Below are 41,314 nucleotides of genomic sequence, written 5' to 3'. Positions count from 1 at the left end.
ATTGCAAATCCCAGGCCGATAGACGGCGCTCCCCCACCGCCAGAGGCCGAATAGTGATCAAGACTGTTGGCCGGAACGCCAAGGTGCCCGGCCTGCGTGTATTGCAGGGTATGCGCAGGCCAGCCTTCCCCACCGTCTCCAGCCGCTTGCCCGACCATATTGGATTGCCCCATCAAGGCAAACACATGGGTCTCTTGCGGGGCATTCTGCCCCTGTTTGCCAACCATCCATGTTGCGACATCCGACACCCTGCTGTCCGGCAAAGAGGCCGCAAACACGGCCAGCGCATAAAGGCGTCCGGAAAATGGCTGCCCGCCCGTCACCCGGTCAAAGAGCTGGAACCCGGCCCCCGTATCTGCCGGGGTGTTGCCGGGGTTGGCTTCGCTGATCACGGCCTCCTCCTGCCCATCCAGGAACAGCTCCTGCGTCCCATAGGAGCTGCCGGCCTGCCGCCGCCAGCTCACCACCTGGTCCGCATCCGGCAACAGCGGTCCAAACAGCCGGTTGCCGTTGGCATGAAGAAACCCTGTGCTGCTGTCGCGCAGGGCTCCAATCAACGTGCCGGTCGCATTTTCGGTTCCCAGCTGCCACAGCGCCTCCCAGAGCCCTGTCAGCGCCGTCGGGTTACAGGCCGCCGCAATGGTCAGATCGGGGTTCACGCCCAATGTCAGGCGTGACGCAATGGACAGGCGGCTGTTCTCGGCCTGCAGCCAGTGACGGGCGCCATCGGTGCGATAAAGCGGCCTGTCAGCACCGCTGGCAGTCAGATGAAAGCCGTTGCCCGACAGATCCGCAATATGGCCCACCGGATCCCCATCCGCGACCACCGGAACGGTGGCGGCAGCGTCCTGAAACAGGGTGGAGAGGTCGGACACATCCAGCATCACCACAGGCGACAGATCCTGCGGCGAAAAGGGAGGCTCAACAGGTGCCGGATGAAAGACCGAAGTTGCCGCCCCCCCAAGGGCACAGCCAAGCTCCAGCATCACAGCCACCCCACAACTGAAGCAGTTGTGCCCGTGGCCTCGACCCCAACCGCCGAGAACAGCAGGGTTTCGCCCGCGCTCACCGGATAGGTGATCACGGTTCCCTGGCCATCCCGCAGCGCCAGGGTGCCGCTGGACACTATCCGCAGCACCCGTGGGCGCAGCGGCAGATCAACCCCATCTGCGGGTGTGATGGAAAAATGGCGGTCGGCCGGGCTGGTCAAAGTGCGTTGGAAACTGCCAAATGGATCCTGTTGCGGCATGTGATGCTCCTGCTGCTGACAATCTGAAGACCAGGCCAGTCTACATCACCGCGCGGTTGTGTTGCCGGTCGCCAGCCAGCGCCGCACGCGCCGTTTACCACTTGCCAAGACATCGCAGAAACCCTGATGCCGCAAAGGGCTTTGCGCGAGAGGGTGCTTATGATCTAAGCATCTTATGCGTCCGTTTCCTCCAAATCGCCTGCGGCCTGACCGGCAGGCGTCCTCCTCGGATTTTATGACATCACGCCCCGGGCGGCGCGCCCTTGGACTGTGGGGGATTATCGGCCTGTGCTGCCTTGTGGAATGTACGCTCTGGGCAGCAGATCAGGGCTGGATTGGTCAGGCGGACTGGCGCAGCGTGGCCCTGCAGAACGGGGCCTTCTGGACCGGGCTCTTGAACAATTGGCGCTCCAATTACGCCGCGCAGCCCTGGCTGATGTTTGTCACCTACAGCTTCCTGCATGCGGACCTGTGGCACCTGATCGGCAATATGCTGGTGCTGGGATTTTTGGGGCGCTGGGTTGTGGCTCGCAGCGGCCCGGGCGGTTTTTTGCTAATCTATGCGGCCTCTGTGGTGGGGGGGGCTGCTGGCTTTGCCATGCTGACCAGCAGCCCTCAGCCTATGGTGGGGGCTTCGGGGGCGATCTTTGGTCTGATCGGAGCCTGGCAGCTGTGGCAATGGCGGATGCTGGGCGCAGCAGGCGAGACCCGACGCCCCGTCTTCAAACTGATGGTCTGGCTGGTTTTTCTCAACCTTGTCATGGCCGTGCTACAACCCGGTGGTATCGCTTGGCAAACCCATCTGGGGGGCTATATCACCGGTGCCTTGGTCGGCCTGCTGTGTCGCCGTCCGACCGAGATCGATCCAGATCTGCCCCGTCGCCCGCAGTGACACGGCCAACGGACATTCTGGTGACATTCCGGGCATATCAAGCAAACCGCCAAAGAGATTGGAGAGAAAACCGTTTCGTTGCATCTCAAACAAGTATAAATTCTATGTAGACACTCAGGTGCAACCGTGCTCTTGAACAGCCCGCCGTACCGCTCTCCAGTAGTTTTGAAACAGGGTATTTATCGTGACAAAAATTCCCCATGTGCTTGCGATTGCCTCTGCAGGTGGACATTGGGTTCAGCTCAGACGGCTCTCCCCCGCCTGGGTCGGCTGCAAAGTGACATATGTGTCAACGGATCCGCAACTGCGTGACGGGGTTTTGGCCGATCCGCGCAATGCCGCATCTGTTCAGTTCTACGCCGTCAAAGATGCCAACCGCTGGCAAAAGCTGCGGCTGCTGTTTTCCCTGTGCCAGATCATCTGGATCATGCTGCGCAACCGCCCTGATGTGGTGATTACAACCGGCGCGGCGCCTGGGTTCTTTGCGCTGCGCCTGGGGCGTATGATGGGCAAACGCACCGCCTGGATCGACAGTATTGCCAATGCGGAAACCCTGTCCTTGTCGGGGCAGATGGCGGGCGGGCGATGCGATCTGTGGCTCACGCAATGGGAAAACCTGGCCAAGCCCGAAGGCCCTTCGTTTAGCGGGTCTGTCATATGATTTTTCTCACCGTTGGCACCCAACTGCCCTTTGACCGCCTGACGCGCGCCCTGGATGAATGGTGTGCAACACAGGATACGCCCTGCGATGTCTTTGGCCAGATCGGATCGGTCGGGTCAGACAGCTATCGGCCGCAAAACTTTGAATGGGAAGAGAAAATCAGCCCGGATGAGTTCACTCGCAGGGTCAAGAACGCCCGCGTGGTTGTAGGACATGCCGGTATGGGATCCATCATCACCGCCATGACGTTTCGCAAACCCACGCTGATCATGGCCCGCCTGGCCCATCTGGGAGAACATCGCAACGATCACCAGGAGGCGACGTTGCAGCGGTTCAAATCCCGCAACGGCTTGTTTGCAATTGAAACGGCCCAAGATCTGGCACGTGAGCTGGACGCCCTCCTGGCCGCCGATACGCACAACAGCGAAACCGTCGGCACCGGCGTTGCCCCCTTTGCCGAAGAGCGGTTGATCCAGCGCCTCTCCAACTTTATCCACAACGGCTAAACCCTCCCCTGACCGGGGCCGGACAGACCTCTGGAACCGGGCCTCGCAAGGGCGGCTGCCTTTGCTCTCAAGGTGCTGTGGCACACTCTGGCATCTTGACCTTGGACGCGGTTGTCGCGCGCTCGCCCGCCCCTGTCAGCCCCCTGTCAGACAGGGGCCATCCGCTTTGTTCCGGGCCTGTTCCGCAGGCGCTCAGACGCCCATCATATTGAGTTTTACAAAGATAATGCTGGCCAGCAGCAGGGCCGGAGCTGTGCTCTGCTGCACTGCGCTGATTCGGCACTGCAAAAAGAAATGCTGCACCTGCAGTATGCTATTTTCGAAAATGGCAACAATGCGTGAAAATACGCAACATTGTTCGCAATCCAATGGTAACAGCAGTGTAAAAACTGATCAGAATTGGCAACAAACTGATCTGTTCTGACTGCAGAAGAATTTCTACGATTTGCAAACGAATTTTCATTAGTTAATTTACGTACGGAAGACCTTAGCGCGCGCCCGTATTCAGGGGCGTCTTCTTTTTACGAACCTTAGGGGTAATTATGTTGAAAATGCTCAAAGCGGCTGCCGCAGCCGTAACCTTGTCGCTGGCTGCGGTTTCCGCACACGCGGCAACCATCGAGGGCGACCTGACCTTTGCCGGTCTGCTGGTCGTTCCTGACAGCGATTTCTCTGCAACTGGCGGTGTTGATGTTGTTCAAAACATCTCTGCTGTTTTTGATGCAAGCGGCGATCTGGCCGGTGCGACTGTGTCTCCGTTCGACGTTGACTTCAGCGCGCCCGGCACCCTGTTCTCTCTGGACAATGGCATCTCCTTCGTCGCCAGCCTGTTCACCGAGATCCTGGACGGCAGCTTCACCGCTGCTGGCGTTCTGACCGGTGGTATCTTTGACGATACCGCAGCAACCTTCACCCTGAGCACCGTTGACTCGCTGCTGGATGGTTTCCTCGACGTCTATGTCGCGGAAGTCTCCATCGCGGATGCTGCTGTAGCTCCGGTTCCGCTGCCAGCGGCTGGTTTCCTGCTGGTTGGCGCCCTGGGTGGTCTGGCCGCTGCAGGCCGTCGCAAGGCGAAAAAAGCCTAATCGGCTTTTTGCACTGCAACGCAATATGAACGGGGCGCAAAACGCGCCCCGTTTTTTGTGCCTCGCTTTTGTCCCTGCCAAACAGCCCTTATCAATGCACAAAAAACAGGCGATCACCTCTACATTCGGGTGGTTCGGCGGCCTCTGGTCTAGCTTCCCCGCCCGCGTGAATGCGATCAAACCTCTGTGATCCCCCGTGTTCCAAGTGTCGATAGAACTGATCTGTTAACCTTTGGTTAACCACTTTCAGGGCGCGCAAAAATTCTATCTCAGACGTGATCTTCCGTGATCGGGAAACTGGCCAGGGCCGCGGTTTTTGGTCTCCGGGCGGTGCTACAAAACCTTATCTCGGCCCGTTTGCGCCCACACTCTCCTGCCGCTCACAGCAGACAGGGGTGGGCCGGCCGCAGAGCACCTCAGAATGGGTTTCTTACGGAGATAAGACATGAAGATTTTAACCGCGGCCCTGATGACGGCAGCCATGGCGCTGCCTGCATCCGCGACCACCCTGCGTATTACCGTCACCAACACCCAATTGGCCCCAACCGAGGGCGAAGCCGGATTTGCCCTGGCGCCTGTCTACAGCGCCTTTCACGATGGCTCGTTTGATCCGGTTACCGTTGGTGAACGCGTCACGGCCGGAGTCGAAACCTTGGCGGAGCTGGGCAACCCTGCAGCCGTCCGGGCCGAGCGCATCGCGGCCCTGCCGGCCTCCACCGGTACCCCCGTCTCCAGCGGCGCCCTGATTGGCGGTGCCAGTTCCAGCGTTGAAGTCGAGATTACCGATTTCCTCAACCAGCGCTATTTCAGCTTTCTGTCGATGGTGCTTCCCTCCAACGACCTGTTCATCGCCAATGCAGAGGCCACAGCATACAATCTGTTCAATGATGACGGGACATTTATCGGCCCTCGGACCATCTCGGTGACCGGGCTGGACGTGTTTGACGCCGGCACCGAAGAAAACAACGCCGACGTGTCGGGCGGTGCTGCCTTTGTGGCGGGCTCCTCTGCACCGGACGGGGTGGATACCGATGATGTGGCCACCGCAGGCTTCTCCGCGCTGGAGGCCTTCCTCGGCGCAGAGACCCCGGCAGGGTTCTCCATCAGCCCTGAGCTGGTCCCGCCTGGCTTCTTTGCAGATGCAAGCAACGCCGGGATCTTCTCAATCGCTTCGATCTCCATCGAAGAGGTTGTTGCACCGGTCCCACTGCCAGCAGGTGGCGTGCTGCTTCTGTCGGCTCTGGGTGTTGCTGGGGTCTCCTCGGCCCGCCGCAAGACCAAGAAACAAGCCTAAAGGGCATCAGACCACAGTCGCCCGCCAGCCTTATGGCTGGCGGGCCCCCTTCCTGCGCGCAAGGCGGGAAGGGTCAGTAGTATGCGGTGTTGTAATCGTAGGAATACTGAGAATGCCCCATGTGGCGGCATTTGTTCAGCACAACCCCCATGACATTGGTCAACTCGGCCACCTGACGTTCAGCCAGGTCGATTTGCGACATGCGGGTCTCTTCGGCTGCAACCATGATCAGGGCGCAATCCACATTCTGCAAAAAGCCAAAGTTATCATCACTGGCCAGCAGCGGTGGCATGTCAAACAGCATCAGGCTGGGCTGATAGGTCTCCTCGACCTGATCCAAAAGCGCTGTGGTTTGTTTGCTTTGCAGGATTTCAGACGGGTTTTTGACCCGGTTTACGCCGCTCAGGCTAAAGCCCACATTGTTTCCATAGCGCAATCCCTGCTCCGCAAAGGTGACCTGCCCTTCCAGCAGCTCAGACACGCCATGGGTGGGCATCTGCCCCAGCATTTTGGTCAGCCCCGCTCTGCGCATGTCAAAATCGAACGCCAGGACGCGCTGGTCCTGCTGCCGCTCCAGAGAGAAGACAAGATTAAGCGTGGTGGTCGATTTTCCGCAGGCCGCATGCGGGGAGACAATGGCAACCCGGCGCCAGCTGTTTTGCTTGCACAGCTGCAGAACCCGAGTGCGCAGCAGGTCAAACGGCGCGCTCTCGTTCCCTGGTTCCAGGGTGCGAATGCGGTTGCGCACCAGCAGACTGTTGTCGAGCCGCATCTCTGGCAATGCATCCCACGCGGCCCGGACCGCGGCACTCTCCCCGATCGAACCAGTCTGCCGCAGCCCTTGGGGGTCGCGCACCAAAGATCCCTCAGGGTGACCGCGCATGGCGCGGGCTTTTTCAATCGCCGCCTGTAAACGTTCCATCGTTATATCTCCCGCAGAAGGATGCGCTGAGCGATCATACAGATCACCAGCGAACTCCGATTTTGTTCATGATTTTGTCTGCAATCAGATCCAGTGGCAGATAATAAATATGAACCAGATAGATCGCCGCTGGCACCCCAAGGAAAATGACCAGGGCCAACAACATCCGGCGCAGGCTGCGGCGCCATCGCTGACCTTGTGTTTCCACATAAGGGATAGTGGTCAGCGGGGTTACCCCAAGCTTGTTCACGATGTCTTCTGGACGGCGTGGAGCCGAGTTCAGCACTTCCAGCAGCACAATCAGGGCCAGCCCGGCCAGAATGCCAAAGCTGGTGCCCCCGCCGGCAATCAGAACACGGTCGGGTTTGGTGGGCTGGCTGGGCACCGAAGGCTGTTCGATAATCGACAACCGCTGACCGCGGGCACGTGTTTCGATCTGATCCCCGGTCTGCGCCTTGGCCAGACGGTCCTGCGCCTGACTATATTGTTTTTGCAACGCGCCGTATTCGCGCTCCATCTCATCGAGCACGATGGAGGCCTCAGGGGTTTTGGAGATGCTGGCCGCCAAGACCTCCAACCGGGCCTCGGCACGGGCTTTTTGTTCCTGCAAGGCGGCGATGCGGCTGTTTATTTCGCTCAGCTGGACCGACAAAACCGCAGGAATCTGCTCGGACTGTTCGGGCGCCTGCTCCTCTGTATTCTGTGCCGACGCAGCCTCTGCTGCGACGGTGATCTGCTCTTGCAGGTGGTCAACCCGCGCCTGCAGAACTTTGACCCGCGGGTTACTGCTAGAGTAGATGGCCAGAGCATCTGACAGCTCCTGCTGGGCCCGGCGCAATTGCTGCTCCTGTGGCGACAGTTTCCGGTCTTGTGGGGCGTCCACATTGCCTGTCAGCTCATAGAGCTGCTTCAGGCGCTCGCGCTGGCTGTTGAGGTCAGAGACATCCCGGTCCACCTGGGTGATCCGGTCCTGAAAGACGGATTGTTGTGACAGGCGGAATTCCAGGCTTTCCGGCAGGGCATCGCTGTTGGCCTGTTTGAATTCCAAGATCCGCTTGCTTTGTGCATCCAAAGCGCTGCTCAACCGATCCACTTCGCGCACAAAAAACTCCAGGGTTTCGCCTGAGCGACCCCGGCGGAATTCCACATCCCGCGCCTGAATGAGGACCAGATATTCATTGAGCACTTCCGCAGCGATCCGGGCACTGCCGGCTTCGAACTGGACTTCCATAATGGGCGCTTCGCCCCGACGGCGACCACGAATGCGGATGGTGGTACGCGCCCGCATTGCGGCGGCTATCGCATCCGGGCCCATATCATCGATTTTCGGAAACACTTTGAGCTTGTAAGCCACATCCAGCATGTTTTCCCGCGCCAAAAGGTGCTGCTGTACCAGCTGCAACTGCTGGAACGCAGGCGCGCGCACGGTTGACGCCGCCAGCTCTTCCGGAATCTGCGGGCTTTCGACCACCAGCACCGCACGGCTTTCATAGGCCGGGGGCAGGGACATCGCGGCAATCACAGAAGCCGCCGAGATGATCATCGCAACAATCAGAAAATAGGTGAAGCGACGTCGAAAAATCGAAAAGTAGTAACGGATGTTGTCCATTTAGACAGCTTCCTCCTCAGAGGGACGCAGGCGGCGCATATAAACACCGTCATTGAGCAATTGGGTTACAGTGGCCATGCTGACCCGGGTCTCTTCAGCACTCCAGGCATAAAGCAGCGCATAATCACAGATCTGGTTCACCAGACGCGGTGTGCCATTGGTCTCGGCAAAGATCAGATCAAAAACATCCGCGTCAAACTCATCCCCGGTTCCACCGGCCACTGTCAGACGATGGCGGATATAATCCTCCATTGTCTCACGGCTCATTTTGGAGAGGTGGTAATTCGAAGCGATCCGCTGGAACAGCTGCTCCAGATTGGGGTGTTGCACCATGTTGCGCAGCTCAGGCTGTCCCACCAGAATAAGCTGCACCAGCACGTCTTTGTTCGAATTGATATTGGTGAGCATCCGCAGCTCTTCCAACCCTTCCATGGACAGGTTCTGAGCTTCGTCAAAGACCAGAACCACCCGGCGGCCATTGGCGTATTCCGTCAGCAGATGGTCCTGCAGCGCCTGAAACATCTCCACATAGGACGCTTCGGGGCTGACTTTGATATAAAGAGAGTTGAGGATCCACTGGATCAGCTCTCCGCGCCCGCCTTGGGCGTTGGAGGTGAGCCCCACAGTGACATCTTTGCCGAGGCGGGACAAAAGCTCCTGCAACAGCGTGGTTTTTCCTGCACCGATTTCCCCTGTCACCAAGGCAATCGGAGCCTGGGTAAACAAAGCATACTCAAGAACAGCAAAGGCGCGTTTATGCTCTTTGGACCAATAAAGATACGCAGGATCGGGAACGAGTGAAAAAGGACGTTCCTTCATCCCGAAATGGGCCGAGTAGAGAAGATCTGAAGGCGCGCTCATTTTAGCTTAAACATCTAACGAAGGAATTCGGGGACATACCCACTCCACATAAGTCATTCTAGGCAGACAAACAGCCCCTGCCAAAGGTGGCTTCGGTATAGAGGAGTCATGCGGCAATTGCATCACAATTTCAAAGACCTCTTACAAGATTATAGACCATTGCCCGAATTGACGCCAAGCCATGCTGCACCTGCACAGTGCAGGTGAAATCTTTTTTAAACACATAGCAGTGCTGTGCAGAAATGCCTGCTTGCGATAGAAGAGAACAGCCCTCACGGATTCGCTCAGAGTATCCTCGAACCCGAACCGCAAGATTGTAAGGTATTGAGCTAATGTTGAAGCGTTTTATTATAATTGTCTCTTTTATTGCAACAACTTGCCTTTTGGCAGCCTGTGATTCGGCAGAAGAGCGTGCCGAAGAACACTATCAAAAAGGCCTGGCTCTTCTGGAGGAAGGGGACGTTAAGCGCGCGCTGGTGGAATTGCGCAATGTGTTCCAGCTGAATGGCGAACACCGTGAAGCGCGCCTGACATATGCCCGCACGCTGGCCGCGCGCGGCAATCAGGCCGAGGCCTTCTCGCATTATTTGCGTCTGGTGGAACAATATCCCGACGATCTGGAAGGGCGCACCCAACTGGCGCATATGTCAGCACAGTCCAACAACTGGACCGAAGCCGAACGTCACCTGGAGGTGGCCGAACCTCTGGACCCGGACAACCCCCTGCTCAGATCCGTGCGGGTGGGGCTGACATACCGCAATGCCCTGCGTGACAATGACACCGCCGCACAGGCTCAAGCCGCCAAAGAGGCAAATGCGCTGCTTGCAGACGACACCACCCTGCCGGTGGCGCAGATGGTTGCGGTTCAAAGCCTGGTTCGGGCTCAGGATTGGGACGGGGCGCTGGCACTGGTGGATCGCCTGCTTGAGGTTTCGGATACCTTCAACCTGCACCGGCTGCGCCTCAGCATATTGGAGCAGCTGGGAGAACGTGACGCCGTTGCCGACCATCTTCTGCTCATGGTGGAGCGCTTCCCCGAAGCCGGGCTGCACCGGACCCTGATCGCCCGTCTCATTGAGGATGGCCGTTTGGACGAAGCAGACGCCTATTTGCGCAAACGTGTGGCAGAGGCCACCGAAGACAGAACCCAGCCCCGGCTGGAACTGCTGTCCTTTTTGACACGTCAAAAAGGTGTTGAGACCGCGATCGAAGAAATAGACCGCATGCTGGCGGATGACGTCGACAATGCGCTGGTTCTGAAAGCGTTGCGCGCCAATCTGGAATTTGACCGTGGCAACCGCGATCAGGCACTGGCGGCCATGGAAGCCCTGACCAAAGACGCCCCCGAAAGCCGGGAGAGCGGCACCATCAAAGTGCTCTATGCCCGGATGCTGCAAGGGGTGGGCAATCAGGTTGGGGCACGCGCCCAGGTCGAAGAGGTTCTGGAACACGACCCCGGCCAAATTGGCGCGGTCAAGCTCAAGGCCGCCTGGCTGGTGGAAGACGACCGCCCGGGCGATGCACTGGTGGAACTGCGCGCCGCCCTCGACAATGCACCACGCGATCCCGAAATCCTGACGCTGATGGCCCAGGCCCACCAGCGCGCGGGCGATCAGGCCCTGATGGCTGAGATGCTGGCCATGGCGGTTGAGGTCTCGGGCCACCGCCGCGATGAAACGCTGCGCTATGCCGCACATCTTGTCACCGAAGGCAAACTGTTCTCGGCTGAAGAAATTCTGCTGGCGGCGCTGCGCAACCAGAATGACGATCCACAGCTGCTGGCCCGCCTGGGTGAGCTGTATGTCCGGATCGAGGATTGGGGCCGTGCCCGCCAGACCATCACCCGTCTGGAAGAGCTGAACCTCCCCGAAACGAAGCCCATGATCAGCGAGCTGACCGCCCGGCTTCTGGCCGCCCAGAACCGGGCTCAGGATCTGGAAACATTCCTGACGGACCTGACCGAAGGCCAAAACAACTTGGGCGCGGTGGCTGCTGTCATCCGCCTGCACCTGGCCAATGGCGATGTGCAAGGCGCGTTGCAATATTCCAGCTCATTGCTGGCAGATGATCCCAATAACCCCACATTGCGCTTCTTGCAGGCGGGGGTTCTGGCAACCGAAGGGCAGCTGCCCGACGCTGCAGAGATCCTCACCAGCCTGGTGGCCGAATACCCGGCCCATGAACAAAGCTGGTTGTCGCTGTATCGGGTCCAGCGCAGCATGGGGGACCGCACCAACGCCGACGCAACATTGGCGCGCGCCGCCGAAGCGCTGCCACAGAGCGTCAACATCAAATGGGTCCAGGCCAGCGTCGCCGAAGCCGACGGAGATATCGGGACTGCCATCGAGATCTATGAAGCTCTCTATGAGGCCAACAGCAACAACGCGGTTGTTGCCAACAATCTGGCCAGCCTGCTGGCAACCTACCGCGATGATGACGAAAGCCTGCAACGCGCCTATGTGGTGGCCCGCCGTCTACGCAACACCAAACAGCCCGCGTTTCAGGACACATATGGCTGGATCACAACCCGGTTGGGCAATCTGCAGGAAGGGCTGAAATATCTGGTTCCCGCTGCCGAAGCCCTGGAAAGCGACCCTGTGGTACAGTTCCATCTGGCCGAATTGTACCGGATGATGCGTCAAGATCAGGAGGCACTGCCCTATTACCAGCGGGTGGTCGATCTGGTCGACGCCGGAGCCACCCGTCCGCCCTTTATGGAGCAGGTCAACGCGGAAATCGCCCGGATCAGCGCCTCACAATAGGCCCGGTTTCTGACACAGACGATCTGGCCGCGCGCCCGTCTTACTCCGCCTGCTTGACCCTGCCAGCCTGGCCCTGGATGGGCCGGGCTGGGTAAGGCGTGATCACAAAATTGCCTTGATATTTACGCAATTCTCACTGTTGTGCGCGGTATGGTTAACGGAAGATTAACCATCATGCCGCCAGGGGCAGGAGGATCATCAGATGCGATTTAGCCATACGCGCGTTTTTGCTGCCTGCCTGGCTTTGTCTGTGGCCTCTGGTCTGACGACGCCTGCTCAGGCCTCAACCCTGCCCGCACGTCTGGTACCGGATGTGTCGCAGGGGCTGCGCTTTGTGGATTTTACCGCACCTGTCGACTGGGATGGGGCGTACCTCTCAACCAGGGCGCTTTGGCCCCGCCCATGGGCCAACAGCGCACGGTTTACCCAGGCTTTTTCCCATGTTCCCCCCGGCCTTGTGCTGGGGTTGAATGTGATCTTTGACAGCCAGCCCCCCGTACCGCTGGACTGGTTCCTCCCTTTTGCCCCGAACACTGGCAAAGAACAGGATCCGGGGCGCTACCCGTTTCAAATCGGCTGGGAAGGTGGACGGGTCAGCGTTGCAACCCAGGCCACCATTGCCCCGGTGCCACTGCCTTCGGGGTTGCCTCTGTTGGGCGCCGCGCTGGCGGCCCTGTTCGGGCAGCGCCGCCGCACAAGCTGATCGCCTTATTCCGGGACAAATTCCGGCAACCGCTCCAGGCTTTGTTTCATAAAGCCCTGCAGGCGGCGGTCTGCATCTTCGGGGGTTTCCTTTGGGCCGATCGGGGTGACAAACCGCACCATCGCCCCGTCTGTACGCCCCATGGTCAAGCTGTCATAGACCACGCTGGCCTTGGCCTTATAGTCGTTGGTCATCCGCTTGCCGCGCTGTTCAAACCAGTAGTAAACCAGCTGGTGGCTGGTGCCCTTCTGGATCACCGCCCGGTTGACGTTGAACATCCCATAGCCGGTGCCGCTCATGTCGACCTGATACGGCTCCAATGAGAACACCTCCCAGCCGCCCACCGGCAGGCAGACCTCGGGAGAGTGGATGCCGGACCCTTCGGTTTGCTTCTCGTAGAAGGCGACAAAGAAATTGACGTAATTGGCATTGCCGGGCTGGCGGTAGGTCGCGTTGAGGTAATCATCCGCCCCCAGAACCCGTTCGATATCTGCATCCAGCCGCGATGTGGTTCCCGACCAGGCGCCGATCTCACGCGGAAACAGGATGAAACTGCGCCGGTCCAGCGGCACGGTTTTGACATCTCCGACCAGCAGCCAGCCCGCCGAGACGGCTGTTGTCAAGGTCGCTCCAATGCAGAGCGCTGCTGCCGTGCGGATGGCCAGAACCCGCAGGCCGATGGCCCCCAACCCGGAGACATCCAGATCCACCGCCTCGGAGAGGGGCAGCGGATTGGGCGTCAGTCGCTGCAGGCAAACCGCCATGGTAAACAGGATGGCAATACAGCAGATAAAGATCACCCAGCCCTCAAAGAAATGCAAAAACCCTTCGGCCTGCTCGATCCCGTAATTGTCCACCAGCACCCCAATGATCCCGATACGGACAGAATTCATCATCACAGTGATCGGCGCGGCAGACAGCAACAGCACCGCCTTGTGCCAAAGGGGACCGCGATAAAGGATCGCAAAGAGGTACGAGAACGACAGGATCGGGAACAGGTAGCGCAGGCCGGAACAGGCTTCGGCCACCTGCAGCTTATAGACGCCGAGGTCGATAATATTGCCTTCCAGGAACACCGAAACCCCTGCCTGGCGTACAATCCAGACACCAATTTCAGAGGAGATGCCCTGCAAGAAGATGGTCAGCTTCCAGTAGATAAACTGGGGCAGGGGCAACATGAAGATCAGGTGAAACACCGGCAGCTGATGCTGAATGCCCCGTTTCCAGCCAAAGGCGGTCAGCACCACGCCCCCGGTCCAGATGATCAGCGCATAACAGACAATGTCAGGGATGCGGGTCAGGTTGCCAAAAACCGCAAGGACCAGGCCAAAGATGATCACCGCAACGCCGGGCCAGCGGTCTGTGACATCTAGATCGGGGAGCGGCTTGGAGCGCAGTTCACGCAGAAACAGATAGAGCGAGATAACCGGGATCAGCGGACCGTGGCTGTATTCAGGCGTCAGCCAGGCCTGCACAAGCGAGACCAGCCCGATCCAGAACACCGGGATCGACCCCAGGATCAAAAGAACAAACCACCCCAATCCAAACGGATTGATGGACACGCTGGACAGCGATAAAACAGATGTTCTATTCAAAAGAGCCATATCCCAAAAAATCCACACATTACAAATCGGTCAGCGGCACGAATGTACAAAAGCCGCACTCTGGATAGTTGTCTTTTACAGCAAGCCGCAGCTGTTGCTAAGTCTATGCCTCTGTATCTGATTAATTCAGGCCGCCAAAGTCACGTCTTAGTGTGAAAAACAAGGCGTTTGAATGCCCCGAGCTACCGGTATCGCGGCGTGTATGGCGATATTGATAGCCCGTCACCAGGTTCCAGTCGTCGGTTACCCGGCGGTTCAACGACACGTCAAAGCTTGTCCGGCGCCGGTCTTCTTCGTCAACGGGGCCGTTCAGCTCGGAAATCTCCGCATAGCGAAAGCCCAGAGACAGGCTGGAAACCTCGGTCAGCGACAGCCCGTAATTCAGGTTCAGCCGCGTGGTTTCGGTCACTTCAGAGCTGGTTGTGCTCACAGAGGCGCTGCGCGACAGCACTGCGGTGAAATTGGATCGTTCGTTTTCCTTGTTCCAGCGGATCGCACCAATAGGGCGCAGGCTGCTTTCGCTGCCATCGCTGGTGCCGACCATGATGGTCAGGTCGCCATCGGGCAAATCAAAGGCGCGTTCGAGCTCAAAGGTGCTGCGCCGCCCATCCTGGGTGATGTTGGAGTTGTAACTGGTCTCCAGAGAGCCATTGGGCAGATCCCGGGTCCAGGAGATATTATAGATGGTGCCATCATCGACGTCTTCCACACCGGGCAGGGTGTCAAAGGTCTCCACCACTTCGCTTCGTCCGACATCCAGCGACAGTCGGGAGATTGGCGAAAACGCATGGCTGAGGCCAATGGTCAGACGTTCTGTGTCACGTTCTGTCCCTTCGGCATCCTCGGCATCATAGCGACCGTTGAAATAGCTCAAACGTGCATTGGTCCGCCCCGACAGACGCCAGGGCAGGGTGACGGTGACATTGCGCGTCTCTGTGTCAAACCGATCCGGGTCGGTTGTCCCGCTGTATCTCACATCGCGCTGGCTCAGCTGCAGACGCAGCCCCAGCACAGACTGCAGACCTGTTTCATAATTCAGGTCGGTCCGCGTCACATTGCGGCTACCGGTGTTTTCCCCCAGATCCTCTTCGGAGATCTCATCCGCTTCCAGCGGGTCATTAAACAGCAGATCCGTCCGCACGTACTGCGATTGCAGCTGCAGGCGCGCATTGACCCCCTCGCGCAGATAATCGGCGGAGATATCCGCATCGCTCAACCCGGTCTCACGGCCCAGAACCGGGTCATCCTGAATCCGGAACGCCCCGCTGCCGCGCAGCGTCAAAGAATGGGCCTCGCGGCCAAAGCGATAGCCAAAGTCCACATTTGTGTCGGCAGAGCTTGTGGTCCCGACGGACTCCTCGTTCAACCGGATATTGTCCGTAACACGCAGGCTTTGGGACACTGTGATCCCAAAGTTCTTCTCTGCCGCATTTTCCTGTGACCCGGCCGATCCCCCGATCAGACAGGCTGCAGCAGAAAGAAAAACGGCCCGGGGAACGAACCGTTTGTAACACATAAAAACCATCCCGGGACCCGCTTACTCAAACAGGCGTTTTTGAGGAACTTTGATCACATCTCCGGCCTGCAGTTCAGTGCTGCCTGAAATCGTGCCCGCGCCGCCTTGGGGCAGGCGGTAGTTGAACAGATAGGTTGTCACAGCCCCGGTCTTGGGATCTGTGCGGATCAGCTCGATGCGTTTGTCGGCGGCGAATTGGTTCAGCCCCCCGGCCACGGCCAGAAACTGCAGCATGGTGATCCCGGGAGCGGCGGCTTTGCGCCCCGGATCGCCAACGGCCCCCAGAACAAAGAGGTCGATATCCGGGGTCTGGATCCGGCTTGAGACTTTGGGTGCAGACAGCGCCGCGATGGACACATGAACGGTTGGGGCAACCGCATAATTGGGTGCAAGCCGCTGGCTCACGCTGGCACTGATCTGATCCACCGAGCGACCACTGGCGGGCAATGTCCCTGCCAAAGGCACACTGATTGTACCATCGGGCAAAACCAGAACATCCCGGTTCAGACTGGAATCCTCAAACACCTCGACGCGAAGCTTATCACCCGGCTTTACCTGATACGCAGCGGTTTGCGCCAATGCTGCAGATCCCAACCCAAAGGACAGCATGCATACCAAAATCCATCGCCAAGCTCGACACAACATCACTGGCCCTCGTCATTAATTGCTTTATTGCCCGGATAATGCCGATTTTCGCCGTAACCGCAAATATTTCCTTCGTCTTTCCGGCCAACTGCTGCACTATTGCCATAACCGCCCATATTGATCTTCCCCTATCCGCAACCTCGTTGTGAAAAATGTATATTCTCTCTCATCTCGCCCCCATTTTCCGCCCCCTCATGCGGCCCGCTGCCCCCCCTGTCACACGGCCGATCCTGTCTGTGCTGCGCCGGGTCCTTGGGCCCGACCGCCCCGCCCCCGCAGGTATCCTGGCCCTGGTGCCTGCGCTTTTCCTTTGGCTTATGCTGTCCACCACCGGCACTGCCGCTCCGCTCTATCTTGCGCCACCGCTGCCACCGGGCACTGCCGCCACCACCGTCCCTGATGGCAGCTCTGATGCTCCGTTCACCTCTCTGTCCGAGGCGCTCAAGGCTCTGGCCGCTCAAAAAGCAGACCGCATCCTGCTCAAACCCGGGTTTTATGGCAACACACACTGGCGCGACCTCAAACCCGGGCGGGTCATCCGCATCGAAAGCGAAGTCACCGGCAAGGCCCATTTTGACAGCCTGCGCCTGAGCAACAGCCGGAACCTTCATATGGTCGGCTTCTCAGTCTGGCCTCGCAACAAAGACGCCCGGCGTGGGGTTTTGGTAAAGGCCGAGGCCAACAGCACAGGACTGATTTTTGAAGAGTTTGACCTGCGAGGCAACGCCGATGCCGATACCCAATACCTGACCTGGACCAAAAAAGACTGGGCCACGCTCTGGCGCACAAATGGGTTTCGTCTGAATGGTCCCAATACGCAGGTGATCAAAAGCCGCGTCACCGGCGTGGAATTTGGCATCACCACCACCGGCCCCCATGCGGTGGTGGCGGGCAATCTGGTGCAGGGGTTCAGCGGAGACGGGCTGCGCGGCCTGGGCAACAACAGTCGGTTCACCGGCAATGTGGTGACAAACTGTATCAAGACCGGGCAGAATCACGACGATGCCTTTCAGTCCTGGGCCCCCCGTAACAAAGGCCCCGAAAGCACCGTCTCTGGCCTGACCCTGGAAAACAATGTCTTTTGGGAATGGACGGCCGGACCAGGTTATCCCCTACGGTGTCGGCTGCAGGGCATCGCGCTGTTTGACGGTTTTTTCAAAAACGTCACCATCCGCAACAACCTGATTGTGGTCAACACATACCACGGAATCTCGATCTATGGCGGCATCGACAGCGTCATTGCCAACAATACGGTGGTTCACCCCAGCGGCAAAGCGCAAAACTCTCCCTGGATCAGTGTACGCAACCATAAAAACGGCGGCCTCAGCCGCAATGTCCAAGTCTACAACAACGTGGCCATGTCGTATAAAAACATTCCCGAGGCGCTCAAACGGAATGTGGTCGCCCGCTTTCCCGGAAAGCTGTTTCAGGATCCGACCCGCGGCGATTTTCGCCCCCGTGCCGGCAGCCCGCTCGACAACGCCGATCTGGGTGCAAGCATCGTCCAGAAAGTCTACCCGCCCCAAAGCGTTGATTAATTTTCCAAAGATCCACGCGCCGCAGCGATCACATTCGGCTAAGCCAGCTCATAAGAGAACCACTTCAGGATCTCTTTATGGGGTTTGAGATAATGCGAAATCAGATCCTTGTCAGCGCTTTCCAGCATCGCAACCTGCGCCGCGTTCATATTGGTGATGCCTTGATCGCCATAATCTTTCACCCGCACCGATGCGTCTTCTCCAAGATCAGGAAGGTCCAGCCCAAGGCGCGAGACAACGCTCTGCGGATCTTCGCAAAACCCCTCATAGGTCACAACCGGCGCGTCATATCGAGATGAGATTTCCTGCAGATACTGGCTACGGATCACCCACATTTTTGTCAGATGCTCCACCACATCCTCACGCTCCAGATCGCGATAGCCCTTGTCAGAGTACCGTTTTAACTGCGATGCAATATTGGCATAAGGCTCCCTGTTGTTGATCAGGATTTTAGGATCTTCAAACAGCGCGACAAACCGCGCGTGGCGCACCATGTTTGGTGGACTTTTCTCAACCAGATATCGCGCCTCGGGCTGGGCCGTAAGCGCGCGGCGCCCGTATTCCTGCAAGACCCCAGCAACAGATCTGTAACAAACGGGCTTATCCGGCCACCACCGATCCGCCTCTCTTAACCCCGGAATAAGCCACTGCACCTCATTGTTTTCATCACGATAAGACGACACAAAGCGCGAGCTCGTCAGATATTGTGAAATCGCCGTTGACCCTGAATTGGGCGGGGTAAAAATGAGAATGGTCGGAAAATCCACTTTCTGTACAGATGACTTATACGGCCACCGCTGAACAGATTTCTCTTGGGGCACCAGATCATACCCCGCCTTTTTGACAAGGCTACGCAAGCCACGTTTCAGCATGGTTTTCATCCTTCAATAGGCGCGATTTCTTATATCCGCGTCAGATCACACCAGAAGATACCGCCGCATCAGCTGGCCTACCCTTGTTTTCAGGCTCAGACTGCGGTCCGAGCCGGCAGCATTTGCATGTGGGAAATCCGTTTCGGGCACGGGACGTCCCAGGAAGTCGCACAGAGGTTCCCATCTGGGCCCCTCAGAGAAGTTGATCTCCAGCAATTTCCCCGGCCTGTCTTTGAAATACGCGCGCACCTCTGCATTATGCGCGTCATATGTCGCCTTGTAATGCTGTTCATTGCCCTCCGGACGTCCCCGGTTGCGGCCGTATATCATCTTGCGCATGGGGGTGACATCGGTGCCAAAATGGCCAACCTGGCTCTGATACCAGCGGTCGGTGTCCCGATAGGTCAGAATAAATTTTGCCTCCGGCCACATCTCATCCATCTCACGATAGACCAGAGGCCAGGGGTTGTCCTGAAAGGCATCATATTTGTGGGATGCCTCCCGTGCCCGTCTCAGATACGTGCGGGCGATGTTGCCGTGATACACCCAATTGGGCCCGGTGACCCGATACCCCAGCTGCGACAGCGCCACAGCAAGGCTTGAGGTGCCCGTCTTGTGAAAACCAATTCCAAAAATCTTTTCATTCACAACTCTTATCCCTCTTTATCAATGGCTTGTCCGATACGCGGGCCGTGCGCCCTGTGCGCCGACACCTAGATCTCTGGCGCATATCCAAACATCTCAAAATCTTTCTGGTAGAGCTTATGGATCAACCCTTTTGCGCGGTCATCCAGAGTGACCTTGTTTGGACGTCCCGTGCTTTTGCGCTCATGCGGCAGCCCGGTCCAGGGCAGGTTCAGCCGCTTGCAGACGTCTTCAGCCCCCGCTTCCAGATCTTCAAAATAATAGATCTGATCCAAGGGCGCATAGCCACGTCCCAGACGCAGATAGTCGCTTTGCGGCCAGAAAAACGGGTTGGACATCACCACCTGGCGATACAGGAAATTGCGCTCCATCCGCTGCAGGAATTCCGAAAACTCCAGACCTTTGAGGTGTTTTTCCGCCCACCGCACCTGGGGCGGCCAATCCGTCGCATCCCGCATAAAATGAAACGCCGACGCCAGACGTTTTTCAGGGTTGCGCACAAAGGTGAACTTAAACGCACTCTCCCATAACCCGGCATGGTGGTCGCGATATACCTCAACAGGAACATGGGTCAGGAAATCCGCTGGCGGGTTCACCTCAAGCACTTTCAAAAGGCTTGTCCCGGCCGTTTTGGGAATATGCACAAAGATCGCATTATGCGCCGTATTCCAGGGCAAAACAGCGGACCGCTTTCCCGTCTTCCATTGCTGCTGATACCGCCGATGAAGCTGTCCGGTTACACGATAGAAGGGTTCAGGAATACGCATAGGGTCCCTCTGAGACGATAATATCATAAACACCAACCACGGGGTTAGCCTCCGCGTTTGGAAAAGGCGCGCAGCAGGTCTTTACTCTGCGTGGGGGCCAAAACAAACAACAACACCACATAAACCACGCCGCCCAGCGGGATACACAGCGCCAATGTCTCCAACGGCGAAATCTGCACCTGCGCGGCTACGAAATAAACCACCCCATACATGCCTGCTGCAGAAATCAGCGGAGCCAGCAACACCCCCCCAAGGCGACTGAGAGGTTGCTCCAGGCGCCGCATCGTATAGCTCGACAGGGTTGGGATCATCGCCAGCATCACTGCAATCCGCGCCCAGATAACCGCTTCGATCCCCAAGGGGGCCATCATCCACACCACCGCCAGAACCGTGGCACCGCTCAACAGGGACCACCAGAACTGAAACTTTGCCAGCCCCAGCGCAGCTAGGGTGACCTGGTTGACCTGTTGCAGATGCGGAAAGGCCATATGGATCCCGATCAATTGCAGGATCGGCCCAACCCCGGCCCATTCGGGGGCAAACAGCACATCGACAATTGGCTGCGCAATTGCAGCAATCCCAAAACAGATGGGCATCATCACCGCCGACAGCGAGAACTGAACCCTCAGATAGGCCCGCTGCATCCGGACCAGATCATCCTGCACCGACGACAGAATGGGAAACAGGGTTTTGCGGGCCATCTTGACAATGGTTTTGGATGGGGATTCCACCACCGTTTTGCCCATATTGTAAAAGCCAAGCGCATTGGTGGAGATCACGCCCGCAATAATCAGCCGGTCCAGGTTGCCGTTCAGGAACCCCAGCACATTGGTCAGCATCACATAGCCACCATAGCCCAGCAGGCTGCGGAATTCGGTGCCGCTGAAGCGCAGCCGCGGCATCCACCGCCCCGAAAGACAGATGATGGTTGTGGAGACCACAGCCAAGCAGATCTGCTGCGCAACCAGGGCACCAATGGTCCAGCCAAACAGGGCCAGCACAATGGCCACCACCGCCCCCAGAAACGAGGCCAGCAGATCCGACATGGCAATCCGCTGGAATTTGAACTGCCGTTCCAGAATTGTCATCGGCACGCCTTGCAGCGCGGACAGGGGCAGCACCAGGGCCATCCAGCAGATAAAGGGCGCCAATTCAGGCGCTTCAAACCACAGCGCAATCGGTTCGGACAGGTAATACAGCCCCACCCCCAACAGCGCCGCCAGCGCCAGGCTGCTCCAGAAAACGGTATCTTGCTGAATGCGGGTGTTTTCCCTGCGCTGAACCAGCGCCGTGCGAAGCCCCGCGTCGACCAGCAGCTGGGCCAGCATCGCCACCACCGCAATAATACCAGCGCCGCCAAACTCTTCGGGGGTCAGGTAATACGACAGGAAGGTGATTGTGCCCAAACTGACAAACGACTTTAACAGCCGACCAAATGTGGCCCACTGCATCCCTTTAAGCGCATGTCTGGTGAGGTTTTGCTTGCTCATTGTGCGACCGCTCAAGACGACGCTTTAGGGCGCCAGCGAAAACGGTGGTTTTGTGGCCGCACCAGAGCCAGCACCGGGACGACCAACAGTTTGAGCGCGTGTTTGCGATGCCCGCGGCGCATCAAGATCCCCAGCCCTCCCTGGCCAAGCAGCACCTGATACGCTTCTTTGCCATATCCGCGCCAGAACAGATCATGCAGCCAAAAGGCCAGCAAATCCGCCAGCGCCTGCTCGGCATCATCCGGGGTCGGATCCGCATAACGCCCGGCCTTGTGCCCCTTGAGCATAAACGCAACACCTTCAAACACCGCGTTCATATTCAGGGTCAGGGAATCCGTGTTGGAGGTGCGTCGCCCCACAATAATCGGGTGTTTCACCCCCAGGAATGCGCCCTTGGCCGAAAGGCGATAAAACAGGTCAGTATCCTCAGCCCCGCGCAGCCCCGCCACAAACCCATCTGCGGCCTCAAAGACATCGCGCCGCAGGACCACATACCCCGATCCCAACAGGACCGGCATGGGCCGGACGCGGGTCAGTTCAAAAAACGTCTGACACAAGAAACTTTCGGGAGCGGCCTCATCCTGCCAGCCCGCCAGTTCGGATATGTCTTCAAAGGGCTGCGTGTTCATAAACAGCCCGGCAATATCCGGCTGGCGCTCCAGCGCGTCAGCCAACACGGCCCCGCTCCACGGCAGCCAGACATCATCGCTGTCCAGAAATGCCAGCCAATCGCCCTTGGCGGCCTGCGCGCCCGTGTTGCGCGCCGCCCCGGGGCCTGCGTTCTTTTGTATGATTACACGGATCTTGTCCGCGGCGCCAAGCGCGTCAATGGCCCGTTGCGCAGCTGCGGGCGTCTGCCCGTCGGTCGAGCCATCATCGACCACAATGACCTCCTGCACCGCATCCAGCGACGGCTTCAGGCTCAGCAGGCAGTCAAAAATCATATCAGGCCGATTATAGACCGGAATAATGAGGCTGATATTGCATCCGGGCATCACGTCTCAACTCTCAATAAAATAAATGGGGCAAGCGGCGCAGGACCCCCCAAACGCTACAGGGACAGACAGCAAAAACCATGACAGCCCATGTTTAGCAATGCGTCGCGGCGTTAAATACAGCAAATATTTGCTCAGGACCGCCCAGGGCAAAGCTTTTGTGCGACTGCCAGAAAATTGAGACAAGAATGTGTCGTCTAAGGCATTGCGGACTATATAATTTCCGTTACACGCAGGACATAGTTTATCAGAGTTTCATCACGTTTTCCCATCTCCGAAAGAGGAATCATGCCGCAGACTTCGCCGCACATATCCCGTCCCCGCTTGGCTGTTATCTGCACGGAAATCGGGATCGCATCAGAAGTTTGGATGGAGCGCCAGGCCTGCGGGTTGCAGGGGTTTCAGCCCAGCATCTGGGGCTGGTCCCGCGCCGACACCCCCCACACCGCCCGCCTGCCCGAAGTGGAGATCCCCGGCCCGTTCCCGCAGCCAACAGGCGGGGTGGCGCGGCTGCAACGCAAACTCGGCTGGGCCGGGGCTTATCGGCTCTCAGCCTCCCAGCGCCAGACCCTGGTGGCCCAGATCCAGGCCCAGGACCCGGACATGCTGCTGGTGCATTTTGGCTGGAATGCCATTGTCATGGCGCAGGTTTTGCCACATCTGGCCAAACCAATCCCCATGGTGGTTCATATTCACGGCCGCGATGCATCCGCCCTGCTGGAAGAACCCGCCTATCGCGCCGGGCTGACACGCGCCCTGGCACAGGCGGATGCCATTGTTGCGGTGGGTCAGCATCAGATCGACCGGCTGCGCGCCCTGGGCGTGTCACGCGATATCGCATTGATCCCCTGCGGCGCCCCGCTTGATTTATTTGCCAACCGCCCGCTGCCAGACCAGCCGGAGGCCAGCCCGGCCAGCCCCATTCGCTTTGCAACAGTTGGCAGGCTGTCTCATGAAAAAGGCATGCTGGAAAGCCTGGCCGCCTTTGACACGGTCCAGAAAAGCCTGCCTGAGTGTGCCCTGGTCATCATGGGGTTTGGTCCGCTCTATGCACAGCTGGAGCAGGAAATCCAACGCCGGGGGCTACAGGACAAGGTCCGCCTCACCGGGCGGCTGTCCCCCGAAGAGATCGCCGCCGAACTGGCGCGCTGCCATGTGTATCTGCAACACTCTCAACAGCACAACGGCTGGGTTGAAGGCTTTGGCGTCACCCTGACCGAGGCCGGCGCTGTTGGCCTGCCGCTGTTGGCCTCTGCATCCGGCGGGCTGCGTGATCAGATCGTTGCGGGAGAAAACGGCCAGTTCTTCCCCCCCGGCGATGTGGATGCACAAGCCCGGCTGATGCTGGAGCTGGCCCGGGATGCCGACAGCCGCCGCCAGATGGGCGCCGCCGCCCGTGAGCTGGCCGCACGGTTTGACAGCGCAAAAATGACGGCCAAACTGGAACAGCTGCTGCACAGCACCTTAAACAGGGCCACGCAGACAGGCTGACCGGGGTTTGCGTTACGGCACCAGGCTCCGCAGGCTCAGATACAGCGTATTGGCGAGGTATTTCCAGTGAAACGGCACCTCTCTGAGCGCCTTGAACGCATGTGTACGCGCCGCCGAGAACTCCCCCCATTGCCGGTAGGCACCGGCCAAACGGTGATGGTGATGCGCCAATGTCCCGGGGTAGCGGGCGATCAGGTCCATATGTTTTTCCAAAATGCGCTGTTGCGCCCGCAGGCGCTTGTCAGATGAGCGGGTGATCGAATTCTCGGACATGCGCTGGATCACAAGATCCTGATCCACAAACCCAACCGGCCCGGCCTGAGCCACCCGCAACATCAGCTCCCAATCCACCAGCGCCTGCAGGTCTTCGTCAAACCCGCCCAGCCGTTCAAACACATCCCGGCGAATGACCAGCATCTGCGTCGACAGGTAGCTGCCCCGGACAAGGCTTGGCACAATGTCCCCCAAAAGCGGCGAAATACCGGGATCTGGAAAGCGCGCCTGCACCCGGGTCTGCGGGTTGGCATCGGCCTTCACCAGCATGCCGCAATATCCGGCGACATAGTCGGATCCCTCCAACTGCGCCAATTGTTGCTCCAGCTTATGAGGCAGCCAGATATCATCGCTGTCCTGAAAGGCGATCCAATCGCTTTGTCTGCTCACTGACACGCCGTAATTTCTGGCGGCGGACACCCCTTTGCCGGGATTGCGCACCAGACGCAGGCGCGGGTCGTCGATGCTTTCCAGAACCGCCCAGGTACGGTCCTCAGATCCATCATCCACCGCAATAACTTCCAGATCGGTGACGCTTTGTGTCAGCACACTGCGCACGGCTTCCTCAACCGTATCTTCACGGTTGAAACAGGGCACAATCACACAGACCCGCGGCGCGCCTGAAGCAGGCACATTGGCCATGCCACCCTGTCGCGCAGGCTGTGAGGAGGGGAAATCATCTTGAGACATGTATATTACCGTGCACCTTGAGAGGCCAAACGCGCCCCTGACTTTGGAGGAAATCTGGAATAGCGATACTGCGGACCGGGCGCATCATCTGTTGCGGCCTGGGCCGTTGCGTCCGGGCTGGGGTCACCATCATTATAAAGCCACACCCCGGCCCCCAGGTAGAACATGATAAAGACCGCCGCCTGTTCCCAGATATGAACGGTGATCAGTGTCATAATGACCCCAGCCAGAGCAATCAGATAGCCGCGGCGCAGCTTGCTGAGATGCGCATCCTTGATCTTGGCAAAGGCACCGGCCACCAGCACGCTCAGGAATGCCCCCCCCCACAGCGCAAAGCCCACCAACCCGTAGCGCAAGGCCAGCACCAGCCAGAAGTTGTCCACCGAAGAGGTCAGCCAATGCGGCAGGGAATAGCCGTTGAACCCCACCCCAAAGATGGGATTTTTCATCGCCGCCGCCGATCCGAATTCAAAAATCGCCACCCGCGTCCAGGCCGTTCCGGAATTAAACGTCAGCGTTTCAAACAGAATGGTGACAGGGGTGCGGTTCGACAGCGCATCAATCCCGATATAGGCCAGCACAATCAAGCAGCACAGCAGCTTCCAGCGCCCGCCCATGACAAAGCCCCAGGTCAGCAACATCATCTGCAAACCAACCGACAGCAGCGGTGCGGACGACAGTGCTGAAAACGTCGAATACCCGACAATGGCGATCGGAAACATCAGCTTGATGGCATTGCCCATAAAGGTGGGCTGTTTTGACAGGGAAATCACATTGGCAAAGGCAAGGCTGCAGAACAGCCCCCATAAAATCGGGTGTGCAAACACGCCATAGACCCGCTCCAGCCCCAGGCGGCCATAGGCGCTGCTGCCCCGGTATGGCGCATCCACCCCGGGCAGCTGGCGCAAGATATCAGAGATCACCAGCTTCCCGGTCACATTCTCCACCAGCGTAAAGGGCAACAGCACGAACATCGCCATCACCATAAAAGAGAACACATAGCGGAAATCGGCCTCGTTGCGCACAAAAGCGCGCCCCACGAGATAGCCGCCGATAGCTTCCACTGCGGTAATGCCCGCAAACGGCAACCGCTCCAGACCGTGGTTTGTCAGCAGGGCGACCACAACCCAGACGCCGGTCATCAGCAACAGCCAGTCCGGGGCCACAATCCGGCCAAGGCGTTTGGACAGCAGCTGCACACACAGCGGGATGATCGCAACCAGCAGGAACAACCGCACCGGTGACAACTGCAATCCCGCGACATGAAAGCTCATCGGGAGCATGATGGTCAGCAAAAACACCGTCAGCAGGTTTTTCTGAGTAATTCCAGGTGCAGCCATCGACGCGCCAACCGCAGCTGCATTACGATTTGGCCGGTCAATCGTCACCACTTCAAAGTCCACCGTTATAGATATCGTCTACCGTGCACTGCTCTCCACACCCTAGAAATAGCGTGCGTTTATGACAGAAAATACCCATAAGGCAGCAAGATTTTCATCACCATATCCATGCCGTCTCTCCACAGCAAGACCAGCAGGGCCGACCGTGTTGTTTCGGTCTCAAAAGGCCAAATTTCGCGCCATCGTGCTACATATCCTCGCGCTTGCCCCTCGTCATAAGAGATTTTCCGCATAGAGCTTGCACGGGCGCTGTTTTGCGCATTTCCCTTTTGAAGCACATGTATATAAATCGCATCATCTTTACGTTTTGCGATCAAGGCTGCTGCGGTCTTTTACATCGCGTTTTATCAACCAATGCCCCATTGTTCTGGAGATCCAATGCAGTACCGCCGTGATGTCGATGGGCTACGAGCAGTTGCTGTGCTGCCGGTCGTTCTGTTTCACGCCAACCTTCCCGGCCTGTCCGGCGGTTTTGTTGGTGTCGATGTATTCTTTGTCATTTCGGGATTTCTGATTACCTCGATCATCACCCGCGAGATGGAAACAGGGCGGTTTTCCCTGTGGACCTTTTATGAACGCAGGGCCCGGCGCATCCTGCCCGCCCTGACCGTTGTGGTGCTTGCAACCCTGGCTGTGGGCGCCCTGATCCTGTTGCCTTCGGAATTTGCCGATCTCGGGCGCTCCACCTTGGCCACGGCCCTGTTTGCCTCCAACATGTATTTTATGGCGGTGCTGGATTATTTTGGCCCTGCGGCCGAATACGCCCCGCTTCTGCACAGCTGGTCTTTGGCCGTGGAAGAGCAGTTCTACCTGATTTTTCCCCCTCTGCTGGCGTTGATCCTGGCCCGCGGCACCCGCAGGCATGCCTTTTGGTTGGTTCTGATGCTCTCGGCGGGCTCGCTTGGGGCTGCGGCCTATGCTCTGCCTGTCCAGCCCGAATGGGTGTTTTATGCACTGCCGTTTCGCGCCTGGGAGCTGGGGGCGGGGGCGCTGCTGGCCCTTGGCACCTGGCCCAGGATCCCACATGCTGCTGTGCGCAACGGTCTGGGGATTGCCGCCCTGGCGGCCATTTTAGGCCCTGTTTTCCTGTATACACATCACACCCCCTTTCCCGGGCTTGCGGCGGTGCCGCCGGTGCTTGGGGCCTGTGTGCTGATCTATCTCGGATTTGCTCCTGCTGCGTCTGCGAACGCCGCAGGAGCACCGTCACAAGCCAGCGCCCTGCCGCTGGTCAACCGGCTGCTGAGCCACCCGTTTATGGTGGGTATAGGGCTGATCTCTTATTCGCTTTATCTGTGGCACTGGCCTGTCATGGCTTATGGGCGGTTGCTGCTGGGGCAGGCCACACTGCCTTTGGGGGTGGGGGTGATCACCGTGGTGCTGTCGCTTGGGCTGGCCTGGCTCTCCTGTCGCTATATTGAACGCCCTTTTCGCGGCAGCTCAGGGGTTTTTCCCAAACGCAATCAGGCGTTCTGGGGAGCAGGGGTCTCATTGATGCTGCTGATCGCTCTGGGCACGGGCCTTCATCTGAGCCACGGGCTGCCCACACGGATGCCCGACAGCAGCGTGGCGTTTTATGCTGCCAAGGAGGACCGCAATCCCCGGCGGCCAGAGTGTTTCAACCAATCCGACGATGCCCCATTATGTACCCTTGGGGCACCACGCGCGCCGGATCAACCACAAGATTTCCTCTTTTGGGGGGACAGCCACGCCGACGCCATTATGCCCGGCCTGACCCGCGCCGCACACATAAGCGGCCAAAGCGGCCTGTTTGCCGGTCACCCGGCCTGCCTGCCGGTGCGCGAACTGCGCCGACAGCCCGAAAACAAAAGCTGCAGCACCCATAACGCCAGAATCTGGCACATGCTGGAAACGCGCACGGATCTGCCTCTGGTGATCCTCAGCGCCCGCTGGGCCCTGTCCGCCGAAGGCAACCGGTACCAGGGGGAAACCGGCGCGGATGTGGTACTGGAGTGGGCCGGAACATCTGCCGCTCCCACAGCCGGGCACAGCAATGCAGCGCTGTTGCAGGCCGGTCTTGCGGCCACCGTCTCTGCCATTCAGGCCACTGGCCGCAAGGTTGTGATCCTGGGACCGGTGCCTGAAATCGGCTGGGATGTGCCCACCCAGCTGGCCCGCAGCGCGCTGCTGGGGCTGCCTGCGCCACACGCGCCCAGCCGCGCGGATTTTGACGCGCGCAGCCAGCGCACAACCCGGATCCTTGCGCGTGTCGCCGACCAGACCGGAGCCCGCTATGTGCCGCTGGACGATGTCTTTTGCCCCCAGACCCGCTGCCAGATCCAGGCTCCCGATGGGCAGCTGCTTTATGTGGATGACGACCATATCAGCCGCTTTGCCGCTGAAACCCTGCTGCCTGCCCGGCTCATTACCTTGTGGTAGCAGGGCGGGGCGGGGGCAAGTGCTCTGCTTTGTGGCACACACCGCAACGCGCACCGCAGAATTCATCCCAACTGTATCATTGGCTTTAACATTGATCGTTAACAGGCTACCTCAAATACAGGAGCACCCCCTCCTCTGGCATGTGCTCAGCCCATTTCGTTTGCGATGTTGACTTAAGGATGTAAGACACAGATGAGCCGCGACATTCACAAAAAACGTCCCTCCCGTTCTCAGCGCTTTGTGCGGCTTTTGAAATCCATGGTTGATCCCCGCGCGCTGGCACATGGGTTCAAGATCATCAATTACTATAACCACACCCATGTGGCGGAGCTGGCACAGGTTCAGCGGGGGCGGGCGGTCAACGTCAGCCCCACCGCAAGCTTCGGCAATGGCCGCAATATTATCCTGGGCGACCGCGCCCGCATCGGGGCCAATTGCTCGGTCTGGGCGGGCAACGGCAGCGCCAAGATCACCATTGGCGACGACACCATGCTGGCCCCCAACGTGATGATCACCACCTCCAACTATCGCTTTGGCGACGGCAGCCCGATCAACCTGCAGCCCATGGACGAACATGATGTACACATCGGCCGGGATGTCTGGCTGGCCTATGGCGCGGTGGTTCTGCCCGGGACAACCATCGGCGATGGCGCCATCATCGGGGCAGGGGCCGTTGTACGCGGCACCATCCCCGCCAATGCCATTATCGCCGCCGCCGAACCCAAACAGATCGGCCAACGTTTCATTGCCAAGTCCGACCCTGCACCGATTGCGCTGGGGGCCGTCAATGAGGCCGTCAACAGCTTTGTCCGCAGCGCCCTGCCCGACGTGAGCCCCACCGCCTTTGAAGGCAAGGTTGCGGATGCCGGGGTCGACAGTTTTGACCTGATCACCCTGCGCACACGTCTGGAGACACATTTTGCCACCAACCTTCCGGATCGGGAATGGTCGGGCATTGACCGTCTGGCAGATATCTGTCGCCTGCCCAGCCTGAGCGCAAAAACAGCGGCCCCCTCGGCGCCGACATCGCTCCGGCAAGATCAGGCGACAGGTCAGCCAACACCCCAATCCCCCGCCGCCCCCGCAACCGCGCCGGTTGGCGCGCCAGCCACCGGGCACAGCACACGACGCTGGGCGCTGAATATGCCACAAATGGCCCTTGCCGGCCTCTCTGAAAGCTGGCTGTTCAAGGAGCTTGGCGACATTCACTGGGAGATGATCTGCAACTTTCTGCAAACGCCATCCAGCGCTATTACCGATGAGAGCGGAGACCGGCTTTATGCGACATTTACCCGCCTGCGCCTCGAAGTAGAGCCACATCTGCGCGCCTTCAAAGAAAACCAGACCCTGGATCTGCAGTCCCAGTTGTCACGGTTCGGATCCAGCTTTTTCTTTGGCGACCACACGCTCCTGGCCAGTGGACAGGGCGGCGCACCGGCCCAGTGCAAGGCGCGCACCATGTCAACCTTTTCCAAATACGGCGAGCGCGGCAGCAACACCTCATTGATCAAAGGCACCCCAACCCTGTCGCAACCAGAGCTGCTGCCGTCCCTGGCCGATTTCCCCGAGTTCGGACAGGCATACCGCACCCGCCGGGCCGCGCCTTCCGAAACGGTTCTGTTTGAATGCCCGTATGACATCCTGCCCAGCCATGACATCAACGGCGTGGGTCTTCTGTATTTTGCGGCCTATCCAACCATTTTTGATCTGTGCCTGGAACGCTATGAGGGCAAAGGCTTCTTGCTGGGGGCCAGCACGGTTTTGAAAGATGTGCTCTATTACGCCAACTCGGAACCCACCGAGACCCTGCGGTTCTGCCTGCATGAGACAGAGCAAAACGGATCCGAGAAGCGCTATCACTGCAGCCTGTACCGCAGCAGCGATGGCAAACGTATGGCCGAAGCCGATATCAAGAAAGCGCTGATCCCGTAACGGCGATCGCCCTGGAACAGGCTCTATTCACCTTAAACAGAGCCTGTTTCAGATCGCCAGACCCGCCGCCTGTTTCAGCATCCAAACCGCCCGTTGCAGCCGGAGGCGCCATAGGGTGGCCACAGCACGCACCCGTTCCAGCGGCGAAAGCTTGGCCGATGTCAGCACCTTTGGCGAATGGGCCAGGGCGCTCAGCGGCATCAACAGGGCTTTGACCGCCCATCGCAGCCGGGCCACGCCGCCGTGGCCGTTGACGCCAAATCCTTCCTCGGTCAGCCGTTTCCATTTCTTGCGCAGGGCCGCCCAGTCACTGCGCGAGGGATGCGCCACCTGCAGCTCATCGGCATAGGCCAGCCCATATCCCGCAGCCACCGCCCGGTGACACCAGTCCAGATCTTCGGACAGCCCCGCCACAAAGGGGCCGGTGGCCACAAAGACATCCCGACGGGTCAGCAGGTTGGCGGTGACAGAAAACCCTTTGCTGTCGACATAGGCCCGGTTGTCAAAGGCAAAGACGGCCTCAAACCCTTCCGCACCGGACCGTGGGGCAGGGGTTTCATCAAAAACCGAAATCCGGCCTCCGATCACATCCGCACGATCATGGATCTGTTGCGCGGTCTGCAGCCATGTCGGGTGGGGCACACAATCGCAGTCCAAGAAGAACAAAACGGGCGCAACAGTCTCTAACACGCCGCGATTGCGGGCTTCAGCCGCGCCTTTTTTGACCTCTGTGACCAGTTTGACATCCGGATATGCCGCGCGCAGCGGGCTTAAATCGGCGGTGGAGTTGTTGTCCACCACCAGCAGATCGGTGTCATCATCCAGCTGCGGCACCAGCGCCTCCAGGCAGCGGATCAGCCGGGCGACATCATTATAATGGGGGATGATCACCGCATATGTCGAGGTGGTGCCCATTACAGAACCGCCTTGGGACCGATTTTTGCACGCAGCTCAGCAGAGGGCGGCAATCCAAGAATGCCCCGCAGCGTCGCAATCGCCGCCGGACGTTCACCGCTGGCCAAAAGCTTCAGACCTTTGGCCGCAGTATAAGCAAAGGAGACCGGCAGCCCCAAAGGGTAGAACTTGCGCATAAACAGCATACGCGAGCGTGCCAGGAAATAGGCCGACAACGGTGAAATCGACTGGGTGGTGGTTTTGGACCCGATAGTGGCGCCCCCCACATGGTAGACTTCGGCCCCCGGCACCATCTCCAGGGTCAGATCCCCGTGCTGCAGGCACCAGTCAGTCTCTTCATAATACAGGAAATACGCCTCTGGCATCTCTCCCGCCTGGCGGACAAAATCTTTGGACACAAACATATGCGCCCCCGAGATAAAATCGAGCGCCTCTTTGTCCGGCAGCGGCGTGGTGCTGGCGGGCTGGCGGTTGTTGAACAGGCTGCACACCCCGGTCCAGCGGCTGACACGGCCACCATCGGTCTGGATCAGATCGCTTTCGGCCTCATAGCAGACCCGCCCGCCTAAGACGCCAAATGTGCCCAGCTCACGCGCCCGCGCCTCCAGTACGGCGGCGGTTTGGGGCTGGGCCTGTGCGTCCGGGTTGAGGATCCAGATATAATCCACATCCTCCATCGCCATAAAGGCCCGCACCCCATGGTTGACGCCGCCAGCAAAGCCATAGTTATGCTCCAGCTGCCACACAGCCACATGGCCAGGGGCAATGCTGTCGGGCTGGCGGCTGTGCCGTGACGCCGCCGCGCCCGGATCACTGGCCAGAAAGGTCTCGATAGTGTCGTCAGTGGAGCCATTGTCCACCACCAGAATACTCAGATCCGCCCCGTGGCTGGCCAGCACGCTTTGCACACATTCTTGCAGCAACGGACCAGAATTAAACGCGACCAGAACAACCCCTGTGGCCATCTGCTGCCTCCTCAATCAAAACACCCGCCCAGCAGGCGGCACAGATAATAATCCCGAGATGCACCCCCCGCACGCAACCCGTCAAGCCATAGCGGTGCCAATAGCGGGGTTTTTCACCTGGCTGTCATTTTCCTGAGCGGCTTCTTGCACGGCAAGCACCACAGAGACTGTTGCGGCGGCAAATAAATTAACATAATATTGATTACCTGCTAAAATCCCGCGACGGGGAGCGCGCTCCCCTGAAGTGCGACTCCTCTTAGAAAACAGCAAGTTATCTAAGAGGAGATCATCGTATGGGAGCCGTGCGACCACCGAGGCGTTGGGCATGGCCGCTCAATCGAGGCGCGTTGCGTTGTGTTGCGAGTTCAGGATATCCCGGCGGCAGCAATCGCCACCTCGGCGTGTTGCAAGATGGCGGATGTAATCGCCACCGGCGCGGTCCACCTTGCTCACATCGGCCATGGTGAAGGTGATCAAGGCGCGTCATGGGCGGGGCTGCGGGCGCTCCTGCTGATCTCGGGGTCAGCGTCAGGAATTTGCGCTGATGGCTCACCGATGAGGCCGTGCCCCCCAGGCGGAGCGCCTGCGGGGGTGTTGTATGTCACGCAGCTTTCCCCCTTGCATCTGCGGGTTCCCACCGGCGTCTGAGGGCGACTTGATTCTAAATCCGGGTCGGCGCGCGCACCCAGCCCCCGGCAAACAGCCCAATTTTTGCCACAATCCCCACGCCGATGCGCGAGGACAAAGCCAATTTTCCTCCCCAAACTCCTGCAGCGGCAGACGGCCTCTGACACCGCCTTCCGAATGTAACGCATTTCCTTCAAAAGCTGCGCAATTGTGGCGGAAGTTAATGGAAATTAAGGACAAGTTAAGGATGCGCAATTCCTGTTAATAGGCGTTAAAAATCAATTATTTAATCGCAAAGCGCTTGATTTTAAACATCTTTTTCTCTCTCTGCATGCGCCGCCTTCCCCCCAAAAATCGGCCACATTCCGCCATTCGCCGCCATTCCCCGGCCACGCGCCATATTTCAGCCCTCCTCCCGCCACCTTTCCCGCCCGATTTTCTTAATAGACCATTGAAAGTCGCCAGAACGGCACATGACACCACTTGATCGTCTTCCGTTAGGCAAAAGAGCACTTCAAATAGATGACTTACTTCCACTCCATGCACTCCAGCAGACCCGGCTCTCAGGCACAGTCTCCAATCACTCCTCCCATGCCTCTGGCATGGCCTGTGCCCCAAACATCTTTTGGCGCTGCCTGTGCATTTGCTCTTTCTGCCGCGCACACAACATGGACCCACTCACAGGAACAGCATCGCACGCCTTCACTGCGAGCGCCCCTTTTTATAGAAATGGAGCAGGCAGATGTGTGAATATTGTGGCTCACATGAGCACCGCATCCCAGAACAAACCCAGACAGCCGACACGGACTTCTCCACCAGTACCAGCACCACAGCCGGAAATGGCAAACCCATTGCCACTGTTGACGAGATCGCCAATTACCTGACCCATGGCTATTGGTCCGATACCGGACGCAGCGCGCGGTCCTTTGATGTTACACCTGGCGACACCATTACCGTCAATCTCAGCGGATTGGGGACCCAAGGGCTGGAGACCGCCCGCCACGCCCTGAAAAGCTGGACCGCCTTGAGCGGCATCCACTTTGAAGAGGTCACCGGCAGCGCCCAGATCACCATTGATGACGAATTTTCAGGTGCCTTTGCCAGCACCAGCGTCAGCAACGAGACCGTCAATAGCTCCTATATCAATGTGGACGACAGCTGGTCGAAATACGGCGGCTATTATCTGCAAACCTTCATTCATGAAATCGGTCACGCCCTGGGGTTGGGCCATGCGGGCGATTACAATGGGTCCGGCAGCTACAGCTCGGACGCGAAATTTGCCAATGACAGCTGGCAGCTGTCGATCATGTCCTATTTCAGCCAGACCCAGAACACCGAGGTCGATGCGTCCTTTGCCTATCTGGCAACCGCGCAGCTGGCGGATATTCTGGCCATTCACAACCTCTATGGGGTGCCCACCAATGTGGCCACAGGTGACACGGTCTATGGCGATGGCAACACCACCGGGATCTATGGCCATGGCCTCACGGGCAATCTGGCGGTGGCCATTGTCGACAGCGGCGGCACCGATCTGATCAATCTGGCCTCACATACCACCAACGACAGGCTGTCCCTGGTGGCCGAGACCTTCTCTGATATCGGCGGCAAGCGCGGCACCTTTACCATTGCCCGCGGCACCGTGATCGAAAATGCCACCACCGGGTCCGGCGATGACCAGATCACCGGCAATGATGTGGACAATATCCTCGACAGCGGGGCCGGTCATGACGTAATTCTGGCCGGAGCCGGCGACGACGTGCTGATTGGCGGCATCGGAGCCGATACGCTGACCGGCGGCGACGGGGCGGATGTCTTTGTGTTCCGTTCTCTGGATGAGGCCGGCGACACCATCACCGATTTTGACCACTCCGAAGGCGACCGCCTGGATCTGATCTCGCTCCTGGACAGCCTCGGCCATCTGGTGGCAGATCCCTTTGCCGATGCCTTCCTGTGGCTGCAAGAGACGACAACCGGGGCCTGGCTTTATGTCCAGGATGTCAAACTGGCCTTCCTCGAAGGGGTCTCGGCTGCGGTTGACGGTCTGTCCCTGCTGGTCACCGACGGTCTGCCCGAGGAAGACCCCGTTGTAGAGCCTGTTCCGGAAGAACCTACCCCCGAAGAGGAGGTTCCGACTTCGGATCCCAACACAACCTATGTCTTTGACGACACCTATGTGACGACAAGCGGCAGTGCCCCAATCGTGATTGCGGACCTGGATGGCGGCGTCGACACTCTGGACCTCAGCACGATCACCTATCATACTCAGGTCGACCTCTCAGAAGGGGCCACCATCAGCTATATCGGTGGCCAGGCGCTGGAAATGAGCGGCGGACAGAACATTGAAAATGTCCTGCTTGGCTACGGCGATGACAGCGTTTCGGGCAATGCCAGCGACAACCTGCTGTCGGGCGGCAGTGGTCAGGACACCCTGCGCGGCGAGGACGGCAATGACACGCTGAGCGGCGGCGATGGCAATGACCTTCTGGTTGGCGGCAACGGGCATGACAGTCTCGATGCTGGCGATGGTTATGACACGGTCTATGCAGGCAACGGCAATGACACCCTGCTGGGCGGTGGACAGAACGACCAGCTTTATGGCGGGGCCGGCAACGACAGTATCGACAGCGGTGACGGCTACAACCGTATCTTTGGCGGCACAGGTGCCGATACGTTGAACGCGGGGAATAACAACGACTATCTCCATGGCGGTGACGGCAATGACCTGTTGTTTGGTCAGGACGGCAATGATGTTCTCACCGGCGGACAGGGGGCCGATACGGTCTATGGCGGCGCGGGGAGCGATCAGATTTCCGAACGCGGCAACGGCAATGACCTGCTTGACGGAGGCGCGGGCGATGACGAAATCAGCGCCGGTGGCGGGGCCGACACGGTTTATGGCGGCAGCGGCAATGACTTCCTCAAAGGTGAAGACGGCGACGACCTGATCTCCGGAGATGCCGGGGATGACCTGGTCATCGGCCACGCGGGCAGTGATACCCTCTTTGGCGGGGCCGGTGCAGACCGTCTGAATGGCGGCCAAGGTATCGACCAGCTGAGCGGCGGCGACGGGGCGGATGTCTTTGTCTTTAAATCCAGCACCCACCTGGGCGATACAATCACCGACTTTGACCGCTCCGAAGGAGATCAGCTGGAAATCGGCGCAATCCTGTCCGCGTTCGGCACCGATCTGGACAGCGCGTTCAGCGACGGCACCCTGAGCCTGAACGGCGACAGCGCGGGATCCTGGCTCAGCCTGACAGTGGACGAAGGCACCTTGGACACCGGGACCAGCTCAACTCTGAACATCGCCTATCTGAATGGTATTGACGACAGCACCGTTCTGACCACAGATTGGTTCATCTGATGATCCAGAGTTGGTGAACAGGGAAAACCCTGCCTTGTTCTCTCACACCTGCAGGCACGGCGCGCGTGTCTGCAGGTCTTATCTCTCTCCAGGCCGGGTGAAACGGAAGGCCCCGGTAAAACGGAAGGCCCCGGTAAAACGGAAGGCCCCGGTAAAACGGAAGGCCTGGGTGAAACGGATCAGAAACCCGACCCGCGTTTTCTGACCCAGCCCAGGAAAGCCGCATCCGGGTTGCGCAAGGTGGGCTGACCGGTGCGCAGCCAGATGGCACGCCAATCGGCCTCCAGCGCATAGGCATCCGCGCCGGGCATCAGGGTGCGGGCCGCCTCAAGCGTTTCCGGTTTCAGGGTTGGCAGCGCCTGTGGCATCCCACTTTCAACCACTGCGCCCTTGCGGGAAAACCGCATCAGATCGCCGGGCACTTCGGTGATGGCGTAATCGGGCAGCGTGTCCGCGGCAATCATATCGCGCAGCATCTTGCGAAAGACCCGCCGGGGGGAGGCCGAGCCTGATTTTTTCAAAAGCGTATCCACCGAGACAACCCACTCGGGCTGGCGACCACAGTGTTTGCGCACCAGTTCATAGATCCGCCGCTCCAGCGGTTTGCGCAGGCGGAAGTAATCCCGGCTGAGGGTCAGCACTGATTTCGACAAAACCGCCCGGTACAGCCAATCCGACAGCGTCACCGCCACGCTGACCATCCGGCCGCCGCGGGCCTTGCGGACAATTTCCCATTTTTCGATCAGGCCAAAACCGCTGGTGATCTCCTGCCCCCCGGTGACGATATTGGTGGTGATGCGGGTGCCGGCGAGACGTTCGAAGGCCTCGCGCAGACGCCGGTAGGCATCGCCCGAGGTTTCGCGATTGGTTGCCACCAAAAGATCATGCGCTGTCAGATGCAGGGTGCGCGCCACTTTGCGGCCCGCATTCAGCGCCGCCATCAGCTGGCTGACGCAAAAGATCAGGATGTCCTTGTCATGAATTGTCGCCAGCCCTTTGACCGACGGCGTCACCGTGATCTCTGTCCCGTTGTGCTCGTAATTCAGGATCCGCCGGTCAGGCCGGGTAGCAAGAGAAAACAGCGGGTGTTCCATCGAGGCCAGATCATTTTTGGGGATCGCATCAAAAATATCGCAAAGGAAAAACTCCCCCTGCCCTTCGGGTGGATATGCGCTCACCGCGTCCGTCATCGTCATGTGCCTGCCTTCATGCCCCCGGTTCCCGAGGTGCGGATTATACTGCGCGTTGCGGTCTGCCCTGCCCGGCCGATTTTTTCGATCTCAAAACGGGGCGACTCGATCTTCGTGGTTTTGATTACACCCACCCTAAAGTTATCCACATGCCCTCGCAACGGGGGTTTGGAATCGCTTCTTCGGGGGATCGGAGTCATTTCATCGGGGTTTCAGAGTCACCTGATAGAGAAATCCGCCCCTCATCGCCTTATAAAAAAGGGCTTTACGCCCCCCCGTCTCTCCCTGTAACTAATATATAACTCAAAATTAACAGGGGATTTTTTTTTCACGCCCCTGAAACACCCCCCTGTTCCCTGCCCCAACCACCGGATTTGCTTAGAAAAACCAAAATTTGGTTCGATATATCTTTCATGTGCGGTGTTTTATGGTATTCTACAAAAAACACCGCACATGCACCGGTTTGGGATCTCCCGGCCACAGCAATGAGGCGGCTCACGACATCAGATCATTCCTGAGCAGTTGCCATAAGCATGAGGCTTTGAACCCACATGGCCAAAGATATCCACAAGGGGCGCCCGACCCCCAGAGACGCCGATCTCCCCCCTTATTTCAATATTGATCCGGACGCGGCGCTGGCCGATCTGGACGCCCCTACCTCGACCCAGGGGTTTTCTAAAATCGCCGAGGCCTGCGGCCGGGGCCGTGCGGATCTGGCCAGCCGCGGCATGAACGAAGAGGGCCAGAAAGAGCTGCGCCTGTTTTCGACCTGGGAGATCACCCGCTATGTGATCCCGGTTGCCCAGGCCCATTTCCGCCGCGTGCTGAAACAGAACCCCGACCTGCCGCAGGGGCGCGTCGAAACCGAAGGGGGCGCCAAATGGTTCACCCTGGATGAGGTCCTGCGCCTCAGGGCTTTCTTTGGGGCGCAAGGGTCCAAGGCCAAGGAATACACCCCCTACCGCCCCGAGGGGCTGCCCGCCAAGATGGTGGCCGTTGCCAACTTCAAGGGCGGCGTCGGCAAGACCTCGACAGCGGCGCATCTGGCGATGTCGGCAGCTCTTGATGGCTACAAGGTGCTGGTGGTGGATCTGGACAGCCAGGGCTCCATGACATCCATTTTCGGCGGCAAGGTCGAAGACGAATGGCAGACCGCCTTCCCGCTGCTGGCGCGCCACTACGGTGAACATCTGCGCCACGAGAACCAGCGCCGGCTGGACCGGGGCGATCCCCCCCAGCCCCTGGACGAAGCGCTGACAGCGGCGATGGATATGACCGCGCAGGATGTGATCCAATCGACCCATTGGCCCAATATCGATCTGATTGGCGCGCAGCTGAACCTTTACTGGGCCGAATTTCAGATCCCGGTCTGGCGCATGGCCGCGCGCAGCTGGAAGCTGTGGGATGCGCTCACCGACCGGCTGGAGGCTGACGGGGTTCTGGACCAATACGACGTGATCTTCATCGACACGCCCCCTGCCCTTGGCTACCTGACCATCAACGGGCTCTCGGCCGCCGATATCCTGCTGGTGCCCATGGGCGCGTCGTTCCTTGAATTTGACTCCACGGGGCGGTTCTTTGACATGCTCCATTCCACCTTTGCCTCGATCGAGGAAGGCGAGAACCTCGCCGCGCGCGCCCTGGGCCGGCCCGAGATCGGCTTTGAATGGGATGCGGTGCGCACCGTCATCACCCGCTATGACGCAGCCCAGCAGGGGGAGCTTGCGGCGCTGATGCAGGCCTATATGGGCCGGGTGCTGTCGCCCCACAAACAGGATTTCACCGCCCTGATCGGTCAGGCCGGCGAGCAGGTGTCCGGCATCTATGAGGCCGATTACCGGGACTTCAACCGGGAAACCTATGCCCGCGGGCGTGAGACCTTTGATGCAACCTACGCGGCCTTCAAACGGTTGCTTCTGGGCGTCTGGCGGCGCGATGCGTTGCAGGAAGAGGCCGACCACCGCGCGGCCCAGTAACCGGGCCCAAAGAAAGACATGCCAGGCTAAGGGATCTGGCAGAGGAGAACGAGCATGGCAAAACGCAAACGGCTGACGCCGGCCCAACCCACTTATCTGTCCTCACCGGCCGAGGGCAAACCCGCCTCGCCCCTGGGGGCTGGTCCTTCGATTGGTTCGGCGCCGATTGCGCAGGTCGCCAGCGAAGCCTCCACCCATGCCGCGCTTGAGGAACTGTCCGGGGTTCTGGAAAACGCGCGCAGCAAGGGGCTGATGATTGCTGAACTGCCCTTGTCGGCGGTGGATGCCTCTCACCTGGTGCGCGACCGGCTGGAGCAGAACGCGGATGAGATGGAGGCGTTGATGGCCTCTCTGCGCGCCCGCGGCCAGCAGACCCCGATCGAGGTGGTCGCGGTCGATGCACGCGCCGATGGCACCACCCATGGTCTGATCTCGGGCTGGCGCCGGCTCACAGCCTTGCGCAGACTCTATGAGGAGACATCAGACCCTAAGTTCGCGCAGGTTCTGGCGCGGGTGATTGAACCCGGAAGCGCCGAAGATGCCTATGTGGCGATGGTCGAAGAGAATGAGATCCGGGTCAACCTTTCCCATTATGAACGCGCCCGCATTGCTGTGCGCGCCCTGCATGAAGGGGTGTTTGAAAGCCAGAAACTCGCCTTGCAGGGGCTCTTTGCCAATGCCACCCGCGCGCGCCGTTCCAAGATCGGCAGTTTTGTCACCCTTGTGGAAGAGCTGGATGCGGTGCTGTTCTATCCCACGGCCATCACCGAACGCCTGGGCCTTGCTCTGGTGCGCGAGATGGAGCTGGATCCGGACTTTGCCAAAACCCTGCGTCAGGAGCTTGATCTGACCGAGCGCCCGACCGCCGAAGTGGAGATCGAAGTTCTGATGCGGGTTCTGAGCGCCGCTCAGGCGCCGGCTCAATCTGAGGTTCCCGTGTCTTCGTCCGAGGGGGCGGAGCCTTCTCAGACAGCGCCTGCCAATCAGAGCCTAAAGGCCGAAGCAGAGCCTGCATCACCCACTAAACCCCAACCCCGCCCCCGTATGCGCAGCCTGTCGTCAACCATGGCCCCCGGCGAACGGCTGATCCTGAATGCCGGTCCGGGCCTGCGTCTTGGATTTTCTCCGGATGAGAAAAAGATCGAGCTGATGGGGGACAGCGTTACCGATCAACTGATGGAAGACCTTCAGGACTGGCTGCGCCGTCGGCGTAGCTGAGGGGGCTTGATCTGTTCCTTTGAAACCGGGCGCGTCGCATTGCGCCCGGTTTTTTGTTGCAGCGGCTTCGCTGCGAAACAATCCAAAACACATATTAAAAACGGAATGTTTCGCATGCGAAACATTTCCTCCCTCCCCTTTTCCGCTCTGGGTCCTGTCTATCCGTGATTGATGCGGCTGATGGGGGTCGCTTACGGCTGGGGGCGAAATAGTACGCTAACGCAGGAACGGCCATTCGTGCACCGCGCAGAGAAGGT

At 59.0% G+C, this 41,314-nt stretch carries 34 protein-coding genes; 14 read left to right on the top strand and 20 right to left on the bottom strand.

The genetic code is table 11. The annotated features are described in order from the left end of the window. Both ACXAEW_RS22200 and ACXAEW_RS22195 read right to left on the bottom strand, forming a co-directional pair. Positions 1–986 (bottom strand): hypothetical protein (locus ACXAEW_RS22200; protein WP_474943529.1); only part of this gene is annotated, 986 nt, incomplete at its 3' end. Further along, the gene (locus tag ACXAEW_RS22195) at positions 986–1,249 is read right to left on the bottom strand and encodes a spike base protein, RCAP_Rcc01079 family (RefSeq protein WP_474943528.1); all 264 of its coding nucleotides are present in this window, start codon (positions 1,247–1,249) and stop codon (positions 986–988) included. The genes ACXAEW_RS22195 and ACXAEW_RS22200, both read right to left, overlap by 1 nt. A gap of 235 nt (positions 1,250–1,484) precedes the next feature. Here ACXAEW_RS22195 and ACXAEW_RS22190 point away from each other — a divergent pair, with 235 nt between their 5' ends. The 5 genes from ACXAEW_RS22190 (at position 1,485) to ACXAEW_RS22170 (ending at position 5,687) form a co-directional block, all read left to right on the top strand. Next, complete coding sequence (locus ACXAEW_RS22190; protein ID WP_474943527.1) at positions 1,485–2,141, top strand: rhomboid family intramembrane serine protease; 657 nt, start codon at positions 1,485–1,487, stop codon at positions 2,139–2,141. A gap of 184 nt (positions 2,142–2,325) precedes the next feature. Further along, positions 2,326–2,802 carry a UDP-N-acetylglucosamine--LPS N-acetylglucosamine transferase gene (locus ACXAEW_RS22185; RefSeq protein WP_474943526.1) on the top strand — a complete coding sequence of 159 codons (477 nt, stop codon included), beginning with the start codon at positions 2,326–2,328 and terminating at the stop codon, positions 2,800–2,802. After that, positions 2,799–3,308, top strand: a complete 510-nt coding sequence (locus ACXAEW_RS22180) for a glycosyltransferase (protein WP_474943525.1) — start codon at positions 2,799–2,801, stop codon at positions 3,306–3,308. Before ACXAEW_RS22185 ends, ACXAEW_RS22180 begins: the two co-directional genes overlap by 4 nt. A 542-nt stretch (positions 3,309–3,850) precedes the next feature. Further along, positions 3,851–4,393 (top strand): VPLPA-CTERM sorting domain-containing protein, encoded by a 543-nt coding sequence (locus ACXAEW_RS22175; RefSeq protein WP_474943524.1) that lies wholly within the window; start codon positions 3,851–3,853, stop codon positions 4,391–4,393. A gap of 445 nt (positions 4,394–4,838) precedes the next feature. Continuing rightward, positions 4,839–5,687, top strand: a complete 849-nt coding sequence (locus ACXAEW_RS22170) for a spondin domain-containing protein (RefSeq protein ID WP_474943523.1) — start codon at positions 4,839–4,841, stop codon at positions 5,685–5,687. Between the two features lie 73 nt (positions 5,688–5,760). Here ACXAEW_RS22170 and ACXAEW_RS22165 read toward each other — a convergent pair whose 3' ends face one another. Genes ACXAEW_RS22165 through ACXAEW_RS22155 form a run of 3 tightly spaced genes read right to left on the bottom strand, consistent with a single transcriptional unit; the run spans position 5,761 to position 9,079 of the window. Further along, positions 5,761–6,609, bottom strand: a complete 849-nt coding sequence (locus ACXAEW_RS22165; protein ID WP_474943522.1) for a CpsD/CapB family tyrosine-protein kinase — start codon at positions 6,607–6,609, stop codon at positions 5,761–5,763. A gap of 43 nt (positions 6,610–6,652) precedes the next feature. Continuing rightward, positions 6,653–8,218, bottom strand: coding sequence for a GumC family protein (locus tag ACXAEW_RS22160; RefSeq protein ID WP_474943521.1), 1,566 nt, complete (start codon positions 8,216–8,218; stop codon positions 6,653–6,655). Then, positions 8,219–9,079, bottom strand: a complete 861-nt coding sequence (locus tag ACXAEW_RS22155) for an ExeA family protein (protein ID WP_474943520.1) — start codon at positions 9,077–9,079, stop codon at positions 8,219–8,221. A gap of 335 nt (positions 9,080–9,414) precedes the next feature. Here ACXAEW_RS22155 and ACXAEW_RS22150 point away from each other — a divergent pair, with 335 nt between their 5' ends. Together ACXAEW_RS22150 and ACXAEW_RS22145 are read left to right on the top strand one after the other, a co-directional pair. After that, positions 9,415–11,841 (top strand): tetratricopeptide repeat protein, encoded by a 2,427-nt coding sequence (locus tag ACXAEW_RS22150; protein ID WP_474943519.1) that lies wholly within the window; start codon positions 9,415–9,417, stop codon positions 11,839–11,841. Between the two features lie 202 nt (positions 11,842–12,043). Next, positions 12,044–12,544, top strand: a complete 501-nt coding sequence (locus ACXAEW_RS22145) for a hypothetical protein (protein WP_474943518.1) — start codon at positions 12,044–12,046, stop codon at positions 12,542–12,544. Positions 12,545–12,549: 5 nt separating this feature from the next. Here ACXAEW_RS22145 and xrtD read toward each other — a convergent pair whose 3' ends face one another. From xrtD to ACXAEW_RS22130, 3 genes are all read right to left on the bottom strand, one after another. Beyond that, positions 12,550–14,148, bottom strand: a complete 1,599-nt coding sequence (gene xrtD, locus ACXAEW_RS22140; RefSeq protein ID WP_474943517.1) for a VPLPA-CTERM-specific exosortase XrtD — start codon at positions 14,146–14,148, stop codon at positions 12,550–12,552. A 121-nt stretch (positions 14,149–14,269) separates the two neighbouring features. Further along, positions 14,270–15,664, bottom strand: a complete 1,395-nt coding sequence (locus ACXAEW_RS22135) for a hypothetical protein (protein ID WP_474943516.1) — start codon at positions 15,662–15,664, stop codon at positions 14,270–14,272. 21 nt (positions 15,665–15,685) lie between these two features. Continuing rightward, complete coding sequence (locus tag ACXAEW_RS22130) at positions 15,686–16,273, bottom strand: polysaccharide biosynthesis/export family protein (RefSeq protein WP_474943515.1); 588 nt, start codon at positions 16,271–16,273, stop codon at positions 15,686–15,688. A gap of 188 nt (positions 16,274–16,461) precedes the next feature. On the opposite strand from ACXAEW_RS22130, the gene ACXAEW_RS22125 reads away from it, so the two are divergent. After that, positions 16,462–17,847 (top strand): right-handed parallel beta-helix repeat-containing protein, encoded by a 1,386-nt coding sequence (locus ACXAEW_RS22125; protein WP_474943514.1) that lies wholly within the window; start codon positions 16,462–16,464, stop codon positions 17,845–17,847. A 38-nt stretch (positions 17,848–17,885) separates the two neighbouring features. Here the strand turns inward: ACXAEW_RS22125 and ACXAEW_RS22120 are convergent, their stop codons facing one another. From ACXAEW_RS22120 to ACXAEW_RS22100, 5 genes are all read right to left on the bottom strand, one after another. Continuing rightward, positions 17,886–18,719: a sulfotransferase gene (locus ACXAEW_RS22120; RefSeq protein WP_474943513.1), complete on the bottom strand. Its 834-nt coding sequence runs from the start codon at positions 18,717–18,719 to the stop codon at positions 17,886–17,888. Between the two features lie 45 nt (positions 18,720–18,764). Next, positions 18,765–19,367, bottom strand: coding sequence for a sulfotransferase family protein (locus ACXAEW_RS22115; RefSeq protein ID WP_474943512.1), 603 nt, complete (start codon positions 19,365–19,367; stop codon positions 18,765–18,767). 65 nt (positions 19,368–19,432) lie between these two features. After that, positions 19,433–20,131: a sulfotransferase family 2 domain-containing protein gene (locus ACXAEW_RS22110; protein ID WP_474943511.1), complete on the bottom strand. Its 699-nt coding sequence runs from the start codon at positions 20,129–20,131 to the stop codon at positions 19,433–19,435. Between the two features lie 44 nt (positions 20,132–20,175). Then, a complete protein-coding gene (locus tag ACXAEW_RS22105) occupies positions 20,176–21,621 on the bottom strand; it encodes a lipopolysaccharide biosynthesis protein (RefSeq protein WP_474943510.1) in 1,446 nt (481 codons plus the stop codon). Positions 21,622–21,632: 11 nt separating this feature from the next. Next, a complete protein-coding gene (locus ACXAEW_RS22100; RefSeq protein WP_474943509.1) occupies positions 21,633–22,616 on the bottom strand; it encodes a glycosyltransferase family 2 protein in 984 nt (327 codons plus the stop codon). A 288-nt stretch (positions 22,617–22,904) separates the two neighbouring features. Between ACXAEW_RS22100 and ACXAEW_RS22095 the strand changes: the two genes are divergently transcribed. After that, positions 22,905–24,107: a glycosyltransferase family 4 protein gene (locus ACXAEW_RS22095; RefSeq protein WP_474943508.1), complete on the top strand. Its 1,203-nt coding sequence runs from the start codon at positions 22,905–22,907 to the stop codon at positions 24,105–24,107. Positions 24,108–24,119: 12 nt separating this feature from the next. On the opposite strand, the gene ACXAEW_RS22090 is transcribed toward ACXAEW_RS22095, so the two are convergent. Both ACXAEW_RS22090 and ACXAEW_RS22085 read right to left on the bottom strand, forming a co-directional pair. Continuing rightward, positions 24,120–25,070, bottom strand: coding sequence for a glycosyltransferase family 2 protein (locus ACXAEW_RS22090; protein WP_474943507.1), 951 nt, complete (start codon positions 25,068–25,070; stop codon positions 24,120–24,122). A gap of 5 nt (positions 25,071–25,075) precedes the next feature. Next, positions 25,076–26,461 carry an O-antigen ligase family protein gene (locus ACXAEW_RS22085; protein ID WP_474943506.1) on the bottom strand — a complete coding sequence of 462 codons (1,386 nt, stop codon included), beginning with the start codon at positions 26,459–26,461 and terminating at the stop codon, positions 25,076–25,078. A gap of 387 nt (positions 26,462–26,848) precedes the next feature. On the opposite strand from ACXAEW_RS22085, the gene ACXAEW_RS22080 reads away from it, so the two are divergent. Continuing rightward, positions 26,849–28,870 carry an acyltransferase family protein gene (locus ACXAEW_RS22080; RefSeq protein WP_474943505.1) on the top strand — a complete coding sequence of 674 codons (2,022 nt, stop codon included), beginning with the start codon at positions 26,849–26,851 and terminating at the stop codon, positions 28,868–28,870. A gap of 192 nt (positions 28,871–29,062) precedes the next feature. Continuing rightward, complete coding sequence (locus ACXAEW_RS22075) at positions 29,063–30,802, top strand: Pnap_2097 family protein (RefSeq protein ID WP_474943504.1); 1,740 nt, start codon at positions 29,063–29,065, stop codon at positions 30,800–30,802. Between the two features lie 48 nt (positions 30,803–30,850). Here ACXAEW_RS22075 and ACXAEW_RS22070 read toward each other — a convergent pair whose 3' ends face one another. From ACXAEW_RS22070 to ACXAEW_RS22055, 4 genes are all read right to left on the bottom strand, one after another. Further along, on the bottom strand, positions 30,851–31,717 hold the full coding sequence (locus tag ACXAEW_RS22070; RefSeq protein WP_474943503.1) for a glycosyltransferase family 2 protein: 867 nt from the start codon (positions 31,715–31,717) through the stop codon (positions 30,851–30,853). Further along, the gene (locus ACXAEW_RS22065; protein WP_474943502.1) at positions 31,717–32,682 is read right to left on the bottom strand and encodes a glycosyltransferase family 2 protein; all 966 of its coding nucleotides are present in this window, start codon (positions 32,680–32,682) and stop codon (positions 31,717–31,719) included. Before ACXAEW_RS22065 ends, ACXAEW_RS22070 begins: the two co-directional genes overlap by 1 nt. A gap of 81 nt (positions 32,683–32,763) precedes the next feature. Beyond that, on the bottom strand, positions 32,764–33,009 hold the full coding sequence (locus tag ACXAEW_RS22060) for a hypothetical protein (protein WP_474943501.1): 246 nt from the start codon (positions 33,007–33,009) through the stop codon (positions 32,764–32,766). 6 nt (positions 33,010–33,015) lie between these two features. After that, positions 33,016–33,159 carry a hypothetical protein gene (locus ACXAEW_RS22055; protein WP_474943500.1) on the bottom strand — a complete coding sequence of 48 codons (144 nt, stop codon included), beginning with the start codon at positions 33,157–33,159 and terminating at the stop codon, positions 33,016–33,018. 892 nt (positions 33,160–34,051) lie between these two features. Here ACXAEW_RS22055 and ACXAEW_RS22050 point away from each other — a divergent pair. After that, entirely contained in the window at positions 34,052–36,673 is a 2,622-nt protein-coding gene (locus tag ACXAEW_RS22050; protein WP_474943499.1) for a M10 family metallopeptidase, read from the top strand. 179 nt (positions 36,674–36,852) lie between these two features. On the opposite strand, the gene ACXAEW_RS22045 is transcribed toward ACXAEW_RS22050, so the two are convergent. Further along, positions 36,853–37,863, bottom strand: a complete 1,011-nt coding sequence (locus ACXAEW_RS22045; RefSeq protein WP_474943530.1) for a replication initiator protein A — start codon at positions 37,861–37,863, stop codon at positions 36,853–36,855. Positions 37,864–38,414: 551 nt separating this feature from the next. Between ACXAEW_RS22045 and ACXAEW_RS22040 the strand changes: the two genes are divergently transcribed. Continuing rightward, positions 38,415–39,839 (top strand): AAA family ATPase, encoded by a 1,425-nt coding sequence (locus tag ACXAEW_RS22040; protein ID WP_474943498.1) that lies wholly within the window; start codon positions 38,415–38,417, stop codon positions 39,837–39,839. A 54-nt stretch (positions 39,840–39,893) separates the two neighbouring features. After that, positions 39,894–41,057 (top strand): ParB/RepB/Spo0J family partition protein, encoded by a 1,164-nt coding sequence (locus ACXAEW_RS22035; RefSeq protein WP_474943497.1) that lies wholly within the window; start codon positions 39,894–39,896, stop codon positions 41,055–41,057. Positions 41,058–41,314: the final 257 nt, after the last annotated feature.

Source organism: Epibacterium sp. ABZ3_068 (genome assembly GCF_056159265.1).
Note: the sequence above shows the minus strand (reverse complement) of the source record. Positions and strands in the feature narration are given on the sequence as shown.

Coding starts and splice junctions, on each gene's coding strand:
- ACXAEW_RS22195 (WP_474943528.1), bottom strand. CDS start 1,249: ATGCCGCAACAGGATCCATTTGGCAGTTTCCAACGCACTTTGACCAGC.
- ACXAEW_RS22190 (WP_474943527.1), top strand. CDS start 1,485: ATGACATCACGCCCCGGGCGGCGCGCCCTTGGACTGTGGGGGATTATC.
- ACXAEW_RS22180 (WP_474943525.1), top strand. CDS start 2,799: ATGATTTTTCTCACCGTTGGCACCCAACTGCCCTTTGACCGCCTGACG.
- ACXAEW_RS22175 (WP_474943524.1), top strand. CDS start 3,851: ATGTTGAAAATGCTCAAAGCGGCTGCCGCAGCCGTAACCTTGTCGCTG.
- ACXAEW_RS22170 (WP_474943523.1), top strand. CDS start 4,839: ATGAAGATTTTAACCGCGGCCCTGATGACGGCAGCCATGGCGCTGCCT.
- ACXAEW_RS22165 (WP_474943522.1), bottom strand. CDS start 6,609: ATGGAACGTTTACAGGCGGCGATTGAAAAAGCCCGCGCCATGCGCGGT.
- ACXAEW_RS22160 (WP_474943521.1), bottom strand. CDS start 8,218: ATGGACAACATCCGTTACTACTTTTCGATTTTTCGACGTCGCTTCACC.
- ACXAEW_RS22155 (WP_474943520.1), bottom strand. CDS start 9,079: ATGAGCGCGCCTTCAGATCTTCTCTACTCGGCCCATTTCGGGATGAAG.
- ACXAEW_RS22145 (WP_474943518.1), top strand. CDS start 12,044: ATGCGATTTAGCCATACGCGCGTTTTTGCTGCCTGCCTGGCTTTGTCT.
- xrtD (WP_474943517.1), bottom strand. CDS start 14,148: ATGGCTCTTTTGAATAGAACATCTGTTTTATCGCTGTCCAGCGTGTCC.
- ACXAEW_RS22135 (WP_474943516.1), bottom strand. CDS start 15,664: ATGTGTTACAAACGGTTCGTTCCCCGGGCCGTTTTTCTTTCTGCTGCA.
- ACXAEW_RS22130 (WP_474943515.1), bottom strand. CDS start 16,273: ATGCTGTCCTTTGGGTTGGGATCTGCAGCATTGGCGCAAACCGCTGCG.
- ACXAEW_RS22125 (WP_474943514.1), top strand. CDS start 16,462: ATGTATATTCTCTCTCATCTCGCCCCCATTTTCCGCCCCCTCATGCGG.
- ACXAEW_RS22120 (WP_474943513.1), bottom strand. CDS start 18,719: ATGCTGAAACGTGGCTTGCGTAGCCTTGTCAAAAAGGCGGGGTATGAT.
- ACXAEW_RS22110 (WP_474943511.1), bottom strand. CDS start 20,131: ATGCGTATTCCTGAACCCTTCTATCGTGTAACCGGACAGCTTCATCGG.
- ACXAEW_RS22105 (WP_474943510.1), bottom strand. CDS start 21,621: ATGAGCAAGCAAAACCTCACCAGACATGCGCTTAAAGGGATGCAGTGG.
- ACXAEW_RS22100 (WP_474943509.1), bottom strand. CDS start 22,616: ATGCCCGGATGCAATATCAGCCTCATTATTCCGGTCTATAATCGGCCT.
- ACXAEW_RS22095 (WP_474943508.1), top strand. CDS start 22,905: ATGCCGCAGACTTCGCCGCACATATCCCGTCCCCGCTTGGCTGTTATC.
- ACXAEW_RS22090 (WP_474943507.1), bottom strand. CDS start 25,070: ATGTCTCAAGATGATTTCCCCTCCTCACAGCCTGCGCGACAGGGTGGC.
- ACXAEW_RS22080 (WP_474943505.1), top strand. CDS start 26,849: ATGCAGTACCGCCGTGATGTCGATGGGCTACGAGCAGTTGCTGTGCTG.
- ACXAEW_RS22075 (WP_474943504.1), top strand. CDS start 29,063: ATGAGCCGCGACATTCACAAAAAACGTCCCTCCCGTTCTCAGCGCTTT.
- ACXAEW_RS22070 (WP_474943503.1), bottom strand. CDS start 31,717: ATGGGCACCACCTCGACATATGCGGTGATCATCCCCCATTATAATGAT.
- ACXAEW_RS22065 (WP_474943502.1), bottom strand. CDS start 32,682: ATGGCCACAGGGGTTGTTCTGGTCGCGTTTAATTCTGGTCCGTTGCTG.
- ACXAEW_RS22060 (WP_474943501.1), bottom strand. CDS start 33,009: ATGCCCAACGCCTCGGTGGTCGCACGGCTCCCATACGATGATCTCCTC.
- ACXAEW_RS22050 (WP_474943499.1), top strand. CDS start 34,052: ATGTGTGAATATTGTGGCTCACATGAGCACCGCATCCCAGAACAAACC.
- ACXAEW_RS22045 (WP_474943530.1), bottom strand. CDS start 37,863: ATGACGGACGCGGTGAGCGCATATCCACCCGAAGGGCAGGGGGAGTTT.
- ACXAEW_RS22040 (WP_474943498.1), top strand. CDS start 38,415: ATGGCCAAAGATATCCACAAGGGGCGCCCGACCCCCAGAGACGCCGAT.
- ACXAEW_RS22035 (WP_474943497.1), top strand. CDS start 39,894: ATGGCAAAACGCAAACGGCTGACGCCGGCCCAACCCACTTATCTGTCC.